38 protein-coding genes, 1 rRNA gene and 1 pseudogene are annotated in these 52,487 nt (G+C 50.0%); 20 read left to right on the top strand and 20 right to left on the bottom strand.

The window, feature by feature from the left end; translation table 11 throughout:
* A 16S ribosomal RNA gene (locus EII14_RS05275) occupies positions 1 to 295 on the bottom strand; the annotation flags it as partial.
* A 1,311-nt stretch (positions 296 to 1,606) separates the two neighbouring features.
* Here EII14_RS05275 and EII14_RS05270 point away from each other — a divergent pair.
* Positions 1,607 to 1,927, top strand: a complete 321-nt coding sequence (locus EII14_RS05270; RefSeq protein WP_124931515.1) for a hypothetical protein — start codon at positions 1,607 to 1,609, stop codon at positions 1,925 to 1,927.
* A 48-nt stretch (positions 1,928 to 1,975) separates the two neighbouring features.
* Complete coding sequence (locus EII14_RS05265; RefSeq protein ID WP_124931514.1) at positions 1,976 to 4,033, top strand: YgiQ family radical SAM protein; 2,058 nt, start codon at positions 1,976 to 1,978, stop codon at positions 4,031 to 4,033.
* Positions 4,034 to 4,114: 81 nt separating this feature from the next.
* Here EII14_RS05265 and EII14_RS05260 read toward each other — a convergent pair whose 3' ends face one another.
* The 9 genes from EII14_RS05260 to EII14_RS05220 all read right to left on the bottom strand — a co-directional run bounded on the left by EII14_RS05260 (position 4,115) and on the right by EII14_RS05220 (position 15,560).
* The gene (locus tag EII14_RS05260) at positions 4,115 to 4,843 is read right to left on the bottom strand and encodes an HAD family hydrolase (protein ID WP_124931513.1); all 729 of its coding nucleotides are present in this window, start codon (positions 4,841 to 4,843) and stop codon (positions 4,115 to 4,117) included.
* 63 nt (positions 4,844 to 4,906) lie between these two features.
* Positions 4,907 to 5,914: a lysylphosphatidylglycerol synthase transmembrane domain-containing protein gene (locus tag EII14_RS05255; RefSeq protein WP_124931512.1), complete on the bottom strand. Its 1,008-nt coding sequence runs from the start codon at positions 5,912 to 5,914 to the stop codon at positions 4,907 to 4,909.
* Between the two features lie 7 nt (positions 5,915 to 5,921).
* Positions 5,922 to 6,884, bottom strand: coding sequence for a CDP-alcohol phosphatidyltransferase family protein (locus EII14_RS05250; protein ID WP_124931511.1), 963 nt, complete (start codon positions 6,882 to 6,884; stop codon positions 5,922 to 5,924).
* A 108-nt stretch (positions 6,885 to 6,992) separates the two neighbouring features.
* On the bottom strand, positions 6,993 to 7,838 hold the full coding sequence (locus EII14_RS05245) for a hypothetical protein (RefSeq protein WP_124931510.1): 846 nt from the start codon (positions 7,836 to 7,838) through the stop codon (positions 6,993 to 6,995).
* A 75-nt stretch (positions 7,839 to 7,913) separates the two neighbouring features.
* A complete protein-coding gene (locus tag EII14_RS05240; protein ID WP_124931517.1) occupies positions 7,914 to 8,627 on the bottom strand; it encodes an NDP-sugar synthase in 714 nt (237 codons plus the stop codon).
* Positions 8,628 to 8,743: 116 nt separating this feature from the next.
* The gene (locus EII14_RS05235) at positions 8,744 to 11,389 is read right to left on the bottom strand and encodes a DUF5686 family protein (RefSeq protein WP_124931509.1); all 2,646 of its coding nucleotides are present in this window, start codon (positions 11,387 to 11,389) and stop codon (positions 8,744 to 8,746) included.
* A gap of 491 nt (positions 11,390 to 11,880) precedes the next feature.
* On the bottom strand, positions 11,881 to 12,951 hold the full coding sequence (pdxA, locus tag EII14_RS05230; RefSeq protein ID WP_124931508.1) for a 4-hydroxythreonine-4-phosphate dehydrogenase PdxA: 1,071 nt from the start codon (positions 12,949 to 12,951) through the stop codon (positions 11,881 to 11,883).
* Between the two features lie 30 nt (positions 12,952 to 12,981).
* A complete protein-coding gene (gene rlmN / locus EII14_RS05225; RefSeq protein WP_124931507.1) occupies positions 12,982 to 14,082 on the bottom strand; it encodes a 23S rRNA (adenine(2503)-C(2))-methyltransferase RlmN in 1,101 nt (366 codons plus the stop codon).
* A gap of 119 nt (positions 14,083 to 14,201) precedes the next feature.
* Positions 14,202 to 15,560: a threonine/serine exporter ThrE family protein gene (locus EII14_RS05220; protein ID WP_124931506.1), complete on the bottom strand. Its 1,359-nt coding sequence runs from the start codon at positions 15,558 to 15,560 to the stop codon at positions 14,202 to 14,204.
* A gap of 263 nt (positions 15,561 to 15,823) precedes the next feature.
* Between EII14_RS05220 and EII14_RS05215 the strand changes: the two genes are divergently transcribed.
* The 6 genes and pseudogenes from EII14_RS05215 to EII14_RS05190 all read left to right on the top strand — a co-directional run bounded on the left by EII14_RS05215 (position 15,824) and on the right by EII14_RS05190 (position 23,493).
* Complete coding sequence (locus EII14_RS05215) at positions 15,824 to 16,564, top strand: 16S rRNA (uracil(1498)-N(3))-methyltransferase (protein ID WP_124931505.1); 741 nt, start codon at positions 15,824 to 15,826, stop codon at positions 16,562 to 16,564.
* Positions 16,565 to 16,566: 2 nt separating this feature from the next.
* A pseudogene (locus EII14_RS05210) lies at positions 16,567 to 18,047 on the top strand (RNase adapter RapZ).
* A gap of 28 nt (positions 18,048 to 18,075) precedes the next feature.
* Entirely contained in the window at positions 18,076 to 20,472 is a 2,397-nt protein-coding gene (locus EII14_RS05205) for a carboxypeptidase regulatory-like domain-containing protein (protein ID WP_124931504.1), read from the top strand.
* A gap of 60 nt (positions 20,473 to 20,532) precedes the next feature.
* Positions 20,533 to 21,360 (top strand): orotidine-5'-phosphate decarboxylase, encoded by an 828-nt coding sequence (gene pyrF, locus EII14_RS05200; RefSeq protein ID WP_124931503.1) that lies wholly within the window; start codon positions 20,533 to 20,535, stop codon positions 21,358 to 21,360.
* A gap of 19 nt (positions 21,361 to 21,379) precedes the next feature.
* Entirely contained in the window at positions 21,380 to 22,357 is a 978-nt protein-coding gene (locus tag EII14_RS05195) for an endonuclease (protein ID WP_124931502.1), read from the top strand.
* A gap of 275 nt (positions 22,358 to 22,632) precedes the next feature.
* Positions 22,633 to 23,493: an OmpA family protein gene (locus tag EII14_RS05190; protein WP_124931501.1), complete on the top strand. Its 861-nt coding sequence runs from the start codon at positions 22,633 to 22,635 to the stop codon at positions 23,491 to 23,493.
* Positions 23,494 to 23,681: 188 nt separating this feature from the next.
* Here EII14_RS05190 and EII14_RS05185 read toward each other — a convergent pair whose 3' ends face one another.
* The 4 genes from EII14_RS05185 to EII14_RS05170 all read right to left on the bottom strand — a co-directional run bounded on the left by EII14_RS05185 (position 23,682) and on the right by EII14_RS05170 (position 30,660).
* On the bottom strand, positions 23,682 to 24,224 hold the full coding sequence (locus EII14_RS05185; RefSeq protein WP_124931500.1) for an NADPH-dependent FMN reductase: 543 nt from the start codon (positions 24,222 to 24,224) through the stop codon (positions 23,682 to 23,684).
* A gap of 28 nt (positions 24,225 to 24,252) precedes the next feature.
* Positions 24,253 to 24,981: a pirin family protein gene (locus EII14_RS05180; protein WP_124931499.1), complete on the bottom strand. Its 729-nt coding sequence runs from the start codon at positions 24,979 to 24,981 to the stop codon at positions 24,253 to 24,255.
* A gap of 560 nt (positions 24,982 to 25,541) precedes the next feature.
* Positions 25,542 to 27,479, bottom strand: coding sequence for a SusD/RagB family nutrient-binding outer membrane lipoprotein (locus EII14_RS05175; RefSeq protein ID WP_124931498.1), 1,938 nt, complete (start codon positions 27,477 to 27,479; stop codon positions 25,542 to 25,544).
* Positions 27,480 to 27,492: 13 nt separating this feature from the next.
* Positions 27,493 to 30,660, bottom strand: coding sequence for a SusC/RagA family TonB-linked outer membrane protein (locus EII14_RS05170; protein WP_233569377.1), 3,168 nt, complete (start codon positions 30,658 to 30,660; stop codon positions 27,493 to 27,495).
* 1,067 nt (positions 30,661 to 31,727) lie between these two features.
* Between EII14_RS05170 and EII14_RS05165 the strand changes: the two genes are divergently transcribed.
* From EII14_RS05165 to EII14_RS05110, 12 genes are all read left to right on the top strand, one after another.
* Positions 31,728 to 32,693, top strand: coding sequence for a YgcG family protein (locus EII14_RS05165; protein ID WP_124931497.1), 966 nt, complete (start codon positions 31,728 to 31,730; stop codon positions 32,691 to 32,693).
* A 92-nt stretch (positions 32,694 to 32,785) separates the two neighbouring features.
* Complete coding sequence (locus EII14_RS05160) at positions 32,786 to 33,382, top strand: LemA family protein (protein ID WP_124931496.1); 597 nt, start codon at positions 32,786 to 32,788, stop codon at positions 33,380 to 33,382.
* Between the two features lie 25 nt (positions 33,383 to 33,407).
* On the top strand, positions 33,408 to 34,577 hold the full coding sequence (locus tag EII14_RS05155; RefSeq protein WP_124931495.1) for an AIR synthase-related protein: 1,170 nt from the start codon (positions 33,408 to 33,410) through the stop codon (positions 34,575 to 34,577).
* A 36-nt stretch (positions 34,578 to 34,613) separates the two neighbouring features.
* The gene (locus EII14_RS05150; protein WP_124931494.1) at positions 34,614 to 35,375 is read left to right on the top strand and encodes a Fic family protein; all 762 of its coding nucleotides are present in this window, start codon (positions 34,614 to 34,616) and stop codon (positions 35,373 to 35,375) included.
* Between the two features lie 52 nt (positions 35,376 to 35,427).
* Positions 35,428 to 36,540 carry a peptide chain release factor 1 gene (gene prfA, locus EII14_RS05145; RefSeq protein ID WP_124931493.1) on the top strand — a complete coding sequence of 371 codons (1,113 nt, stop codon included), beginning with the start codon at positions 35,428 to 35,430 and terminating at the stop codon, positions 36,538 to 36,540.
* A 182-nt stretch (positions 36,541 to 36,722) separates the two neighbouring features.
* Entirely contained in the window at positions 36,723 to 38,531 is a 1,809-nt protein-coding gene (locus EII14_RS05140) for a phosphoethanolamine transferase (protein WP_124931492.1), read from the top strand.
* Positions 38,528 to 39,607, top strand: coding sequence for an acyltransferase (locus tag EII14_RS05135; RefSeq protein WP_124931491.1), 1,080 nt, complete (start codon positions 38,528 to 38,530; stop codon positions 39,605 to 39,607). The genes EII14_RS05140 and EII14_RS05135 overlap by 4 nt, the downstream gene beginning before the upstream one ends.
* A gap of 22 nt (positions 39,608 to 39,629) precedes the next feature.
* On the top strand, positions 39,630 to 40,205 hold the full coding sequence (locus EII14_RS05130) for an L-threonylcarbamoyladenylate synthase (protein ID WP_370241974.1): 576 nt from the start codon (positions 39,630 to 39,632) through the stop codon (positions 40,203 to 40,205).
* A gap of 17 nt (positions 40,206 to 40,222) precedes the next feature.
* Entirely contained in the window at positions 40,223 to 41,980 is a 1,758-nt protein-coding gene (locus tag EII14_RS05125) for a chloride channel protein (RefSeq protein ID WP_124931489.1), read from the top strand.
* Between the two features lie 11 nt (positions 41,981 to 41,991).
* Positions 41,992 to 42,729, top strand: a complete 738-nt coding sequence (gene ubiE / locus EII14_RS05120) for a bifunctional demethylmenaquinone methyltransferase/2-methoxy-6-polyprenyl-1,4-benzoquinol methylase UbiE (RefSeq protein WP_124931488.1) — start codon at positions 41,992 to 41,994, stop codon at positions 42,727 to 42,729.
* 69 nt (positions 42,730 to 42,798) lie between these two features.
* Positions 42,799 to 43,572 (top strand): shikimate dehydrogenase, encoded by a 774-nt coding sequence (locus EII14_RS05115; RefSeq protein ID WP_124931487.1) that lies wholly within the window; start codon positions 42,799 to 42,801, stop codon positions 43,570 to 43,572.
* A 142-nt stretch (positions 43,573 to 43,714) separates the two neighbouring features.
* Positions 43,715 to 45,133, top strand: a complete 1,419-nt coding sequence (locus tag EII14_RS05110; protein ID WP_124931486.1) for a hypothetical protein — start codon at positions 43,715 to 43,717, stop codon at positions 45,131 to 45,133.
* 15 nt (positions 45,134 to 45,148) lie between these two features.
* On the opposite strand, the gene EII14_RS05105 is transcribed toward EII14_RS05110, so the two are convergent.
* The 6 genes from EII14_RS05105 to EII14_RS09470 form a co-directional block, all read right to left on the bottom strand.
* Positions 45,149 to 45,559, bottom strand: coding sequence for a hypothetical protein (locus EII14_RS05105; protein ID WP_124931485.1), 411 nt, complete (start codon positions 45,557 to 45,559; stop codon positions 45,149 to 45,151).
* Positions 45,560 to 45,601: 42 nt separating this feature from the next.
* On the bottom strand, positions 45,602 to 46,267 hold the full coding sequence (locus EII14_RS05100) for a hypothetical protein (protein WP_124931484.1): 666 nt from the start codon (positions 46,265 to 46,267) through the stop codon (positions 45,602 to 45,604).
* 4 nt (positions 46,268 to 46,271) lie between these two features.
* Positions 46,272 to 48,497, bottom strand: a complete 2,226-nt coding sequence (locus EII14_RS05095) for a dynamin family protein (RefSeq protein WP_124931483.1) — start codon at positions 48,495 to 48,497, stop codon at positions 46,272 to 46,274.
* 2 nt (positions 48,498 to 48,499) lie between these two features.
* A complete protein-coding gene (locus tag EII14_RS05090) occupies positions 48,500 to 50,560 on the bottom strand; it encodes a dynamin family protein (protein ID WP_124931482.1) in 2,061 nt (686 codons plus the stop codon).
* Between the two features lie 174 nt (positions 50,561 to 50,734).
* Positions 50,735 to 52,354, bottom strand: coding sequence for a dynamin family protein (locus EII14_RS05085; RefSeq protein WP_158608331.1), 1,620 nt, complete (start codon positions 52,352 to 52,354; stop codon positions 50,735 to 50,737).
* A 30-nt stretch (positions 52,355 to 52,384) separates the two neighbouring features.
* Positions 52,385 to 52,474: a DUF6140 family protein gene (locus EII14_RS09470; RefSeq protein ID WP_255422101.1), complete on the bottom strand. Its 90-nt coding sequence runs from the start codon at positions 52,472 to 52,474 to the stop codon at positions 52,385 to 52,387.
* Positions 52,475 to 52,487: the final 13 nt, after the last annotated feature.

Raw genomic sequence — 52,487 nt, 5'->3', positions numbered from 1 at the left:
CCTACTGATCGATGGCTAGGTGGGCCGTTACCCCGCCTACTACCTAATCAGACGCATCACCATCGCATACCGATAAATCTTTGATCAAATCCTCATGCGAGAACTTAATAACATCGGGTATTAATCTTACTTTCGCAAGGCTGTCCCCGAGTATGCGGCAGGTTTGATACGCGTTACGCACCCGTGCGCCGGTCGCCGGCAGAAAGAGCAAGCTCTTCCCCCGATGCCCCTCGACTTGCATGTGTTAAGCCTGTAGCTAGCGTTCATCCTGAGCCAGGATCAAACTCTTCATTGTAAATATTTATGATTTGTTTTTCTGTTTCAAGATGCCGTATCTATTTGAAGTCTAAAAATTGACGTTTGCAAAACGATTTTCATCAGAAAATCTTTCACCCGAGCATTTACGAATAAATGCTCTCGTTGTTCTTGTACTTCTGTTTTCGTTTATGTAAATAAGTCAAAGTTCATTTGCCTCGAAACGCAGAGAGCGTAGTGCTGAAAGCAAGTTCGCCTTGCGTCTCGATTGCGAATGCAAAGGTAGAACAAAGTTTCTTATGCTGCAAGCCTTACACGAAAAAAAAAATGAGATTTCCTCAAATACCAGATATTTGAAACCCACAATTAACAAAAACAGCAAGTTTGAGGCAAAAAATCCTCCTTTCAAGACCGTGATAAAACAGCACACTCCTCAAATAAAACCGCAGCAAAACCACCCCTACCCTCTCCGCGTTTCACTCGAACGCGCCTTTGGCGACATTGTGGAATATAGTTTTTCAGGGGGAATGCCCCATAATGAGTCATTCCCCCTATGATCATCTCGTGAAATCGCCGAAAAACATACACTACACCTTGTACATATCTGTATATCAGCGAAATGCGAGTGTAGGCAGGCAGTGTAACGATATACACGGAAAGAGGATAAGTATATGATACACAGAATAAAAATGAGTGTAGACAAATTTTCCCAAAACCTACACTGCCTACATGGTTGCTATGTCGGACAGCTGAACGCCTTCCCGATACAGAGTGTAGGTTGTAAGAACGAATGTAGTTTATTTTCTGCGTTGTCTACATTCACAACAGTCTATATTTCTGTGATTTAAGTAGGAAAGTGTAGACAATGTAGAGAAAAAGAAGAAAAAATCTTGGTAAAGGCTGAAAGTTGCTTTTTTCACAGAGAATTGTTCCGGTTTCTCTTCGGTTTGTCCGAATATGCTTTAATGCGCCGGTGCGCGTCTTACCCAAGGAGTAGTGCTAACGGAATAACGAGTAGAAAAATCTAAGCAACGAGTAGAAAAGACTTCTTCCTATCCGGTTGTTTTTTACACAAGGCGGAGTTGTGTTTGCCATTCAGATAGGGAAAACAACTTGAACGGCATCGCCCACGCGCGCGCATATTAATATTGATTTTGCCTCCGCTGCTTCCGCAAAAAGAGCAATCCGGCAGGAAGGTTATCGACCGGGAGAGAGCTTTCGGCTCAAATGCGGAAGAAATTTCGCAGAAGAGCCGAAAACCATGGAACGGAGAAAGAGTATTGCGAAATTCGGCGTTGCGAATTGAAAAGAAATTGTATTTTTGCAGTAAGAAATCCTTATTTTTTAGGCCATGTATGACATCCAACTCAACGAAAGCGGTACACGCCACCTAACCGTGAGCGAAGCAAATTTGAAAACGATAGAAAAACATGCTCTTTTGCGAGATCTTGTCGATTCGACGGGCTATGTGACGGAAGAGGTGTTGGACAAGCTGAAACACAACGTGCGCGCACTGATTGCATCGTCGTCGGAGAATTCCAAAGATTTGCTTGATTTGTGCATTGACGTGATTTATCATGAAAAGATGAAAGCCTTCGGTTTGAAAAACCTGATTCTTCTCTTCTTGGAATGGGAAAACGGACGGGAGCACCGTCAAGAGATTGAGGAGTGAAAAGCCTCGCAACATCAACAGATTTGATCATTTTCCGAGAACACCGCCATGCCACAACTCACTGACTGGCTTCCCACTACCAAACGCGAAATGGAACTTCGCGGCTGGTCACAACCCGATGTCATTCTTTTTTCGGGCGATGCCTATATCGATCACCCTTCTTTTGGGGTGGCCGTCATCGGTCGGCTCATCGAAGCCGAAGGTTTCCGCATCTGCATCGTACCCCAACCCGACTGGCATGGCGACTTCCGCGATTTCAAACGCTTTGGTCGTCCACGATTGTTTTTCGGTATTGCGCCGGGGAACATGGACTCAATGGTCAATCGCTACACGGCGGCACGACGTCTAAGGTCGGAGGATGCTTACAGTCCCGACGGCCGACACGATATGCGTCCGGAAATGCCGACTATCGTGTACACACGCATCCTCAAAGAGCTGTATCCCGATGTGCCGGTCGTGTTGGGAGGCATCGAGGCATCGTTGCGGCGAGTCACCCACTATGATTATTGGAAAGATGCCATGCGCCCCTGCCTGCTCGAAGAAAGCGGTGCCGATTTGCTCATTTATGGCATGGGGGAGAAGCCGATGGCCGAATTGTGTCATCTGACGGAAAACAAACTCTGCCACCATAAAGAAGATTTGTATGCCGACGCCGAGAAGTTCAGAGCACTGCTTCGGAAATATCCGATTCGACAAACCGTAACGTTGGAGCACGAGGCCGACATTCCCGGAGGCATCGGAGAGGAGGACATAGTGTTGCACTCTCACGAAGAGAGTGTGCGCGACCGCAAACTGCATGCGGCCAACTTCCGACATGTCGAAGAAGAGAGCAACAAACTCGAACCTCAACGCATTTTGCAACAAATCGGCCGTTGGAGAAAGCCGGAAGAGAAAGCCAAAGAAAACTTCGACCCTCGATATGCCGTGGTCAATCCGCCCTACCCTCCGATGACGGAAGCCGAGGTGGACAGGTCGTTCGATTTCCCTTACACACGCCTGCCCCACCCCAAATACAAGGGAAAAACCATTCCGGCATACGAGATGATCAAGTTTTCGGTCAATATGCACCGCGGTTGTTTCGGCGGTTGTTCTTTCTGCACCATTTCGGCTCACCAAGGCAAATTCATTCAAAGCCGCTCGAAAGAGAGCATTTTGCGCGAAGTGAAGAAAATCACGCAGATGCCCGATTTCAAAGGTTACTTATCCGATCTCGGCGGCCCTTCGGCCAACATGTATGGCATGAAAGGGAAAAATCTCTCAATCTGCCAAAAATGCAAACGTCCTTCGTGCATTCACCCCGGCATCTGCCCCAATCTCAACGCCGACCATGCCCCGATCGTGGAGATTTTCAAAGAGGTCGATGCCCTTCCGGGTATGAAAAAGAGCTTTGTGGGATCGGGCGTGCGCTACGACCTCCTGCTCCACCCCTACAAAGACGAACGACTGCGAAAGGCGGCCATGGACTACACGCGCGAACTGATCGTCAATCATGTTTCGGGACGCTTGAAAGTTGCTCCCGAACACACAAGCGACCGCGTGCTCCACTTCATGCGCAAACCCTCCTTCCGCTTGTTTCATGAGTTCAAAGCCGTGTTTGAACGCATCAACCGCGAAGCCGGATTGCGGCAACAGCTTATCCCTTACTTCATCTCGTCGCATCCGGGATGTGAAGCCGAAGACATGGCCGAACTCGCCGCCATTACGAAAGATTTGGACTTTCATCTCGAACAGGTGCAAGACTTCACGCCCACTCCGATGACCGTGAGCACCGAGGCATGGATGAGCGGCTATCATCCCTACACGCTCGAACCGATGTTTTCGGCACATACGCCCGACGACAAACGCAAACAACACATGTTCTTCTTTTGGTATAAACCCGAAGAACAACGCCGCATCGTCGAAGAGCTGCGACGCCTCGGACGCACAGACCTGATTGCACGCCTCTATCCGAAGGGATTGGGCGGAAGTCGGGTGCAAAGCTCATGGCACACCGATAAGAAGAAGCATGGAAAAGACGCATCGCGCCACGACACCTCACCCTCTCCTCGCCAGCATCGCCCCGATGCGCCACGCGAGAAAAAAGGCAACAAACGCCACAGACGATAAACCTTTCTCACAAAGACTTCAACAATGCCCTCCTTTGTTCCGAAGAACGAAAGAGGGCATTGTCGTTTTTAGGCAAGGGATTTATTTCAATATGTCGAGCAGTTGCGACAGGCGGGTGATGATGTGCGTAGGGAGCGTTTCGTCATATTGTTTTTCCTCCCATTCCTCGCCTTTGAACCAAATGGTTTGACAGCCGATCTTTTGTGCGGGCACGATGTCTTTACCATAAGAGTCGCCAATGGCGATGCACTCATCGGCTGCTGCTCTGGCTACCTCCACGCCAAGTTGCCAAATGGCAGGGTCGGGCTTTCGCACACCGACAACGGCACTTTCCACGATGTCGGGAAAGAAACGGTCGATGCCGTAAGCACGCAGCACAGCACGAATATTGCCATAGAAATTGGTGACGAGCACGAAGCGATACCCCCTTGTGGCAAGTTGCGCCAAAATGCTCCGACTCTCGGAAACGATGTTGCGCGCAAACCCGTCGCAATAGTCGGCCACATGGGAGGCTGCGCTCTCGGCTTGTTCGGACGAAAGCACGATAGTTTCGGAGGCACGAAGAAAATCGATTTCGATGCGTATTTTCTTCAAGAGCAACTCACGGAAATCATCGGCTGGGGAAATCACCGGCGATTTTGCCAACATCCGCTCTCCGTGAACATAAGCCTTGCGCCACGCTTCACCCTCCACTTTTCGCATTTCGGGGAAACGAGCCGCCACATGCCGATAGCCGTCGAGCAAGACATAGTTCCAGTGGCGGGCTGCGGTGTCGAGTGTTCCGCCATAATCGAAAAGTAAGGTTTTCATGTTGTTGATGAGAAGCAAGAGAATGATGAAAAGGAATGAAATGAAATTGCCGCGGGGAAAGGGCTACTTCATGAGGTGCCGATTGCCGACTTTGACCAACGAAACGCCGACCACGATCCAAAAGATCTCGCGAATGCGGGTGAAAAAAGAAACGTAAAGGCCAATGGATTGGGGCACACCGGAAAAGAGAAGCGTAACGATCACCGCCAAACTCCCCTCGCGCGCTCCAATCTGCATGGGCAAGAAAAACAACAGATTGCCCACGAGAGAAGAGAAGCCGAGCAAAATCAAAGCCTCGACAAAAGTAACGCCGGACATGCCAAAGGCCAAGAGAATGAAATAAAATTCAAAAGCATTGAGCAATCGCCCCACATATTCGAGTGCGAGCGATCCCCAAAGTTGTCGAGGATGTTCGTAGAGGAAACGAATGTTGGCATCGATGGTTTGGAAGCCTTCTAAATTGCGTTCATAAAAGCGGCGTGCAGGACGACGCAAAAAGGGGATATAAAAAAAGAGGCGAAACAAACGCGCGATGATGCCGTGCTTATAGCTGTAACGAAAAAAAAGAATGGCGGCCAAAAACACCGAAAGATAGAGCGCAAAGAGTGTCCACAAGAAAGGCGACATTTTCTCAAAATAGCCAACAACGAAGACCAAGAGCGAAGTTGTCCAAAGAAAGAAATGACTGAACACGTGCATCATAGCATAGAGTGCCACGGAAGAAACGGCGCGCGGCATGCCGATGAAGCGCGAAAGCTCCATGACCCGATAGGGACTTCCTCCCGAGCCAAAAGGCGTGGTGTAAGAAAAAGCGTAGCCCGAAAGCGTCAGTTTGACGGCGTGGCGAAAAGAGAGGTGTTTGTCGTGATCGGAAGTATTGACCAACATCTGAAAAGCCCATGCGTTGAACGCATAAACAAAAGCCCAAATGCCGACCACGCCGGGAAGATACAGTAAAACGGCCGTGCGATTGCGGCGGATGACGTCCCACCCTTCGGGAAACTGCCACACCATTATCCCGATGGCACAAAGTCCGAAGATCAAAAAGAGGTTGCGATAGAGCGGTTTCATGCAGAATCTATGAAGCGAGAAGTTGTGCGTGAAGCCGGCGACACAGACTTTCGTGACGACGGCGCATACGGAGATAAATGAAATGAAACACGGTGAGTTCGCACAGCGGATAGAACACCACGAACCACGGCACCACGACACCGACCGACAAGGAGAAGTAGAGCGTGAACGCACGCCAATTGAACGTAATGGCATTTGCCCATTTCATCAACGGCAAACTGCCTCGGCGAAAATCGGCAACAAGTTCTTCCGGCAGAACACGACCATAGCGCGCTTCCAATTCGCGTTTGAAGGCTTGGAAGGCAGGCGTGTCTTTCTCTTGTCCGGCAGTGTAATCGCAATAGAAACGCAAAAACAACTTCCATGCAAAGCGGTCGCGCCACGCCAAACGGCGATATTCTTCGCGCAATTTTTCAGAACGATCAAGCTCGCTGCCACTCTCACCCTTGATGAAATAGAGATGAATGTTTCGATAATAGTCGGCCAAACGGCTTTGCACGGCGTGAATGTGAAAACCGACGTAGTAAAGAACAGGGAAAATCCACCAACTCCACAACGGACTTTCGTCCCAAAACGGGAAAACAGATTGGCGCATAAGGCGCAGAGCGATAGCGGCGTAGATGCCGACAAACCAAACATCGCCGGCGAAACCATCGAGAATGCGCCCCCAAAGGGTTTTCTTTCCCGTCATGCGCGCCATTTGTCCGTCGGCCGAATCATAGAAATTAGCCCACATCAGCAAAGCGATGCCGATGAGCGTATTTTCCCAACTGCCTTCGCCAAATGCCATAAAAACACCGGCTGCGACTCCGATGAAAATACTGAGAACGGTGACAACGTTTGGGTGAACACCAAACGAATTGAAAGCTCTCGCCCACAGCAATCCTATGGGGCGGGTGAAATAAATGTCGATATTTTCTTCGGTGTCGCGACTTTTGAAAGTGGAGCGGAGTTGAGAATCGGAAGACATAAGCGTATCATAAATGGGTGTTAAAAACGAACGATACTTTTTCGTAGGCAGTTGTTTTTTTCTTTGACCTCATCAATTTGTTTCCAACACCTACTAAAATTAAAAACATCACTCTGCACTGCGGTCTTGAAGCAAAGAGAGCGTTCGTTCGACAATGGCAATGGCAGCCTCTTGGGCGTAGTCGCCAAACGACGGCCAGTCGTTGAAATCAATGACGGAAAACTCACCATTGCTCCCGATCACCGCATCACCGCCATAGAAGAGCATTCCGCTCGATCGGGCAATTTCATCAGCCGTTTGCTTCAAATCGTGCGAAGAGAAAGGAAAGAACGACGGTGTTCCGTTGTGCTTTTCAAGTCCGAACTTGGAAAATCCGCCGTCGGTGGGATAGGTGTATCGGAAAAACTCCGTTCCTTCGACACCGTAAAACTTGATGAGATCCCCTTCGAGGTGCTCTTCGGCAACAACATCGGCATAACCTTTTTCCATGAAATAAGTCATCGCTTCGTCGAGCTCCTCGCGCGTCGTCACAAAGCGGACATCCCCGGCCGTTTGCGCGCAGGCATCTCCGCGTTTCAGCCAAAGCGGAAAAGACAGCCTTTCGGCCACGGTCGCCGTTTCACGCTCATTGGCCACATATCGTGCGCCGACTCCGCTCCGAGCGATCAGCTCCGACAGTCGGGAGCGGCTGTTTTCGAGCAAACCATCGGGTGCATTGAGCACGAGCAGTCCTCCGCGCTCCCAAGCAGACAAACGGCGCAAAGTTTCGACAGACCGCCCCATTGAGAGCACGGCTTCGGCATCGGGAAGTTCATCGGGCAAACCGCTTTCATCAAGCGTCCGAATGGCTCGGCCTCGCAACACGAATTGAAGCACAACGGCCTTGAAAACAGTTTCGTCGCGCGTCGTGCTGTTGGGCGAAAAACGCGCATCGCGCGAAATGAGGTAGATCACGGCAAGAGGGAAAATGATGAAGAAAAAGACATTTGAAAACGGTACGAACAGACATCCGCGCCTGCCCGCAAAAGATTATCCGCGCAGAAAGTGCTCAGCCTTCTCAATGTCGGTCACATGGTCTACATCGAGAATTTTCGAGAAAAGATGCGCTTTCAGTTTCAAGCCGTCTGCCACAAGTCCGCGTTGAAAATTGCGCATCCGGCTCTGTCCCTCCGCCATGCAGCGCGAGAGGGTGCGAAGTGCACGAGGCGTCAAAGCGTATATTCCGCCCGATATGAAGCGACAACACGAATGGGGGCGGTCATAAAAGCCACGGATGTTCATCTCCTCGTCGGTATGGATATAAAGCGGTTTTTCGTCATCGATGAAATCCGTCACGCCCATCATGCCGTCACAGCCCTCGGCGAGGGAGGTTTTGAAAGCGGATATATAATCCCGGAAGTCCTTTTCCCGAAAAACGGTATCGACCGTTGTCAAACAAAACGGCGCGTTTTCCAAATAGGGAGAAAGCTCCGCGAAGCTGTGCATGGACGAAGGGGTGTTTTTGACGATTAAGCGCAGACGGCGATGAGGGTGTTCCGCCATCAGACTGCGCACGTGGGCGGCCGTCTGCGGATGTCGCTCATTGACGATGATCACCACTTCTTCCGCATCGTTGTCAAAAAAGATGCGCAACAGACGATCCAGCATCGGTTCGCCATTGAGCAAAACGAGGGGTTTGGGCAACGCCACGCCCTCTTCGACCAAACGGGCACCTTCGCCCGCAGCAATAACAGCAAACTTCATCATCGTAACAACGTTGAAAGAAAAATTGAAAAACTCTCGGCGACACAAAGGGCACGCCATCTACGACACAGCACCGCATCCGGCGGACACAGTGCTGTTTTCGTCTTTTCGCGAAATCAGAAAATCACACGAAAAGTAAATCGGATACCCCATTTAGAGGTTTGCGGATCATCAAGATAAGAGAAACGACGCACATAATCCACATGGAGAATTTTGAAGATATTGTGTATGCCGACTGCCGCCTCGACGTAGGGTTGCTTGGGATTCATCACTCGACTCGTTGAACGATACGAACCGTCGTACCTGAACTCTCCGGGAAAGAAAAACAAATCGACCTGATCTTTGTTTTGTTCCAAATAGGGATTGTTCTTATCGGTGAGTTTTCCCCACAGACAGTTGACCCCGATATGCTCACGCCATTTCAGTTTTTTGAGGAGCGGAATTCTGTTGAAGATTTTCCCGTGCAAATTCCAGTTAAACAACAACTGCGCGTAGCGGTCGTTGAGAAACTCCATGTTATTGACGAGATAAAACATTCTGTCTTCGTAGATATAAGACAGGTTGGTCTTGGGCATGCAAAGGAGCGGGAAAGGCACCTTGTTCCACTGCGCGCCGGCAGTCATGTCGAAGTCCATGCGCCCCCACGAATGCAGCCAAACACGTTTGCGAACGCCGATTTCAGTCATGTTGTAGGTGTAATCGCTCGCAATGCCTTTTACTCCCACCGTGTGAGAAATGCGATAAATGGGAGCTTCCTTATTGACTCTGATGCGTCGCTGTTTGGTGTTGATGTAGGCCACTCCGGGCTGATATTGCAGCAGCATGGAGAGGTCAGTGGTTGAGAGGAAGCGACGGTTGAGTGCCGCCAAGCTGACCTTATCGGCCGGCCCATAGGGGCGGGGATTGTATTTTCCCTCGTCATCGTAGTGCAAGCCCACCGAAACCGGTTGATAAAAGAGGTGATAAGTCGGTTCGGTGTTGTCGTGGCGCAACTGCGTTTTCCATTGCAATCCATTCTCCCACTCCCGATCGTAGTAGAGTTTGAAACTGCGGCTGTACATCATGTGCTTGATCGGCGCCCACTTCACGGCCACAAACACGTTGTCCTTATCGGTGGAGAGATATTGGTCGGAGGGGGTCATCACGTCGTAAGAGAAGTTGAACGTGAGGTTCGACACGGGAAACTCCATAGGGAGGTAGTTCTTTTTATTGAAAGAATAGGTCAGATCGGCCATACCCTTCCAACGCTGGTCGCGAAATCCGTAGGCAATATATCCGTGCCAAAAGAAATGCGGACTGAAATTGGCCGTCGATTGCAACGATCCGCGCAAACGCACACCGTCGACGGGATTGGTGGTCACAATGGTATTGACGGGCCCGATGTCGAGCTTCGACGGATTTTTCTCATCTATGGAGGTGGGCACGTAGTTTTCGATCAGCGACTTCCCAACCCAGATAAACGGCTTCAACCCTTTCATATTGAGCAGTCGGCTCACGAGCAGCGACATATTTCCTTCGCTTTTGGTAAGTTGCTCTGTGCGATGCTCTCCCCAAAAGACGTCGGGCTGCATGCGTGCATCGGGTTCGATCTTGGTGTTTCCTTTGAAGCGGAACAAACGCGGCGACAAGGGGGTGAAAGAGAAGTTGGAGTATTCGGTGTAGCGTTTCACCTCCAAGGTTTTCAGAAACTTGGCCGCCTCCAACACGACAAACATATCGTTTTTCACCATCACTTGCTCTCCCGACGGCAAACGATCGAACGTTTGGGTTATGTTGATGCGCTTGACGTAGTTCACGGTAGATTTGATCGGTATGCCGATGTCGGCTTTGGCGATGCGATAGGTAGAGTCGGCCTGTATGTAGAGCGAACCGGTGAAACCGAAATCTCTGGAATTGTTGGGGCCGAACGAGACTTGGATGCACTTCGTGCCTTCCACGTAGGTTGTGTCTTCGATGAAATAACGATAGAAAGCGATCGCGCTTTTTCCGGCAATGGGGCTGAGAAACTGCGATTGGACAAAGCGAATATCATCTTCATAGATATTGACCTCGGTAAACACATCCTGCAACATCGACGTGAGTATGTCGCCCGTGTCGATGAGTTCGTTCATGCCGGTGGTGCGCTGGCCTTTGACGATGGTTTTCTTCTCGTTGTTTTCTTTGCGATAGATTTCCTGCGAAACGGTTTCGTCCACCGAAAGCGGCAGAATGAGTTTTCCGGTTTCCTTGGAGATTTCGACATGCTCTTTTAAGAAAGCGAAGTTTTTGAGTGCGCCGTCTTCAAAAATTCTCGGCGTGACATCGCTCAAAGCAAACGAAAGTTTGTCATACTTCTCAACGCTGTAATAGTCATTGCGGTCAAGACGAACAGCCTTTTTGGCTGCAATCACCTTCTCCATGAGGATCACGGCCGGGTTGTTTTTGCGCGAATATTTGGTGCGCTTTCCCCTAACGGTGGCTTCTCCCAAACCGAAATCGACGGCTTTGATTTTGATCAAGAGCGAGTCGGTGTTTTTGGGGCGGAGTGTCGTTGTTTCATAGCCTATGCTCGAAACGATGAGTTTTTCCCCTTTTCTGAACGGTAGTTTGAATCGTCCTTCGAGGTCGGTTTGCATACCAGCCTTTCCGCCTTCGTAAGAAACATTGACAAACGGTGTGGGCTCTCCGCTTTTGGCATCGACCACACGCCCGACAAGGTGTTGTGCACAAACAGACAACACGCCGAACAATAATAAATGAAATAAGAGAAATGTCCTCTTCATAATTTGGATAATCCTGCAAAAATATTCGGACGACGCGGAAATACGCCTCTCCGACGTAGTGACAAACCTTTGTCTGCCCATTGCCGACAAAAGTAACGGCAAAAATACAAGATTTACCCGACGGACATCGGAAACTCCATCAAGAAAGCCCGAAATACAACGATATTTAACCAAACATCGACTGCTAATGTGTGGTTCAGATAGCATAAGCCTAAACACTCATTACCTTTATTCCGACATGGAGCGGTGCTTTTCGGTCGGCATGCCACAAATTTCGGCAAAAGCCTTTCGCGCTGCGGAGTGGAACGAGAAAGCCGACGAAAGCCTTCGCCCCGCATTTCGGAACGGCCGTTGCACAAGCCTCATCGCACGGCGCACAATTGGCATCGAAGGAGGAAAAATCCGCTCAACCGCCGAATGTCTTTTAGCAGTCGTTGAAGTGTTTTTTTTCTTATCGTCAAACAGTTTTTATCCGTCGGGAAAAAACTTTGTCATCCGTTGAACGTCCTGCGATTGTCGCGCCGTTCATGACTGCCGAAAGGCAGCGGATTGGCATGGACTTCATCGTAGCGCGCACGATTGCGATAGATGTCGATCGCCGCATAGACGGCTTGCAACAAGGAGACTTCGGAAGCCTTTCCCTTTCCCGCAATGTCGTAGGCCGTGCCATGGTCGGGCGATGTGCGCACGATGTCAAGCCCGGAGGTGTAGTTCACGCTTTCGCCCATTGAGAGGGCTTTGAAAGGCGCCAAGCCCTGATCGTGATACATGGCGAGCACGGCATCGAAATGTCTGTACATGCCGGCACCGAAAAAGCCGTCGGCACCGTAAGGGCCGAAACAAGGCATTCCCTCTTCGTTCATTTTTTGCACGAGGGGGCGGATGATGTCGTTTTCCTCGTTGCCAAGCAGTCCGCTGTCGCCGCAATGGGGATTCAGACTGAGCACGGCAATGCGCGGCGCACTCAAACAGAAGTCGCGTTTGAGGCTGAGGTGGATTTGTCGAAGTTTTTCCTCGACGCGATCGGCCGTGATGCTGTCGGCCACTTTGCTCAGCGGCAAGTGGGTGGTGACGAGCGCAACACGCAGCGTTTTGTTCATCAGTATCATCAAGCCGTTGCTGCCGAAGGCCGATTGCAGATACTCCGTATGTCCCGGAAATCGGAACTCATCGCTTTGGATGCCGGCTTTGTTGATGGGACACGTGACGAGCACGTCGATCTTTCCGGCCTTGGCATCGGCCACCGCGGCTTCGAGCGCGAGGCGTGCCATGCGTCCGGCTTCGGGCGAAGATTGTCCGGGCTCGATTTTCACCTCGCTCTCTCCCACCACATCGACGAGGTTGAGTTGTCCGTCTTTGGCTTCGGCGGCATCGCCCACCACGCGCCATGTGGCAGTTTGTTCGAGGGTTTTCCGATAATAGGAGGCTACTTTTTCGCTGCCATACACAATGGGCTGGCAAAGGTCGAAGATTTCGTTGTTGGCAAAGGCTTTGAGAATTAGTTCCCAGCCCACTCCGTTGGTGTCGCCGTGGGTGATGCCCACTCTTATTTTGGCTGTCATAAGCATTGAGATTTCGATAAAACAATAGGTTCAAGCGCGCTCTTCTTCCAACTTTTTGGTGGTGAGCATGCCACAGGCGGCATAGATGTCTTGTCCGCGCGAGGCGCGAATGGTGGTGGTGATGCCGCGGCGCGTGAGATAGTCGCGAAAATGCACCATGGCTTCGTCGTCGGTGCCTTCAAAAGGACTGTCGGGAATTTTGTGAAAGCGTATCAGATTGACGCGGCAATCCAGCGGGCGAAGCAGACGCACGAGGGCGTCGGCGTGGCGGTCGCTGTCGTTAAGGTCGCGAAACACGATGTATTCAAACGTGAGCCGCCGCTGTTTCGTTCCCTCTTCGTAGTCTTCGTCGGTTTTGCTGCAAAAGTCGTAGCGTTTCAACACCTCTATCATATCTTCCAAGCCGAAGGCTTTTTCGGCCGGCATCATTTTGAGCCGTTCTTCCGGGAAGGGATGATGGAGCGAAATGGCAAGGCTGCACGCGCTCTCTTCGAGAAAACGCTCCAAGCCCTTGGCCAGCCCCACGGTGGACACGGTGATGCGTTTCGGACTCCAAGCATAGCCCCACGGCGCGGTCATGGCGGCAGTGGCGCGCAGCACGTTGTCGAGATTGTCGAAAGGCTCGCCCTGCCCCATAAAGACGACGTTGGTGAGCGTCGTGCGCTCGGGCAGACTGTATATTTGGTTGAGAATATCGGCCGCCGTAAGCTGGTTCATAAATCCTTGTCGGCCGGTCATGCAAAAGGCGCAATTCATCTTGCAACCCACTTGCGACGAAACGCAAAGCGTGGCGCGCTTGCCGTCGGGTATGTAGACACTCTCGATGTAGTGCCCCTGAATGGTGCGATAGAGGTATTTGATCGTGCCGTCTTTCGACTGCACGCTTTCCACCGGTGTAGAGATGCCGATCACGTAGTTGTCCGACAAGCGTTTGCGAGCGTCTTTCGAGAGGTTCGTCATGCGGTCTATCGAGCGGACGTGCTTGTCGTAGATCCAACCGCAGATTTGTTTTCCCACAAACTTGGGCAGTCCGAGTCCCACGGCGACTTCGGTGAGTTCGTCGAGTGTCAGTCCGAGCAACACTTTTTTTTGTTCGTAGCCGTAGATCGTGCCCTTGTAGATGAGTTTCATGCGATGATGAGTGTGAGGTGTGGGGTGAATGGTTGAGTGCGCGCGGGCGCGGTGTTTTTCTCCATATTCCGGAGAGCCGTGTGTGGCCTTTCGGCGGACACGGGCGTGCGAAAGTCGGATCAGTCGAACTCGGAGAGATTGACAAATTTTCCTCTCTTTCGTCGTTCTTCGATGAGGTCTTGCAACTGCTGTTTTCGGCTCGACGCGATCCATCGACGGGCAAAGATGTTGGGTATGGCCACTCCGATCGAGATGCAGAGCACGATAAGGGCGGCGTCGAGCAGAAAGTTGAACGAACGCAGAAATCCCTCGATTTCGTTGCCATATTGGATGAATCCGAAGAGGCCTCGATACATCATGATGCCGGGCACCATGGGGATGACACTCGGAATGGCCAACACGTGGTTGGGGCTGCGCGTGGGTTGCACGAGCCGAACGGCCAGCAGCGAAATGAGCGATGCGCCGGCGAGCGTGCCGATGATCAGCCCCTGTCCGAGCTCGAAAGCCACGAACATACGCGTGCACATGGCCAAAATGCCCAAGGCGGCCACGGCCGGAAGTGTGCGGCGCGGCACGTTGAAAATCAAACCGAACCCCATGGCCGAGATGCCCGTGGCAATGGCGGCTTCCCAATAGGATATGATAGGCGTCATGTCGAGCATCGTGAGGAAATTCGTCACGCCGCAAATGCTCACAGCCAGCACGATGCCGAAGGTCATCGAGGCGATTTGCACGACGGCGTTGGCAAGACGCGCCAAGCCCATCGACAGGTAGTTGTCGATCATGTCGTCCAAGAAGTTGATGAGTGCCACACCCGGCACCAGAAACAGGGCACACGACAGGAAGGGATGATAAGGCCTTTCGGTGAAGCCTTCGGGCATGACATAGAGCATGAGCCACGCCGTGAGCGTGGCCACAAAGGCGGAAAGGGCGGTGACCATGTAGAAGTTGAAGCGGTCTTTGAGCAGAAAAAAGCGCAGGGAAAATCCGGCCAATCCGGCCAACATCGCCGGCACGAACGACGGCCAGTCGCCGCCGAAAAGCACCGAAAAACCGCCGCAGCCCATCGACGCACCGAGTGTGACCATCCAAGCCGGATAGTCGGGCTTCATGCGGCGAATGCGCTCCACCACGCGCTCGAAACGTTGCACCGAATAGTCTTCCTGAATGGCACGCCACGACAGCTGGCTCACGGCTGCAATGGCTTTCATGTTGATGGTGTAGCGATCGGAATGTACAAAGCGGCTGAACGAATGAGCCTCGTCGCTGTAATTGACTTTGAGCGTGCCATAGAGCACATCGATGTGCAGATGTTGCTCGTCAAGTCCGAGAAAAGCAGCAATGCGTTTCATGTTGCGCACAATTCGGTTCGTGTCGGCGGCACTCTCCATGAGGAGCATGCCGACGGTGAGCAGAATGGTGAGTTTGCGATGCACGTGCCTTGTTTTTGCGATGAGTTGTTCGGTTTCCGATGACATATCGTTAAGACATTGGTTCGGCGCAAAGATAGTAATTTCTACCCATACCACACGTGTCTTTGCCTACCTCAGAGGTAGAAAATTCTACCTCAGAGGCCGTTTTTTTTAGCTCTGAGTTAGTTTTTTCTGCTTGCCCATGCCCGTTCGCCTCTGTCGAAAGGCAGCTTTTCAAAGCGGTCGCGCGCGAGAAAATGCAGGTTCGGAGGCAAAGAATGGAGCGGATTTCTTCAAAAAGTCGTAACTTCGCCCTCAAAACAAAACTCATGAAAGAAACGCACCTCTTTTTCGCCCCCGAAATCGAACGCACCGCCATGCTCCCCGAAGAGGAGGCCACCCACGCCCTCCGGGTGCTGCGCATGCAGGAGGGCGACCCGATTTGGGTGACCGACGGCGGCGGACATTTCTTCGACTGCACCATTTCCCTGATCGAAAGCGGAAAACGACCGCGATGCCTGCTGAACATAGACCGCAAGAGGGAATGGCAACGCCCTTGGAAAAGCGACATACGGCTGGCCGTCGCTCCGACCAAAAACATGGATCGCATCGAATGGTTTGTGGAGAAAGCCACCGAAATCGGACTCGACGGATTTCATTTCGTGGAATGCGCCAACTCCGAGCGGAGAGTGCTCAAAACGGAGCGTGTGGAGAAAATTGCCGTCAGTGCCACCAAGCAGAGCCAAAAAGCCGTGAAGCCGGCCGTGGAGGAGCTGACAAAACTGAAAACCTTTCTTTCACAACCCTTCGAGGGCGATAAGTTCATCGCACACTGCTACGAGCAAACCGACATTTCGACCGACGGGCAAAAACCCTTTTTGCTCGACGTCGTCAGTGCCGACCGGCCGACACTTGTGCTCATCGGCCCCGAAGGCGACTTCTCGGTGGAAGAGGTAAGACTGGCCGAAGCGGCCGGTTTTCGGAGCGTGACGCTCGGCCAAAGCCGCCTGCGCACCGAAACGGCGGCGTTGGTGGGCGTTCACTTGATGAACCTCAAAAAAAGCCACTGACTATGGACGCTCTCTCCCTACTCCATGCCGAAGTGTTCGGACGTGCGCCACACGCCGTCACGCCCCTGACACAGGCCGGCTCCAACCGTACCTACTATCGCCTATCGGCAAACGACGGAACGAGCAGCATCGGCGTCGTGGGCAGCAACCGTGCCGAAAACAGAGCCTTTCTTTATCTGGCACGACACTTTGAAGACAAGGGCTTGCCCGTGCCTCACATCATTGCCGCCACTCCCGACGATTCGTGCTACTTGCAGCAGGATTTGGGCAACCTTTCGCTCTACGATGCCTTGGCCGAAGGCCGACGGAGAGGCGGACAATTTGACGCGCGCCAAACGCAATGGCTCACGGCGACCATGCGACTGTTGCCACACGTTCAGATCAAAGGAGCGGAGGGTTTGGACACGAACCGCTTGCTCCCCCCGACGGCTTTTGATCGGCGCACGGTGCTCTTCGATCTCCACTATTTCAAATACTGTTTCTTCAAAGTGGTCGATGCTCCCATGCCCGACGAATCGGCTCTGGAAGACGATTTCGAGCATTTGGCCGACAACCTCGTGGCTTGCTGCGGAGAAAAACCCTGTTTCCTCTATCGCGACTTTCAAGCGCGCAACGTGATGCTGGTGGAGGACGAGCCGTATCTGATCGACTTCCAAAGCGGCCGTCACGGTTCGCTGCACTACGACGTGGCTTCTTTCCTTTGGCAGGCTTCGGCCGGCTACACGCCGCAACTCAGAGCCTTGCTCCTCGACGAATATCTCGACGAAGCGGCCACACTTGCGCCGATAGACAGCGGGAGATTTCGCAGCGAACTCCGTTTGTTTGTGTTCTTTCGCACTTTGCAGGTGTTGGGGGCATACGGCCTGCGCGGATACTTCGAGCGGAAGCCTCACTTTCTTCAATCCATTCCTCCGGCCATCAACAATCTGCAACGACAACTGGACGAGGGCGTGGCTGCGCCCTACCCCGTGTTGCAGGAAGCCTTGCGATCGCTGGTTGCCCTTCCCCGATTTTCAAACTCACACTCATGAACGCTTCTTCTCCCTCCACCGCCGACACCCGAAACGACCGCCTCGTGGTGCGCGTGTTCAGCTTTGCTTACAAGAACGGCATGCCGGCCGACGAAAACGGACACGGCGGAGGCTACGTCTTCGACTGCCGCAGCACCCATAACCCCGGACGCTACGAACCCTACAAAATGCTCACCGGACTGGACGAGCCGGTCATCCGCTTTCTCGAAGACGACGGCGAAATCACCGACTTCCTCGAATGCGTCTATCGCTTGGCCGACAACCATGTGGCGCGCTACATAGACCGGGGCTTCACCTCGCTCATGTTTGCCTTCGGCTGCACGGGCGGCCGACACCGCAGCGTCTACTCGGCACAACATCTGGCCGAACATCTCAACGACAAGTTCGGCGTGGAGGTGCGGCTCGTTCATCGCGAACAAAACATCGCCCAAGTTCTCCCGTCGCGACAATAAACACCCCGACGACACGTTATCATATATCATGACACAACGGCTCTCCCTCCTCTTCTGCATCGTCTGCTGCCTCGCCGCGAGCGTGGCGGCACAAACGCGTTGCAGGGTGTTTGGCACGGTGAAAGATCAAGACGGCGCGCCTATCGAACTGGCTGCCGTGCGCATTGAGGGCAAACCCCTACTGACCACCACCAACCTGAGTGGACGCTATTCGCTCTCGTTTGTACCGACCGACACGGTGGTGGTGGTTTTTTCGATGATCGGCTACGAAACACGCAAACGCACCCTCGTCGCCCCGCTCGACTCGATACGCATCGACGTCGTGCTGCCCACTTACGGCATGGTGCTGGGAGAGGCCGTGGCCAAGGCACACGGTGTGCAGAGCGGAACGACCCAAAAGATCAAACCGACCGACACGCGCCTCTCGCCCTCGACCACCGGCAACGGCGTGGAAGAAATCATCGCCACACAGGCCGGCGTTTCGACCAACAACGAACTCTCGTCGCAATACAACGTGCGCGGCGGATCGTTTGACGAAAACGTGGTCTACCTGAACGGCATCGAGGTCTACCGCCCCTTATTGGTGCGATCGGGGCAGCAGGAAGGACTTTCGATCATCAACAGCGATATGGTCGAAAGCATCGGTTTTTCGTCGGGAGGCTTCGAGGCGCGCTACGGCGACAAGATGTCGTCGGTGCTCGACATCACCTACAAACGTCCCACTCGTTTTGAAACGTCGATCATGGCTTCCATGCTCGGCACCAACTCCTATGTGGGTTGGGGCAACGAAAAGCTGTCGTTCATGACCTCGCTGCGACACAAAACAACAAGACACCTGCTCGGATCGCTCGACACCGACGGAGAATACAGCCCCAACTTCATCGACTATCAGCTCTATCTGTCGTGGCGCCCCTCGCGCAGGTGGACGCTCGACGTGTTGGGCAACATTTCCGACAATCACTACCGCTTCAAACCCTCCGACCGGGAAACACGATTTGGAACAATGTACGACGCCAAATCGTTCAAGGTTTATTTCGACGGTCAGGAGAAAGACCACTTCCACACACTCTTTGGTTCGGCAACGCTTACCCGACACTTCACTCCCGACACTTATCTGGCAGTGCAACTCTCCTCGTTTGGCACGAAAGAGCAGGAAACCTACGACATTCAAGGACAATATTGGCTCAACGAAGCCACCTCGCAACAACAACTCGGCGTGGGAACCTACATGGAGCATGCGCGCAATCGGCTTCGCGCGCGCGTATATAATATAGGCCTGCGATTTCGCAGCAAAATCAAAGGTCACACCCTGCAAGCCGGTGTGGATCACCGCAGCGAAACCATACGCGAAAATGCACGCGAATGGGAGATGCGCGACTCCATGGGCTACTCCCTCCCCCATTCTCCCCACGAACTGAAACTCATCTACGCCCTCCGCTCAAAAAACGAAATCGACACCCGACGGCTCGAAGCATTCGTCCAAGACACTTGGAGGAAAAACACCTCGGCGGGCTTGTTTAACCTCACCTACGGCCTGCGGCTGTCGCATTGGGATTGGAACAACGAAACCATCATCTCGCCACGCGCCTCTCTCGGTTTTCTGCCCGAAGCCAACGACCGCTGGACGCTACGCTTGGCCACGGGGCTTTACTATCAGACGCCTTTCTACAAAGAACTGCGCGACACCACACTGAGCGAGGGGATCGCCACCGTACGCCTCAACCGCGAACTCAAAAGTCAGCGTTCGGTGCATTTTGTTCTCGGTGGCGACTACACGTTTCGCATGATGAACCGTCCCTTCAAGTTCACGACGGAAGTTTACTATAAAGCCCTGTCGAATCTCATCCCCTACACCGTCGACAACGTCCGAGTGGTGTATGCCGGCCGCAACCTCTCATCGGGCTATGCCACCGGCATTGATTTCAAACTCTTCGGGGAGTTTGTGCCCGAAACAGACTCGTGGCTCACCTTCTCAATCATGAAAACGGCAGAAAAACTCGACGGACGCTGGCTGCCACGCCCCACAGACCAAAGGTTTAACCTCTCGCTCTACTTCACCGACTATTTCCCCGGCTCGTCTCGTTGGACACTCACCCTCCGTGCCACATTGGCCGCCGGCCTGCCCTTTGGCCCTCCCCACAGCCAACGCAACACTCACACATTTCGCGCACCGGCCTACAAGCGGGTGGATGTCGGTTTGAACTACCTCTTGTTCAAATCGGAACTCCGCGACGGACGACGGCCGCTCAGAGGAACGGGACGCTACCTGCGCAACGCATGGCTCGGACTGGACTGCCTAAATCTGCTCGGCATCAGAAACGTCAATTCCTACTATTGGGTGACCGACATCACCAACACGCGCTACGCCGTGCCCAACTATCTCACCGGCCGACAGATCAACCTCCGCCTCGCGCTCGACTTCTGAACCGCACGACGACATCGGCTGCCAACGCATCTCACGAAAACCTAAAAATATCACCTTTCCATGACCAAGCAAGAACTCATCGACAACATTCGCCGCAAACAGAGTTTTCTCTGCGTAGGGCTCGACACCGATCTCCAAAAGCTGCCGCCTCATCTCTTGGAAGAAGAAGATCCCATCTTTGCTTTCAACAAAGCCATCATCGACGCCACCGCCCCCTACACCGTGGCCTACAAACCTAATCTTGCCTTCTACGAATGCTTCGGCCTGAAAGGATGGATGGCGTTTGAAAAGACCATCGACTACCTCAAAACCAATTATCCCGACCAGTTCATCATCGCCGACGCCAAACGCGGCGACATCGGCAACACCTCGGCTATGTATGCCCGCTGCTTTTTTGAAGAAATGGGAGTACACTCCGTGACCGTCGCTCCCTACATGGGGGAAGACTCGGTCACGCCCTTTTTGCAGTATGACGGCAAATGGGTCGTTCTCCTCGCACTGACTTCCAACAAGGGAAGCCACGATTTTCAGCTCACCACCGACGGCGAGGGCGAACGTCTTTTCGAGAAAGTATTGCGCACAAGCAACCAGTGGGCAGGCGACGACCGCATGATGTATGTCGTCGGAGCGACACAAGGTCGCTTGTTTGAAGACATCCGCCGCATCGTCCCCAATCATTTTCTCCTTGTCCCCGGCGTTGGCGCACAAGGCGGAAGTTTGGAAGAAGTTTGCCGCTACGGCATGACCTCCGAATGCGGCCTGCTCGTCAATTCAAGCCGTGGCATCATCTACGCCGACTCTTCAAAAAACTTCGCTCAGACCGCTGCCGAAAAAGCATGCGAACTACAACAGGAAATGGCCGACCTGCTCACCATGCGCGGTTTGTAATCTTTTAACCATCCATATTATGAAAAAGTTATACCTCCTCTTTACCGCCTCAATGGCGGTTCTCACCCTTTTCGCCCAACCTCGCCCCGGCTATTATGCCGCAACCAAAGGCGCAAAAGGATATGCTCTGAAAACAGCTTTCCACAAAATTGTCGGCTCTCACAAAGACCGCGGATACAATGCGCTATGGACGGCCTACAAAACCACCGACCGACGCCCCGACGGAAAAGTGTGGGACATTTATTCCAACGCCACCAACTACGACCACGACCATGACAGGGGAGGAAACTACAAAAGGGAAGGCGATTGCTTCAACCGCGAACACACCGTTCCGCAAAGCTGGTTCAACAAAGAAAATCCCATGCGCAACGACGTTTTCCACGTATATCCTTCCGACGCCTACGTCAACAACCGCCGTGGCAACCTCCCTTTCGGAGAAGTCGGCAATATCACCTATCAGAGCAAAAACGGCTTTTCAAAAGTAGGCGATTCCAATACGCCGGGATATTCGGGAAAGGTTTTCGAGCCCAACGATGAGCTCAAAGGCGATCTCGCCCGCACCTATTTCTATATGGCCACAGCCTACGAAAACCGCATCGCCTCGTGGAACAGCCCGATGATGTCCAACAATCGCAATTCGGGCTATAAGGAATGGGCGATCCGCCTGCTGCTCAAATGGGCAAAGGAAGACCCCGTGAGCCAAAAGGAAATCGACCGCAACAACGCAGCCGAGAAATTTCAAGGCAACCGAAACCCCTACATCGACTTCCCCGGATTGGAACAGTACATTTGGGGCGAACACAAAGACATGGCATTCGATCCCGACAACTACCAAAATCCCACCGGCATCTTCTTGCCCGAAGACAAGCCCAAAACGCATGTCGATGTCTACAACCTGTCGGGGCAAGCCGTGCGCCGTCGTTACCCCGCCGAGCATCTCAACCGTCTTCCCTCCGGCCTCTACATCGTGAACGGCAAAAAGGTATTGGTGAAATAAATCCCGACGGGCACAAAGCCTCTGTTTTTCCCCTCTCCATGCAGAAAGCCGTGCCCCCCCATGGTAACAAGACGTTGCCGAAACCTCACGGTCAAAAGCCTTTTGGTCATCGTCAATGGATGATAAAAGGGAGGAAGGAGTTAATAAAAATACTTGATTTGCCGCATAGAGTGATAAAATTATGCACTCATCTTTGGCCGATCGCACCACGTGTCCTATCTTTGTCTCGGCCTCCAAGGCCTATGCAAAGTATATTCACTTCAAACGATGAAAATATGAAACAGAAACTATTTCTTGCCGCTCTCGTCGGCATTGCCTTTACGTTCACCGCTTGCGTTCCGAAAAAAGACTTCACCAAACTGCAAGCCGAACACACTCGCCTGCAATCCCTCTACCACCAATCGCAAGTGGATTTGGCCACTGCCAAAACACAAGGAAAAAGCCTTGAAGAGCGTTTGGCAGACGCACGCAGAGAAAACGAAGAGCTCAAACGACGCTATGCCGCTCTTCAAGCCTCGCTCGACCAAAGCCTCGCACAAAGCAATCAGGGAAGTATCAATATCTCGAAGTTGGTAGACGAAATCAATGCTTCCAACAAATACATCAAGCAACTGGTGGAAGCCAAAACCAAGAGCGATTCACTCAATCTCGTGCTTTCCAACAATCTCACGCGCTCGCTCACACGCGACGAATTGCAAGAGGTAGATGTCAAAGTGTTGAAAGGAGTTGTCTATGTGTCTTTGGCCGACAACATGCTCTACCGCTCCGGATCTTACGAAATCAACGATCGTGCGAAAACCACACTCTCCAAGATTTCCAAAATTCTGAGCGATTACAAGGAGTTTGAAGTACTCGTCGAGGGCAACACGGACAACGTGCCCATCTCTCGCCCCAACATCCGCAACAATTGGGATCTCTCCGCTCTCCGTGCTTCGAGTGTAGTACAGATGCTGCAAACAGAATTTGGCATCGCCCCCCAACGTCTTTCTGCCGCAGGCCGTGGCGAATACAACCCCATCGCCACCAACGACACCGAAATCGGTCGTCAGCGCAACCGCCGCACACAGATCATTATCACGCCCAAACTCGACCAATTCCTCGACTTGATCGATCAAGCACCTGCCACCAACGAATAATTCCCTCTCCGCCATCAAAGCAAAAACATAATCTTTTCGGGCTCGGTTCAGCAATGAAACCGAGCCCGTTTTCAATCATACCATATAAAATTAAAAGGCCATCCCATTATGGGATGGCCTCAAAAGAAATCAGAAAACTAAAATTATAACATTAAAGCATATTTAGTTCTCTTTATCTTCACGTTACTTTAACGTTGGTTTGATTTTTCAAACCAAATATCCACTTGTTGTTCAAGAAGTTTTTTCTCTTCTAAATTAGAAAGAACACAACTTTCCATATCAAAATTCTGATTGAAATTTGGTAGAGAATATTTTGCAACAATATTTGCTCCAAACCAGGGGAATGTGTTTGCAGCAAGCTCTATCACAGATGCTCCACCTCTTTCTCCCAATGATGTACTCATCAAAAGCATGGGCTTTTGCTCGAAAACATTCATATCTATGCGAGAAACCCAATCATAGATATTCTTAAAGGCCGTACTAAAAGCACCATTATGTTCGGCTAAAGAACATACTATTGCATCTACTTCTGTGATTTTTTCTTTAAATTTAGTAGCCAAAGGAGGAATTCCACCTTCTTTTTCTCTATCAACAGAATAGATGGGCATCTCGTAGTCATTAAGATCAGCCCAAATGACTTCTACATCTGACACTAAACTTAATGCATATTTCACAAGTGCTTTGTTGATTGAATTACGTGAAGAACTTCCGGCAAATGCTAATACTTTCATTGTTTTTGTTTTTAAGTTTATTATTATATTAAAATAGATATTGAGGCAACTCCATTGGAACTTCCATTGCCAAAATGATACTATCACTCGATGTCTTAATCAAGATTTCATCAGTATCCCAAATACCCAGACCGTCACTATCTGTAAGTATTTCTCCTTCAATGTCTACCTCTCCACTTATTATAAAAAAATACACTCCATTCCCTTTTTTTTGAAGTTTATAAGTTTGAACCATATTGGAGGAAAATTCTCCCCAATAAAACCATGCATCTTGATGAATCCAAACCCCGTCATCGTCAGGATTAGGTGAGAGTATCTGCTGAAACTGCCCCTTACGAGCATTCTCCGCTATATTTATTTGTTGGTATCTGGGAAGAACAGATTTAGTCTTGGGAAAAATCCAAATCTGCAAGAAGTGAACAAGATTATCTTGATCCGCATTAAACTCACTATGAGTTATTCCTGTACCGGCAGACATTACTTGAATTTCTCCACGACGAATAACACTTCCATTCCCCATGCTGTCTTTATGTTCGAGTGCTCCAGATAGAGGTATAGAAATAATTTCCATATCTTCGTGAGGATGCTTACCAAAACCCTTTCCGCCAACAACTCTATCTTCATTGATAACTCTAAGAGCACCAAAGTTTATACGCTTAGCATCGTAATAACTGGCAAAACTAAACGTATGAAAACTTTTCAACCATCCATGATTGGCGTATCCTCTTGAATTTGCTTTATGAAAGACTTTATTCATACTTCTTTGATTTACATAAAATAGATATTGGATATTTAGAATGTTTTTCTATTGGAATATATCAATAAAACGTTGCGCAAAGATACAAAAAGACATATAGAAAAACTCCTATTTATGATTTTATTTAACAAGGTAATCGCAGAAAAAAGTTTATTTTCAGTTCGGCGTACAATCTCTTAATGTAGGTAACTTCAATGATATTATTTTTCTTTTACAAAAACTCTAAAAACGACAGAAAATTAGTCATAAATTCAGAGCTGATAATCAGGCTTATAGCTCTGAAATCACAGATATAGAAAAATGATAGCAAGTTATTATTTGCAGAGTTTTTGTGTTCATGATCAAAGCATTAAAAATATACTTTTCTGTTCCAAACGATAAACTAGCTCTGCTCTCCCTCCTATAAACGCCCCCTTTAACGACAAAGAAAGACCGCCATCAATGAATCAAAAGGTTCAATGATAGCGGTCGTTAATATATAGAGAGAGGAAAACAATCTATGTGACAGTTGTTATTTGTCCATTTAAGTGTTGCTACTTCCCTCTATTTAATAAAATGCTTTACTGTTGTTTTGCCCACCAAATGGGAGTGAATACTCCGTCTTCTCCTCCCAATAGTTGAACTGCTTTGGCATAAGCATCAGGACTGCTGTTGCTCAAAGTAGAAGGGAATTTCATGCGTTGGGGGAAGAACTTGACAGTTTGCTTCATGTAGCTATCGGCAGTGAGAGAGGGCATCGTCGGAATGGCTTTTTCTACGGCCGGCGTTTCAAAGAACGGCAATCCCAAACGACGTTGATCGTTCCATGATTCAAGCGGCAACCACGGCATGTTGGCAATGTATTTCTGCGTGATGATTTTGGTGAGGTGGTCGTTGAGTGCCTTTCCATAGAGCGTATTGGCAGCCACGGGATAAGCGTAGGTGTCACTGATTGCCTCACCCGTATATCCGTTGACGGCGGTTATCGTTTTGGGAGCGGGTTCTGCGGTGTGTTCCCACTTCACGGAAGTACCGACATTGTTATAATTCTCGGAAGCAAGGTAACTGCCGATATATTCGTCGACCTTGTGATATTTGAAGCTTTCCATGATACCTTTCTCATAAGCATCTTTGGCAGAAAGAGGAACGTTCCAACCGCGCACGGCGGCTTCGGCCAATAGGAAATAGCTCTCCCACGATGCAAAGAAGATGCGGGAATTGGTACCGTCGCGATACTTAATTTCCAAGCGAGGCAGAGCCCACGGCCAATAGTACATCTTGTTCAACGAACCTCTGTCTCCCCATTCACCGCAAGCCGAAGCATTCCAAGTGAAAGTAGCGTCGAGTTCTACCAAACCATCGGCATCTTCCTTATTTTTAAGAAGTTTTCGTTTCAATTCCTTATATCTGCTATTCCACGAAGGATATTTACAATAACGAGGATTATCAAGATCTCCCGGAATAGTGTAGAGTGCATAGGCTCTTGGATCGATTACGTTGTGCAAGCCGTCAAACCAAAAACCTTTGGCAGGATCGTTGGTATTGAGAGCCATGTGATCTAAATACTGCACGCCCATATAACCTTCGGGTTTGATGTGAGGCAGTAGGTCGGTACGTTCCTTCAACTGATCGGCCGAAGTGATGCCGCCCAAACCGACAAAGAGATTGTTGAGCGTGGCAGAGATGGGGAAATTGTTCCACTCTCTGGTCATCACACCCGTAAGTGCATCCCAACCAAGATTTTCTTTCACGGCGAAATTGTCGGCAAGATTATCGATGTATTGTGCAGTAGCTGCGGCCTCAAATTCGGTTTTCGCCTTTTGAGGATCGACTTCCGAAAGACGCATGGCCAGACGCATACGCATGGAGTTGGCATAGCGCACCCATTTATTGAAGTCGAAACCGTAAGCCCGATCGCAGCCTTTCTCGGCATTGTTAGGCTTCACATCGGTTTTAATTTTGGAGACAGCGTCTTTCAACTCTTCCAACATGAAGTAATAAACGTCTTTACAAGAATTGAACTCCGGATTCTTTCCGGTAAAAGACTCGATGGGCATCACTCCGAAACTATCGGTGAACTCACTCATCAGATAGACACGCCAGATACGAGCCACCTGTTTCAGATTCGGTATCATTTCCGCTTCGTGGGCATTGAGCTCTCCTTTCATCTTTTCTTCGGCAAGATTGATGGCCAACACGATGGGAGACATCCAACCGGAGAAGTGAGAGTAATAATTTTCGATCCAACCGTCATCGTATAATCCCACGCTCAATCCGCCATTGGTATTAGGATCAATCTGTCGAGCAGCCGATTGCCAATTGAGCACAAAGCATCGCTCTGCCACTTCGGGATTTTGTTGCGTTTCGGTGATGGACTTGTTGATGGCATATTCCACACGAGCCTGTTCGAGGTTGGATGCGGAAGGGTCTGTATTCACTTCCTCGAAATCTGAGCAGGCAGACATTGCCAACGTGCCAATGGGAAGTGCATATAAATAAAAATATTGTAAACGTTTCATGACGAGAATGTTTTTAGAATCCGACTGTAAGATTGAAAAGATAAGTGCGCGACGTCGGGGCACTACCCAGTTCGAAACCCGTGGCGTTGGTGCTGGTGGCATAGATCGATTCCGGATCAATGCCTTTCATGTGGCTTTTCAGCATCCATACGTTGTTGCACGAAACGCCGAGTTTTAACTGGCGGAATGGAAGTTTTCTAAGTTGCTCTTTACTGAAATCGTAAGAAAGAGAGATGTTGCGCAAACGGATGTTCGTTGCATCATAAATGTTAAGTTCTCCCACGCCGAGATTTCCGGCACCGGCCACTGCTTTCCAATAGCTTTCTGTCGTGATTTCGGTGGTGTTGGGTTCGTAGTTGCCCGACGAGTTGAGGAAGACACCATCAACGACCATCTTCGGACGTTCGCCATTGACAACAGTCATGTCGGAAGTTCCGGTCAACTGCATCATTTGGTGTGTTCCCGAGAAGATTTCTCCACCAAATCGAGCATCAATCATGAATCCGAATGTCCATCCTTTGTAGGAGAAAGTATTGGTGATACCCAAGAGTCCTTTGGCCTGCTGATCTCCGATTTTCGATTTCTCGGTGGTAGCGGTAGGCAATCCGTTCTCGGTAATCAATTTGCCGTAATAAGGAGATTTTTCGTCGGTTACGCGTTTGAAAGTCGTTCCCCAAATTTCACCGTAGTTTCCACCGGCTTTGGCATATACTTGAACATTGTCGTAGCCTCCCAAAGGATAGAGAGTAATTTCTTCTTCAGCGGTTTTATATAGTTCGACGATGCGGTTGCGGTTGCTGGAGAAGTTCATCATGACATCCCACTTAAAGCCGGAAGCCGTTTGAATAGGACGAGCATTAAGCATGATTTCCCAACCTTGGTTTTCGATATTTCCGGCATTGATTTTTCGTGCGTTATATCCGGAAAGATCGTCCATGGGCAGGTTAATGAGCTGTCGAGTAGCATTGGTTTTATACCAAGCCACATCCAATCCCAATCTATTGTTGAAAAAACGCAATTCGGCTCCCACTTCCCACGATTTAATCAATTCCGAGCGTACATCTTTGTTGTACTTCACTTTATTTTGGGATATCGTGGGCGTTTCGTCGGGCGCCTGTCCGATGGAATAGGTATTATAGAGTTGGAAAGGTTCAAGGGAGTTACCCACCTCTGCAAAAGATGCTCTCAATTTGCTGTAAGAGAACCATTCGGGCAGCGAGGCATCCATTTTTTGGAGCATGTCGGAGATCACCCAAGACGTAGAAATCGAGGGATAGAAATAAGAACGATTTTCTTTGCTAAGCGTAGACGACCAGTCATTGCGGAAAGTACCGTCAAGGAAGAAGAATCCGTCGTAGTTCACTTGTGCCGTTCCATAGAAAGAATTGATCTTCATACGACTGAATTTCTCTTCGATATTCGGTGCTTTCTCTCCATTGTTCACAGTAAAAAGATCGGGTACTTTCAACTTGCCGACACTGGCACTGAGCGAGCGAGAATTGCGCGACATCAAGTTGCCTCCGAAGGTGGCATTAGCTCCCCACTTTCCATAAATATTGTCTTTATGCGCACTCAGCAAGAAGCTTAAATTATTTTCATAAAAACGATCCTGCTTGGTGAAGTAAGCGTTGTTCAATGGGCCTCCGGCATAGGTTTTACTATCATATTCGGTGAAATACATATCGCTTCCGGCTTTCAATTCGGCATTGAGCCATGACGTGAAATGATATTTCAAAGAAGCACTCAGCAAGAAACGATCGCGAACATCGTTGTTGAGTTTGTGATCTTTCGCCCAATAGGGGTTAATGCCTTGACCGCTTCCATACCAAAGCATTGTGTTATCACCACGAACACCTGCCGAGAAGTCACGAATATCAAGCGAGCGTGGCATCAGATACATACTCATAAAGCTATTACCACTATTTCGTCCACTGATGGGGCGATTGTTCGCTTCGGAGTTGATATATTGTACTTTCGTATCGAGCATCCAGCGATCATCGTCTCCCAAAGGCGAAGTCACACGCGCCGTAAAACTCGTTCTATTCAAATCAGAACCGGGAATTTTACTTTTGTCATCCATCCTTGTGAAAGAGGAGTAGACGGCCGTTTTGTTGAATTGCTGTGCGAACGAAACGGTTTCGGTGAAATTAAGTCCCGTTTGGAAGAAGTTTTCCACATTGTCATAAGATCGCATGAATGCTTTCTCTCCGTTCCACTTTTCATATTCCTGTCCTTCGATTCTCGGTCCCCAGCTGCTTCCGGATTCTTTGTCATAAACACCCTCTCCCCCTTGTCCGAAAACATTTTGCATTTTTGGGGTCATGAAGATCGTTTCAGCCGATACACTCTGCGAATAAGTCACGCCCAGTCCTTCGGTCTTTCTTCCTTGCTTAGTGGTGATCAGAATAACACCATTACCGGCACGCGAACCATAGAGAGCAGCTGCAGAAGCTCCTTTGAGTACCGACATTGAAGCGATATCTTCGGGGTTGATGTCGGCTATACCGTTACCCATGTCGGCCGTAGGGTTCCAAAGGTCGTTGTTGGTTGCTCCCGTGAAGTTTTCCAAAGGAATACCATCCACCACGATGAGCGGTTGGTTGAGGCCGGTCAGAGAGTTGCTACCACGAAGTTGGATTTTGGAAGATGCACCGGGACCGTTACCCGAACGAATCACCTGCAATCCGGAAATTTTACCTGACAAGGCATTGGCTAAGTTTGTTTCGCGACTCGAAACGAGCTCCGTTCCTTTGATCTCCTGCATCGAATATCCCAAGGCTTTCTTTTCTCGTTTAATACCGAGTGCCGTCACCACAACTTCATTAAGATTTTGGGTGTCTTCTTCCAAAAGAATATCCAATCGGGCTTCACCATTATAGACAAAGGTCTTATGTATATAACCAATAAGAGAAACCTCGATGACAGCTCCTTTTTTAAGGCCTTTCAGTTGATACTCTCCTTTAAGGTCGGAAAGTGCGGCGTTGTTCGTACCTTTCACGCGAATGACCGCTCCCGACAATGGCCCGTCGGCATCATAAACAGAGCCTTTAAGAACATCCTTTTGATCATTAACTACCAATAGGTTCGGATTTGCATGGCCGTTAGCCGGACAAATCATGGTTGCTCCGATAGACCAAAACAATGGCATGCAGAGCAGTTTGGATAAGGCTTTTGGATCCATAAAATAAAAGATTTAAGAAAACAATAAGATTTAAGGTTTGCACGACAAATATATTTATAACAAACGATACAAACAAACTTTTTTTACAAAAAAGAGAGAAAATATTTTTTATCACCCCTTTTCATGCCTTAAAATGGGGTATTTCGCCTACTAACCTATGAAAAACGTCCGATAAAAGAGACTCGCTCAACACCCCAAAATGCAAGGTCGAGTTATCGTTTTAGAAACCTCACAACCATCCAACGCCCTTCATACGTTAAAAATAGAAGAAAAAGGAAGAAGATCAGAGGTCGTTCGACGACAAATACACATGTTAATAACCCCAAAGTATTGGCGCATGGATAACGATGTCTCCCAAACAGCTTTCCTCCGCTTTCGGTTCATACAAAAATCCCTCTCTCTTTTTCTTCCGGCGAAAACTCTCCGAAACGACCAAAATCCCTCTGTTTCTCTCTGTTTCATACCGGGAATTTATGTTTTTCTCGTTTTGCCTCCGCTAAATCGCATATATAGCTGTGTATCTGCAAGTTTCGTGCGAAGGCAAAGTGAAGGCAAAACCTCCGAGAAAAAATCAACCATTTGAAAACCAAACCAATGCAGTGAAAGCAAAACCCTCGTTTTGCTTTCACCTGCCTTCACCTCATGCCGTGAAAAACACCCATTTTCGAGGAGATGAAAGGAGAAAATCGACACAACGCACTGACTACCATCACCTTAGAAAACAAAATTTCTTTTTGCCTTCACTTGCCTTCACCGGAACAACTTGATTTTCAAAAATTTACTCCAAAAAGCGGAGGCAGTGAAGGCAAAATACGAATATAAGGGAAATGCGCGCGCACATACGCGCGAAAGAAACAAACACGATAAACCAAGAGCGGTTTAATACTACAAGCCATGTAAGCGCGCCTACCTCAGAGGGCGACATTTCTACGTCTTACCTAAATGCAACCAACTCCTTGGTATACTTCACAGCGTGAAAGTACTGTACTCAAAACGAAGTGCAAAAACTTTGGTTAATTTTGTTTGTTCGGAGAAGTGTGCGTATCTTTGCTTTCAAAACTCAATAGATGTATCGGCAAGTCACCCTCTTTTTTGCCAAACACCGGCTATTGGTCTTCTTGGCCGTGGTGCTACTCGGCACACAAAGCTATGCCCGAATATGGAAGCCCGAAGAAGTGCCCGTGCCCTATTTGCAGGACGCACGCCGCTATGTGAGCAATCCCGAAAACATTCTGTCGACGGCAGCCGCAGACTCCATCGACCGCATCCTCTTTGCACTCGAACGCGACAAAGGGGTGCAGACACTCGTCATAGTTTTGGACAAGTTGGAGGGCGACACCCCCTATGACTTTGCCATGACCATGGCGAGAAAGTATGGTGTCGGCAGCAAGGAGAAACGCACGGGGCTGGTTGTCGTGCTGGCCACGGGAGATCGTTCTTATCAGTTTCTCACCGGAAACGGCCTCGAAGCCACCCTGCCCGACGCCATCATACAACGCATAGAAGACCGCGTGTTTGTGCCACATCTCAAACGCGAGGATTGGGACAAGGCCATGGTCGAAGCCATTGCGACCATAGACAGAGTATGCCGCGGCGACGACACACTGACCAAAGCTTCAAAGAAGCCCAACGACGGGAGCGGAATTTGGATTTTCGTAGCGGCAATGGTGGTTTTCCTGCTGCTCCTGCTGAGCATCGCCCGTCATTCCCGACGCCTCAAAAAGCAGCCTCGCCTTTGTCCGAAATGCGGGCAAAAAGAGTTGCGGTGGCACAGCCATCGCAACTATCACGCCCAAAGAGGCAAAGGTCGCATACGAGTCTATGAAACGATCTACCGGTGTTCGGCCTGCGGACACGTCCAAACCGATCGCCACGAAGACAACGATGACTTCAACGGCGGAGCGGCTTTGCTCACCGGTGCCCTTCTCGCCGGCATGATGCGCGGCGGTCGCCACTCCGGAGGAGGGGCTTTCGGAGGAGGTTCATTCGGGGGAGGAAGTTTCGGCGGAGGCGGATCGGGCGGACGATTTTAGCCTTCGATTCCCCCAGACCCGACGTCTTCGATTTCCTTTTCGGCATTCATTCGCATTTCCACTCATTCGCACACACTTAAACACCCATCAACATGAAACTTTCCAAATCGCTCATCATGCTGCTCGTAGTAGTTGTCGGCATTCTTTCTCTCGGAGGCTGTGCCGTGTCCAAGTACAACGTCCTTGTCAGTCAGGAAGAAACGGTAAACAACACTTGGTCTGACCTCCAAAGCAGTTATCAACGTCGTGCCGATCTCATTCCCAATCTCGTCAGCACGGTGAAGGGCTATGCCAAGCACGAAAGCGAAACCCTGCAAGGGGTGGTGGCAGCCCGCGCCAAGGCCACACAAATCACCGTTGATCCGACAAAAGCCACGCCTCAACAACTCGCAGCCTACCAAAGCGCGCAAGGCGAACTCTCGCAAGCTCTCGGCAAACTGCTCGCCATCACCGAAAACTACCCCGATCTCAAAGCCAATCAAAACTTCTCCGAACTCCAAGCACAGCTCGAAGGCACGGAAAACCGCATCAACGAAAGCCGCAAGCTCTACAATGCCGCCGTTCAGACGTATAACGTAACGGTGCGTTCGTTTCCGATGAACATTCTCTCGGCCATGTTCGGCTTTGAGAAGAAAACCGGCTTCGAGGCTTCGCAAGAAGCGCAAAACGCACCCTCCGTTCAATTCTAAATACCGCACCCTATTCCCCTCCCCCATGGACAAAAATCAACGATACATGATGCGCGGCGTAAGCGCCATGAAAGAAGATGTGCATGCCGCCATCAAAAACATTGACAAAGGCATCTTTCCGCAGGCTTTCTGCAAAATCATTCCCGACATTCTCGGCGGCGATCCCGAATATTGCAACATCATGCACGCCGACGGAGCAGGCACGAAGTCGAGCCTTGCCTATATGTATTGGAAAGAAACTGGCGACCTGTCTGTGTGGAAAGGCATTGCGCAAGACGCGCTCATCATGAACACCGACGACCTGCTCTGCGTCGGGGCGGTAGACAACATTTTGGTCAGCTCGACCATCGGCCGAAACAAGATGCTCATTCCCGGCGAAGTCATCAGTGCCATCATCAACGGCACGGACGAACTCCTCGCCCAAATGCGCGACATGGGCATCGGCATCTACGGCACGGGGGGCGAAACGGCCGACGTGGGCGACTTGGTGCGCACGATCATCGTGGATAGCACCGTGACTTGTCGCATGAAGCGCAGCGACGTTATCGACAACGCCAACATCCGCCCCGGCGACGTGATCGTGGGGCTCTCGTCGAGCGGACAAGCCTCTTACGAAAAAAGCTACAACGGCGGCATGGGCAGCAACGGTCTGACCTCGGCACGCCACGATGTTTTCGCCAAATATCTTGCCGAAAAATATCCCGAAAGCTACGACCACGCCGTGCCCGAAGAATTGGTGTACGGAGGTGCCTACAAGCTGACCGACGCCGTGGAGGGCTCGCCCATCGATGCGGGACGGCTCGTGTTGTCGCCCACACGCACTTATGCCCCCGTCGTGAAACGCCTGCTCGACGAACTTCGTCCCGACATTCACGGCATGGTACACTGCACGGGAGGCGCACAAACAAAGGTGTTGCACTTCGTGTCGGACAACTGCCGCGTGGTCAAAGACAACATGTTTCCCGTCCCTCCTCTCTTCCGCGCCATTGCCGAACAGAGCGGAACGGATTGGGCAGAGATGTACAAAGTGTTCAACATGGGACACCGCCTCGAAATCTACCTCGCTCCCGAACACGCCGAACGCGTCATCGAAATTTCTCGTTCGTTCAATATCGACGCCCAAATCGTGGGGCGCGTCGAAGAGGGCAAGCGCAGCCTGACGATCAAGAGCGAATTTGGAGAGTTTGAGTATTAAAAGAAAGAAGGATACTTTTTGTTATCTCTTTTTAGAATGAATGTCTATCTACAACAGCTGTTGGAAAAGGCTGATGCACTCCGCACACAGTTGAGCGGGCATCGCCCCTTTTCTCCTGCTGCACTCGCAAAGGTGCAACAAGCACTCGACATTGCCTACACTTTCGAGAGCAATCGGATAGAAGGCAATACGCTTACGTTGCAGGAAACGGCTTTGGTCGTAGAAGAAGGTCTGACCATTGGCGGGAAATCGATGCGCGAGCATCTTGAAGCCATCAACCACTTCGAGGCGATAGCCTTCATCAAAGAGATTGCACGACAAGAACTCCCCGTAACTCAACAACTCATTCTGCAAATCCATGCCCTCATCCTGCGTGGCATTGACCGTGCAAACGCCGGACGTTGGCGAACGGTGCCGGTGCTCATATCAGGGAGTCGGCACACCCCTCCTCCCCCTTTTATGATCGCCGAAGAAATGGAGCATTTCATCAACGAGTTCGAACGTCGAGAAAATGAGGGGGAGCATCCGGTGCTATTGGCGGCTTTCCTCCACGAAAGGCTGGTGAATATTCATCCCTTTGTCGATGGCAACGGACGTACTTCGCGCTTGCTGATGAACCTCTACCTGCTGCGTCGGGGCTACGTGATTGTCAATATAAAAGGCGACCTTGACCACCGCTTGCGCTATTACACCGCGCTCGAAGAAAGCCACACAAAAGCCCATTCTCAATCCTTCCGGCAATTAGTCGCAGAAAAAGAGATAGAAGCATTGCAAGCATACTTGAAACTGTTGTCCTGATCCATACTCTTCCCTTATCTTCCATTCACCCCCGGATAATTATTATTTACTTATGTCAGAAACAACTTCGCTCCTTGAAAAACTCGACGGCCTCGTCGCACGTTTTGAAGAAGTATCGACCCTCATCACCGACCCCAACGTCATTGCCGACCAACAACGCTACGTTCGCCTGACCAAAGAATACAAAGAACTCGAAGAACTCATGGCGGCACGCCAAGAATATGCCAATCTGCTCGGCAATCTGTCAGAGAGCAAAAGCATACTCATGACCGAAGACGATGCCGAAATGAAAGAAATGGCGCGCGAGGAAGTCGCAGTGTGCGAGCGGCGCATTCCCGAACTGGAAGAAGAAATCAAACTGATGCTCGTCCCCAAAGACCCCGAAGACAGCAAAAATGCCATTCTCGAAATTCGCGGCGGAACGGGTGGCGACGAAGCAGCTCTTTTTGCCGGCGACCTTTTCCGCATGTATGCCAAATACTGCGAGACAAAAGGCTGGCGACTCGAAGTTTCGAGTGCATCGGAGGGAGCGTCCGGCGGATTTAAGGAAATAGTTTGTTCGGTGACGGGCGACGACGTTTACGGCACGCTGAAATATGAGAGCGGCGTACACCGCGTGCAACGCGTTCCGGCCACCGAAACACAAGGGCGCGTACACACCTCCGCGGCCACGGTGGCCGTGCTCCCCGAAGCGGAAGCCTTCGACGTGATCATCAACGAGGGCGAAATAAAATGGGACACCTTTCGCTCATCGGGTGCCGGCGGTCAGAACGTCAACAAAGTGGAGTCGGGAGTACGTCTGCGCTACAACTGGAAAAATCCCAACACGGGAGCGGTGGAGGAAATACTGATCGAATGTACCGAAACACGCGACCAACCCAAGAACAAAGAACGCGCCTTGGCTCGCCTCCGCACGTTTATCTACGACAAAGAACACCAAAAATATGTGGACGACATTGCTTCGCGCCGCAAAACGCTTGTTTCCTCGGGCGACCGATCGGCCAAGATCCGCACCTACAACTATCCGCAAGGACGCATCACCGATCATCGCATCAACTACACGATCTACAACCTTTCCGCTTTCATGGACGGCGACATTCAAGACTGCATCGACCACCTCATTGTGGCAGAAAACGCCGAACGGCTCAAAGAGGCGGAATTGTAGGCGGCAACCGATGAGCCTCCGACCGAGTGTGACGAAATACGAAAATAGTCCGAAGCCGCCCTGCTTCGGACTGCTCTTTATGACACGGTCGCGAAAAAAAGGCATATCTTTTTGTGACCTGCGCCGAAAGCCGTAATTTTGCCCCAAACATTCATACCGCCGCCGGCAGTCCAAACAAACTTATGTTGCTCTTCTTTCGTAAAATTTGGCAATATCTCCTATGGCTCGGTGTCCCATTGTCGCGACACGGGCTGTTCTTCTGTGTGCTGACGGGATTGGCCGTCAGCACCTGCCTCATCATCGGACGACCGGGAAGCGAACACACTTTTTACGCATTCCAACTGAGCATTGACCTCTATGTGCTTTGCCTCATTTTCTGCTTATTACCCAAGAAAATAGGCGTTCCGTTCAAATACGGCGTTTACACCGTCGCCTATCTGCTTGCCGTCGTGGAATGCTTTCTGTTTATGCGCTTTCGGCTGACCTTTTCCCCGAGTATGCTCAATCTGCTCTTGGAAACGAACGGCAACGAAGCCGGAGAGTTTCTCGGCATTTGTCGGACGAGCAAAGAGTTTTGGAAATCACTGGGTATTTTCTCGTCGATTTTCGTACTCAATGTTTTGCTCGGAATTCGAGGCGGAAAAGCGTTTCGTCGTGGTGCAAAGGTATTCTTTCGAGATCTGCACAAGGCACATTGGGCGGCAAACGGCATTAAGCGGGCCGGACTCTCGGTTTTGGTGCTCGCATTGATAACCGCCAACGGCCGTGCATGGTGGGGAGAGAAGCAGAAGATGATCGAGTTTTTCGGAAATACGCATACGCGACAGGCCGAGGATTTTCCGGAATACATTTTCTTCACTTCGTTCTATCGTTTGATACACGCCACACATTTCTTGAACATCGCCCGACAAGAAACGGAAAATCTGATGTCACGAATGGGCACACTGCAAGTCGACGCCTGCACGGCAACCTGCCCGAACATCGTTGTGATCATTGGAGAAAGCTACAACAAGCATCATGCGCAGATATATGGTTATCCGCTCGAAACGACCCCCAATCTCGCCCGTTTGAAATCAAAAGGAACGCTCCATGTCTTTACCGATGTAGTCACGCCGTGGAACCTGACGAGCAACTGTTTCAAGTCGTTCCTTTCCACCCACAGCGGCGATCAGCCCGGCACGTGGGCGGACGGTGTGTTGTTTCCGACGCTCTTTCGTCGTGCGGGCTATAAAGTAGCTTTTGTCACCAATCAGTTTTATCGGTCGGCCGCACAAGGTTCGATAGATTTCAATGGTTCATTCTTCCTCAACGACGAGCGCATGGACAGCTTGTGTTTCGATTTTCGCAACCGTTTCCGAAGCCGCTCCGAAGCCGAAATCACTAAATTGCTTCAACGCTTTCAACCCGGAGAGCGCAACCTTTATCTTCTCCACCTCTATGGGCAACACATGGAATACCACCGGAGGTACCCCGGAGAGAAAACCCGCTTTACGACGGCCGACATCCAACGTTCCGACCTGACCGAAGAACAACGGCAAATCGTGGCACACTACGACAACGCCACCCGTTACAACGACGAAGTGATAGCGAGCATCTTCACTCATTTCAAAAACGAAGATGCCATCGTGCTCTATTTCTCGGATCACGGCGAAGAGGTGTATGACGGAGAAAGCGGCATCTACGGTCGCAATCATACTCCGACTCCCCAAGCCGAGGTGTTGCGATACGAATATGAAATTCCCTTCATGATCTGGACAACACCTTCTTTCAGAAAGAAACATCCGGCCGTAGTGCAGAGCATCCGCCGCGCTCTCGATCGTCCGTTCAGCCACGACGATCTTCCTCATCTGCTAATGGGGCTTGCCGGTATTCGCTCACCGCACTATGACGAACAGCGCGACCTGCTTTCCGAAAAATTCCGCCCCCACACGCGTTGGATCAAACAAACCGTAGACTATGACAAAGCCATGCGCACAAATCTTCAACAATGACCCTATCTCGCAACGACACCGCGTTTTTGAAAGGCATCGCCATTCTGATGATTGTGATACACAATTTCTGTCATTGGTTGCCAATGGCCGTACCCGAAAACGAATATACGTTCGACGCCACCCGCATTTGGCAATATTGGGAATATCTCCAAAACGGACGGCCTCACCTTGTTCTCAATTTCTTTTCGCATTTCGGACACTATGGTGTGGCGTTGTTTCTCTTTCTCAGCGGCTACGGCCTCGTCAAGAAATATGAACGCAACGAAGCTCCGAAAGTATCCGTTTTGCGTTTCATGACCGCCCACGCCTTAAAATTGTGGAAACTGATGGTGCCCGCCATTCTGCTTTTCATACTGACGGAAACAATTTTTCGAGACGGTTTTTCTCGCGATTGGAAATGGGTTGTTCATCTCTTGACTTATACTTCCAACCTCGTTCCCGTCGCACACTTCATCATGGGGCCTTGGTGGTTTTTCTCGCTCATTTTGCAGTGCTATCTCCTCTATCGCCTTGTGTTCTTCCCCTTTCGCAAGGGCGGCGTGCTTTGGGGAGTTACGCTCGCAACGCTCGCACTCCAAGTCTTCTTCTATGCAGCCGACATTCGTTTTTCTTGGAACGGAGAAAGCGTCGAAGCCCTCACCTATCTGCGCTATAACGCGCCGGGGCACCTTTTTCCTTTCGCCCTCGGCATCGGTTACGCACGACAAGAATTTTCCGTAAAAGCCCTTCCCGTTCTATTGACAGGCGTGGTGCTCACTATCGTTTCGGCTTTCAATGTATGGTTGTGGCTGCTTTCTCCTCTTTTTGCTTTGATGGCCACACTGCCACTTGCACAAATCGTCGGTGAAGGCAAGTTTCGCCGCCTGCTGCAACGGATCGGCCCCATTTCGGCCGCAATCTTTGCTCTGCACCCCATTGTGCGCCACTACACCATATTGCCGGCTTGTCGTGCGCTCCGCATGGAAGAGCCGACACTCGTCTATGGAGCGGTGTTGTTCTACCTCCTCGTCACCCTGTTGCTGGCTTGGAGCTACACCCGACTGAACGAACAACTATCCACCTCCCGACATCTTTAATATTCCCAACAACACAGATATGCTGACGAAAGACCAACTCGACGATATTCGCCAAGCCCTCTCCGTAATGAAACAGGGAGGTGTGATTCTCTACCCCACCGATACGATTTGGGGCATCGGCTGCGACGCCACCAACCCCGAAGCCGTTGCCAAAGTCTACGCCATCAAGCAGCGTGTGGATGCCAAGGCACTCATCAGCCTTGTAGACAGCGAAGCCAAAATCGATTTCTACGTGCCCGACGTGCCCGACGTGGCATGGAATCTCATAGAGCTGGCCGAACGTCCGCTCACCATCATTTACGACAACGTGCGAAATCTCGCTCCCAATCTCAAAGCCGAAGACGGTAGTGCGGCCCTCCGCATGACGAAAGAGGAGTTTTCCAAAGAGCTGTGTTTCCGCATGAAGCGCGCCATAGTCAGCACATCGGCCAACATCAGCGGCCAACCCGCACCGCGCTGCTTTGCAGAAATTTCAGAAGAAATCAAAAATGCCGCAGACTACGTTTGCACCTCTCGACGCGATGAACAGGACAATGAGCGCGCATCCTCTATCATCAAACTCACGTCTTCGTCCGAAATCACCATTATTCGCGAATAACCTCAACTCCGACACTCATGCTTGGCATTCAACAAAAACTCACGCAACGGCAGTTTGTTTTGCTGCTCAGCTTATGCGTCGGATTGGCTTCCGGACTGGCTGCCAACCTCTTGAAATGGTTCATCCACAGCGTCGAAGAGTTTCTCACCCGAAATTTCACCGTCGACAGCTCCAATCCGCTCTATCTCCTCTATCCGGCCGTCGGCATCCTGCTGTCTGCCCTGTTCATCAAATACATCGTCCGCGACAACATCGGGCACGGCGTCACCAAAATTCTCTATGCCCTTTCGCGTAACCAAGGTTTTCTGCGCTCCCACAACACTTGGTCTTCAATGGTCGCCTCCGGTCTTACCATCGGTTTCGGCGGTTCGGTCGGAGCGGAGTCGCCTATCGTTCTGACGGGCTCCGCCTTGGGCAGCCGCATCGGGCGTTGGTTCGATCTCGACCACCGCACACTGATGATCCTCGTCGGATGCGGTGCTTCGGGGGCAGTGGCAGGCATCTTCAAAGCCCCCATAGCCGGTTTGGTCTTCACGATCGAAGTATTGATGATCGACCTCACGATGTCCTCCCTCGTTCCACTGCTCATTTCCTGCGCGTCGGCAGCTTGCGTGAGCTACTTTCTTTCGGGTAGCGGCACCATGTTTCACATCGCGCTCAACGATCCTTTCATCGTTGAACGCGTGCCGAGCACTATCCTTTTGGGCGTATTGTGTGGGCTTATCGGACTCTATTTCACTCGTGTCATGAATGCCTTCGAGCGCGTCTTCGCCCGCTTCGGCAATCTATATGTGCGCTGGATCATGGGCGGAATGGTTTTGGCACTTTTGATCTATCTGTTTCCTCCGCTATACGGCGAAGGCTACGGCACTATCTCCACCCTACTCAACAGTACGACTACCGGCGATGCCGTCGATGTGATGAACAACTCCTTGTTCTACGGTCACGAGCGGTGGATTTTGCTCTACCTCGGACTGATCATTTTGCTGAAAGTCTTTGCCGCCACAGCCACCAACGGCGGCGGCGGTTGTGGCGGAACGTTCGCCCCTTCCCTCTTTTTGGGTTGCCTCACCGGCTACACTTTCTCGCAAGTATGGAATCAGTTCGCCCCCTTCGGCATCACCCTTCCGCCGACCAACTCTTGCCTTTACGGCATGGCAGGAGTGATGAGTGCCGTTTTTCATGCTCCGCTGACCGGCATTTTTCTCATTGCCGAACTCACCGGCGGCTACCGCCTGCTTGTACCCTTAATGATCGTATCGGCCATCAGCTATCTCGTCATCCACACCTTCGAGCCTCACAGCATTTATTCGATGCGTTTGGCACGGCGGGGAGAACTGCTCACTCACCACAAAGACCAAAGCGTACTCACACTGATGAATCTCGAAGATGTCACCGACAAGAGCCGCCCCATTCTCTCGCCCGACATGACGCTCGGCAAGATGCTCCAACTCGTTTCGAGCAGCAAACGTTTGCACTTTGCCGTTTGCTCTCCCGACAAAAAGTTGCTCGCCGTAGTAAACATCAACAACATTCGTCATCTCATCTTCCGCTCGGAGCTCTACAATTCCTTCACCGTCAACGGGCTGATGTCACAACCCCACGCCATCGTCCGCACCGACGACAGCATGCAGGACATCATGGACAAGTTCCAAAAAAACGATGCCGGAACGCTTCCCGTCACCGATGCCGACGGCTACTACGTAGGTTTCGTTTCACAAGCCCGCCTTTACAGTGCTTATCGCGAAATTCTCAAAGACTTCTCCGAAGAATAAATACCCTCCGCATGAACTATCAGCAAGAACAGATCAAACCCTACTCCCCCGAGGGTGCGAAAGGCCGGCAGGTCGAACAAATGTTCGACAGCATTGCCCATTCCTACGATTTTCTCAATCACGTCCTCTCGCTCGGCATCGACCGTTCGTGGCGTCGCACCGCCATCGACAGCCTGCGCCCTTTCGCTCCGAAACGTCTGCTCGATGTCGCCACCGGAACAGGCGACTTTGCCCTTCTCGCCATGCGTCGCCTCAACCTCGACAGCATTCTCGGCGTCGATCTTTCGGAGGGAATGCTGCGTGTCGGACGCGAAAAGGTGGAACAACAAGGCCTCTCCGACCGCATCACCCTGCGCAAAGCCGACTGCATGCAACTCGACATCCCCGACAACAGTTTCGATGCCGTAACCGTGGCCTACGGCGTGCGCAATTTTGAAGATCTCGATCGCGGATTGCAAGAGATGCGCCGTGTGCTCCGTCCCGGCGGCCGATTGGTCATCATCGAACTGACCACTCCCGTCCGTTTTCCCATGAAACAACTTTTCCGCTTTTACTCGCGCATACTCATGCCGATCGTCGGAAAAACCGTATCGCACGACGCACGCGCCTACACCTATCTTCCGGCCACCATGGAGGCTTTTCCGCAGGGCGAAGTCATGCAGGAAATTCTACGAAAAGCAGGATATACCGATGTGCGCTTCCGTCGCTTCACCTTCGGTCTCTCCACCCTATACACCGCTGCCAAATAAGAGGTATCGGAAACCCATTTCTTTTCAAGCCCTCAGGGGCTTTTCTTCTTTCTCTCCACACCACTCTCCATGCTTCAATACGGACTCATCGGCCATCCCCTCGGTCATAGTTTTTCGGCAGGTTTCTTTTCCGAAAAGTTCAAACGAGAGGGCATCTCCGCCCGCTACGACAACTTCGATCTCCCCACCGTCGATGATCTTCGCTCCTTTGTCGAAGATCATCCCGACCTCGTCGGCTTCAACGTGACCATTCCCCACAAACAAGCCGTGATAGCCCATCTCGACACACTTTCTTCCGAAGCTCAAACCATCGGAGCTGTCAATGTGGTGCGCGTCGAGCGAAAGACCGATGGAAAAATCCTGCTTCACGGTTTCAATTCCGACTTCATCGGCTTCACCGACAGCCTCCGCCCCCTGCTCCGTCCACACCACCGCCGTGCCTTTGTTCTCGGCACGGGAGGCGCATCGCGTGCCGTGGTCTATGGCCTTCATCGTTTGGGTATTTCGCCCACCTTCGTCACACGCACACGTCATGCCGAAACAATGAACGTAGGGGGTGTTTCCGTTCCCGTTGTCGAATATGCCGAACTCCTTCCCGCTCACTTCGCGTCCGTACACCTCATTGTCAATTGCTCTCCGCTCGGCATGCACCCTCGCGAAGCCGAAGCTCCCGCCCTCCCCTACGAAGCACTGACCGATCGGCATCTTCTGTACGATTTAATCTACAATCCTCTCGAAACTCGCTTTCTCGCCCTCGGTCGCATGCAAGGCGCCACTATCAAAAACGGCCTCGAAATGCTTCATTTGCAAGCTCTCGCCGCTTGGAAGATCTGGCAAGAATGATGTTTCGCGACCCGTCAAGCCGCTGTTTTAGAGGTTGCGCTGCCGTTTCTCCCACTTCCTCTTCGTATATGGATACAAAATCACGACTTTTTCCTTGCACCGACTGCAATCGCTCTGCCTTTTCCTCCGCAGACATCCTTTTATGAAATATCTTCGCACCATTATGATGAAAGAAGCCCCCCGATACGAAGAATGGCTGACCACCATAGCCAACACAAGACTCATTTACAACACCATGGAAGAGCTTGAAACCATGCTCGACAATCGTTCTATCCATGGCAATGGCATCAAGCGCAGTTTCTCCACCCCTCAGAAACTTCGTGCCGCTTTTCGAGATTTGAAAGTCGAAGTCGAACTATATACCGACGGCCAACTCCGGCTCGACAGCGTGATGTCGCACTATCGAAAAGCATGGAAATTCTATCACGAAAAACTTCAAAGACGTACAACATACGAAGAGATCGCACAAGAACTGATCCTCTATTGCTATCCCCCCAATCGGTCCGACAACATTCCTCCCAAGCGAGAAACGCTATATCGTCACATCATTGAACACAACCTCCATATCCCTTTCATTCTGCTGATGCTTCTCAAAGCCATACCCGGCTATGAATCGAAAGACGGCGACGTCATCGACATGCCCCGTCTGTTTGAGCGCGTCATGAGTTTCTTTGAAAAGTTGGCCGTCACCCACTTCTTTCATCACCTGTTCCCAAGCATTACGCAGGCAAGAGAAGAGCCACACAAAACCCGAATCATGCTTTTGTTTCATGTTTCGCAAATACTCCACATACACGAAAGCTATGCGGCAAACGAGAATATGTACGACATGACAGACTACTTGAAACAAAACCGCGTGGGGCTGAACATCGAAGGCTATTGGAACGAATGTGAGGGCAAACTCCTCTACACCCATTTTTGGCAAATCGAACCCACCGCAGACGACGGCACCTATTTCATGACCCATTGGCACAAAGATGCCGACAACCGCCTGACCGGCATCCGCTACACCCTTTTCCTTGTCAAACACATCAACGGCAGTCTGATCGCCTACATCCTACACCCCGAAGCCATCGCCCACCGCATGCAGGGACAGTCCTATGGCGATAGCGACCAAGTGTGGTACCAAACGGAAATGCCCGATCATTCCGACACCGTCGTTCTTCCTTTGCAGCGGATGTTGAGTTCCCATGTTTGGCCGCAATCCCTCTCCCTCACCAAATGCACCGACAAGGCCGTAACCGACATTTACGACAGATGGCTTTCCAAAGATTGCGAAATCATCAAGCCATACGAACATTTGGAATACGAATTTCGAACAGCCCTTTACGCCATCACCCCCACTCATCTCTACATCCTCTCTGAAAACGAAGATGAATTTTTCAAAGTTCCCAAATCCTCCTTTGAAGGCTTCGATCAAATCCGCATTAGCGACGATGTCGGCATCATGCTCATGAACGGCCACACCTATTTGGCCTTCGACGAATTTATGCTCTACATCAGCACCCGACAAAGCGAATTGGAAAAATACAATATAGAAAGAGTCCGTTGCATTGAATAGCAACGGACTCTTTTTCTATAATCTGAAACGAATGTCAGGTCTGACAATCCTTATTTCGGAGTGATCTTTCACCCTTCCGTCCGGCAAGACGGTGGTGATGTGGTGCAGCTTATGAACCGCATTATTGATATAATCGCACAGTTCATTGACATTTCCCTTGTTCGCTCCGAAATTAAGCAGATTGAAAATCGAACGAGACGACGACTTGACCACCACCCGGCATGTCCGCTCACTCACGGCCACCACTTTCATCTTGATCTTCTCCGAGAACGGAGACAACCAAGCTCCGCGCCGTGCCTCGACCACAAACAAATCATCGTCAAACTTCATCCCCGAAAATTCGGTGCGATGTGTTTCAAACAAATGCTTAATGGCCGTATAGGTGGTGCGGGCGTTGTGGGAAAATTCCAATGTCGTTTGTTCCATGACAATTCGGCTGGTGTAGTAGTTGTTGTCTTGCTTCAAACATTATCGCAACAATGCCCCATATCGGGCAATCTGCTTATCGGCCGCCACTTCTATGGCTTTCAACAGCTTTGCTTTGTAGTCATTGATACTCTGCTTTATTTCGGCCGCATTCTGTGCGCCATTGATCATGTCGGAGAATTCAATCAGGCGAATATCAATCACTTCATAGGTGAATGTAGCCGAGCTCATGGCTTCTTTTCGAGAGCTTTCCAACTCGGAAAAATCAATGGCGCCATGCACTTCTTTTTGTTTGAGTTCCATGAACTCCTCCCATTCGGCGATTGTTCTTTTTACCGCATCGTTCACTCTGGTCACGATTTCATTCTTGACGGTTGTCATGTTGTTTTCGGGCGTTTTGCTTCCGATGTTTTCTTCGGGCGAGTTGTTTTTCGACAATCGATATGCGCCGTATGCACCGGCCGCCGCCAAGCCCAAGCCCAACACCTTCGAGCCGGAACTCTCCGAGGCCACGGCTCCCAATCCGGCAACCGCCGCCAATCCATACAAAGCATAAACAATCGGGCGATTAGCCCCTTTCTCCGATGACACTCTTCCCTCTGTCGACGTAGGAATGATAATGGCCGAGAAGTAGTGTCCGGCTTTCTCTTTCAGACGTTCTTTCTTTTCTTCGATGGAAAGATTTATTTTTTCAATTTTCGTTTTCATGTTGTTATCGATAAAGAGTGGATAATTCTGATACGCAATTGACGATGTCGTCCATTTTTTTCGACACGGCGACTTTGTCCGCCATGTCTTTTTCGAGTGCGTCGAGATAGGCATCGCCTTCCTTTTTGAGTTTTTCGGCAAAGTTTTTCTTCATGTCCTCTATCACTCTCACCGCTTCGTCACATTTCTTATTGACTTCTTGCTTTATGTCTTCCTTGATTCCATCGGCCAGATTTCTAAACGCATTGATCAGTCCGGCATTGTGGTCTCTTAATTGTTGCGCCAAATATGATCTCACTCGTTCTTCTTTCAAATCCTCTGTACCCGACGGGGTGAATTGTCTGTTGGCAATATCGTCTCCCCTTCTTTGATAGGCATCTATGATGTCGCCGATAGCCAGTTCCCTACTATTACGCAACACATCCAAAGCCCTATCGATCAGATTTCGATAATAAGAATCTTTGAAAGCGGTGCTCATGATTTTCTTTTCAAATTCACTGATCTCACGGTTCAACTTCTCGGCCATCTCCTTTCGAGTCTCATCAAACAGCTTTCTCCATTCGGTGTTCCAAGCTTCTGCATACTCTGCCACCGATTTTCTGATTTGATGCCCCAATTCAAAGGTATTCACCTGCTCAATATCCAAATCCACCGAACCGGAAAGCCATTTTTTATACCATGGTCTTTTACATGTAATTGAAACATCAATGCTCTCGGTCGGTATCGTTCTGATGTCGTTGAAGCGCACTCTATTGGCAATGCTCGTCACATTGCCGTTCAAGTTTCTTGCAAATTGATTGAAGACATTTTTGAATGTATCTTTCAGTTCATCAAACAATTTGCGTTGCATCTCCTTTTGCCGTTTGATTTCGGCAATCGACGTTTTGTTCAACTCTTCCTGTCGGTTTTTGTATCCCGTCAGGATGCGTTCGATGCTCGAAGAGATGTTTTCTTTGTTCTTCGCAAAAAACTCCTTGACCTTTTCCTCGATGATGCTTTCTTTATTTTCCATGAACAGCCTTTCGAGATAGCTTTCTCGAATCTCTGCGATATTGGCCAATCCCTCAAACGACTCTTTCGCATTGGCCTCCGTGGAGAAATAATCGGGATAGTAGCGTTTCATTTGTTGCACCACCTGTTTTTCCACGTTGTCCCACTTCGACGATGGTTTGCGGGCTATGGAGTAGCCTATTCCGGCCGTAGTATCGAGTTTGAGCCTGCCGCGCAGCTTCTCGTCGATCGTGTCCGACAGCTCTCGAAGCCTTTTCTTAAACTTTTTGGTTTGCATTTCCACCGTGTCCACCAAATCTCCGCGAGGCTCTTGCTTCATTTCTCTTTCCGCCCCGATGTCTTGCAGCACGGAGTCGAATTTACTGGCCAGCAAAACCACCGCCCCGATGCCCGAGCCTCCGATGCGGTTGTTGAGAAATCCCACATCTCCGCTCCCCAAGAAGTCGGTGGAGGCACTCAGCAGAAACACTCCGTGACAACTGTGAAGAAACGTTCTCGTGCGATTTTCGCGCGACACCACCGGGTCGTTCACTCCCGGCGTATCCACGATTTTCATGCCTTTCAGTCGCTCGTCGTTCATCTTGATATACAAACTCTTCACGACCGACGTGTATTCTCCGTTTGCACCGACATACTGCTCCAACACATTCTGCAAATCATCGATGTCGTAAAACTCCTTGCTATCGTTTCGACTGCCAATCTTCTGTTGGGCTTTGCTGCTGCAAGCCGACACCATTTCGTGGGCGGAGCGCACTTTTTCGGAAGTTCTGCTCTCCAATTCTTTTTTTATCACGCTTTCGGGCGCGCCTTGATTTTCGGTACGCACTTCCTGTTCGCGTTTCTTGTATTCTTCGTCTTGATTGACAAAAATCTCCCAATCTTTTTCGTTGAAGTATTCCACTTCAAAAACGTTCTTTTCCGAATATTCAAGAATGGTCAGTCCCGCCGTCATCGGGGTCGAAGCCTTCGGCAACACGTCTTCTCCGTTGAAAAAGAGGGAATTCAAGAAAGAAGACTTGCCGGCCTTCACCTGCCCCACAATGCCGATCTGCAATACGTTGTTTTCGGAGAGCAGCTCTTCGCCGCTCTCCTTAAACTCTTTGAAAACACTTTCCAACTCCGTAACGGCTCCTTTGAGACCGTCATAGTCTATCCTTTTAAGCTGTGCAAGTTGGGTTTCGGATTTCTGAATAAGGTTTAACAGTTGATTTCTATCCATGTTTAGAACGCATTTTTTATTTCTTGTTCAATCCATTTGCTGAACGTTTGTTTTCGCGCCAGCTCTTCGATGGTTTCTCCTTTTTCCGTTTTGGTGGCTATCAAGTCGGGATCCGCATCCAAGAGCATTTTGCAAATGTCGCGATATTGGTTTTCGACAGCGGTGTGAAACGCGTTATAGCCTCTTCTGTCTTTTATCGAGGGGTCGGCATCATGGTCGAGCATAAACTTCACCATCTCGTTGTTGCCCATTTGCACGGCAAGCGTCAAAGGCGAATATCCGTTCGGATTGCATACCGCCAAATCCACTCCGTTTTCAAAGCTACGCAAGAAAGCCTTATAGTCTTCTTTTTGAATGCTCTCAAACACATTGGGCACCACGTATGCGTCATCATACACCTTTTTGGCTTTATTCTGCCGTTGATATGTGCGAATGGCTTCATCAAGGGCCTTCATGAATAAGTTTTTATACGCCGACATCCGTTGGTGCATTTCTTTTTCTGCTTGTTGACGTTCGAGATTATCTTCACAATCCTGACACGCTTTATTATAAGAATTTTCAAAGAACTCTATTCTCTGCTGCTCCATACTTTCAAACCAATCTACAAGTTCTTTTCGATAGTCTGCTTCATAATATTCATAATTGATAGCATTGTATCTATTCCATCCGAATTTATTCTGCCGAGCTCCTTCATTGATTTTTGGAGTCAGCGTATTCTCCCAACATGTATGTTCTGTATTATCCCATGCATACATCTCTCCAATAAATTCAGAAAACTGATTAAGAGCAAAATAGTTGGAATCTTCATATTTTTTCATCGTATTAAAAACTTCGGTATAACTTTCTTGACAAACTTCTCTCAATTCTTTAATCTGAATATCACTAATTTCTTTGGAGTTTTGATAATCAGTATGACACTCTTCTTTCTCAGGCAGCAATTCTTCTTTATATTCTTTTTTAAGACTTTGAATTGTGACTTCACAAGCACCAATTTCTTGATCAAAAATATCTTCGATGGCATTTCGCCATAACATGTTTCCATTATCCCCATTACCGCTTTGCTTTGCCTCTTGAATGATCTGTCCCATCGTTTTCTTATTATAGGAATAATAAATCATATTATCCAAGGTGGATAAGGCCAAAATATCGATAATATCTTCCGGAAATTCCTGCAACAAAGTGCGAGCGGCATTGTTGACAATCTGAACCGCCTCCTGCTTTCCTTTCTTATCGGCTTTATTGAAAATAATCACTTTCTTGCCCTCAAATTGCTTGATCATTTCTATATCGTCCGCCACCGTGGTGCCTCGTTCACAATCGACCAGCCAAAAGAGCACATTGCCTTCGCTTAAAGCCTCCATGGCCGTTTCTCTGTCGGTTTTTCCGTTGGACTGATTGGCTCTGTCCGAATTGTTGTAGCCCGGTGTGTCGATGAAAACCAAACCATCCAAATCTTTGGAAGGAATTTCCACAAACAACTTTTCCAAAACGGAGGCCAAAAACACATGCGATTGTTTGGCATGCTGAATCGCCTGCAACACACCGGGTTCCAAATCGACCAACACATTTTTCAAATTAACTCCTCTGACGGAAACGGAGCGATTATTGCCCGAGCAATACAAGTAGGTTTTCACCACCGACACCGGTTCCACGCCCGTGGGTAACAAGTTAGCGCTATTGGTCAGGCGATTCAGAAAAGAAGATTTTCCGGAAGAGAATCCTCCTGCCACCACAATCTGTGTATGCTTCGTATTTTCGTGTGCTCCCAGAGTAATAGAAAGGTTCTTACATAACGTCCTTAAATCAGCTAAAAAATCCCCATTTAGTAATAGGGAACGATATTGTGGAAGATAATCAGACAAACTCATCCCTTCAATTTCTTGACAAAAAGCTGTATCGAGACGTTCCCCAAACTGATCCATATCGGCAGAAGCCGTTGCAGAACTGATCTTTGCCATCAGTTCCATCACATTTTCCGGATTTTCATACGGATTCACTTTGATCACTTGCCGTTTAACGGCATTTCTTCCTGCTTGCGGATTTGTTTTTCTTGCTAAGGCCATAATGAGAAATAGATAAAATAGGGTAAAAGCCGTGTGCGGTTTGGCGAAACAAACGTATTGCGTACGAAAATCTCAATTTGATTCGTTGTCTTTTCGGATTTTCGTCTCACTCAATGCACAAAGCCCAATGAAGCTGTGTCAAAACATGCGTCTTGACACAGCTTTTTTGAGGGGTTAAACACTTTCGACAACGGCATTGAGATGCGAAATGGCAGCATTCAGCTGTGTGAGCTCGGCCTCCACTTCTTCTTTGTTTTTGTGGGCATCGGCCATTTTCTCGCGAAGTCCGGCTTTCACCTTCTCCATTTTGGAGATCACTTCTTCCTGAATCTGCTTTTGTATTCTTTGTTGATTTTCTTTTGTGATTTTGAGCACCATGGGCTGAATGCTTGTCAGCACTTGTTGCACACATAGTTCAATCACCTTGCCACGCACTTCCTCAACGGCTTCCTGTTCGTTCTTGCCAAACAAGCGACTTAGAATATTCGGCAAGTAAGGCAACAAAGCAGACAACAACATCTTCCAAGGAGCAGCCACGGGTAACAGCTCAAGAATGGGGCCTTTGAACAGCTCTATGATGGGAGAAAAATCGCTCATGAAGTCGGGAGAGAGCTTAATGGCTTCCATGTCTTTCATCGACTCTTGCACGGCAAGTCCCAGTGCCGAGGAGTATTGATCGCTTTCGTCCTTGAACGAAGAAATCATTTCTGCCCTGACGATGCTCAGAATGGTCGCCTTGATGGTCTCCTCGTCTTCCCGATTGACAATCATCTGCGCGATGTCGCCGGCTTTGGCTTCGAGAGCGAAACGAACATTGTCGAGAATATCCTGTGTGGACTTCTCCGGGGTGTCGGCATTGCAGTTTTCGGTGGGCAACTCGGTCTTCACATTGGAGATTTCCTCATCGATTTGCTTGATTTTCTCATCGACGTCGGCAATGTCTTTGCTGCGCAGAGCGATGCGCATTTTCAGTTGTTCGATCACTCCGCCGACCAGATACTTGAACTTCTTGCCAAGTTTTTCGGCCACGAGTGCCTCCGGATTTAATCCGGAAAGATAACGGTTGAGCCCCTCCAAATCGTTGTTTACAGAGCATACGGTTCCGACGAAAGGCTGTTCGTTGCCGAGCTTTGACATCTGAAAGCGGATGTAGTCCACAATTTCCTTGACATCTCCTTCCGGTTTTTTGTCGATTTTGGAAACCAACACGGCCGGATACATTTTGTATTGAGAAAGCTCCTGCATGAAGCTCAATGTGCTTCCGCGAAGCGATCCTTGCTCGGCGTCCACGAGCAAAACAAAAGCCGTGCCGCTGTTGATGTAGTGGGAAATGGCGTCATCATGACGCTTGATGCCCGAACCTATTCCCGGCATGTCTACCAAAATGATGTCTTTCTCTTGAAGGCGTTTGATGGGTTCGCTCGTGCAATACACTTTTGCGATGTCGCCGGATTCCGTGTTGAGGTTTTTAATCTCGGCGAGAGGCTTGATATCCACTTTTGTTCCGTCGCGATAGAGTTCCACCGTTTCGGTCGTTCCATAATACAACTCATAGGCCACGGCCGTTTCGGGCATGGTGTCGACGGGCAACATGCCCGACTTTCCGGTGAAGATATTCAGCAACGAACTTTTTCCGGCACTGAACACACCCACCAGCGGCACTTTGATGTATTGTGAAGCTCGAACTTCGTCCATGAACTCTTCCGATTTCACCTTAAAACTATTTTGTGCCTCTCCGATGAGCAGATTTGACACTTCGGACACTTTACCCAGTGCCTCTTGATATTTCATCATATTGTTCATACGTATATAATTAAAAAAGTTTTATCCTATTCTGTCCACTTCCAAATCGACCATGTTCAGGCATCCGGCCTTTTTGATGTCGATGCCATAGATGCGGAAAAAAGCATCGATGACGGGTTGCCCG

This window comes from Alloprevotella sp. OH1205_COT-284, assembly GCF_003859795.1.
In the GTDB taxonomy this organism is placed as follows: Bacteria; Bacteroidota; Bacteroidia; order Bacteroidales; family Bacteroidaceae; genus Alloprevotella.
Note: the sequence above shows the minus strand (reverse complement) of the source record. Positions and strands in the feature narration are given on the sequence as shown.

Bases quoted from the DNA above. Each gene is read 5' to 3' on its own strand.
- EII14_RS05270 (WP_124931515.1), top strand. From the start codon at position 1,607: ATGTATGACATCCAACTCAACGAAAGCGGTACACGCCACCTAACCGTG.
- EII14_RS05265 (WP_124931514.1), top strand. From the start codon at position 1,976: ATGCCACAACTCACTGACTGGCTTCCCACTACCAAACGCGAAATGGAA.
- EII14_RS05260 (WP_124931513.1), bottom strand. From the start codon at position 4,843: ATGAAAACCTTACTTTTCGATTATGGCGGAACACTCGACACCGCAGCC.
- EII14_RS05255 (WP_124931512.1), bottom strand. From the start codon at position 5,914: ATGAAACCGCTCTATCGCAACCTCTTTTTGATCTTCGGACTTTGTGCC.
- EII14_RS05250 (WP_124931511.1), bottom strand. From the start codon at position 6,884: ATGTCTTCCGATTCTCAACTCCGCTCCACTTTCAAAAGTCGCGACACC.
- EII14_RS05240 (WP_124931517.1), bottom strand. From the start codon at position 8,627: ATGAAGTTTGCTGTTATTGCTGCGGGCGAAGGTGCCCGTTTGGTCGAA.
- EII14_RS05235 (WP_124931509.1), bottom strand. From the start codon at position 11,389: ATGAAGAGGACATTTCTCTTATTTCATTTATTATTGTTCGGCGTGTTG.
- pdxA (WP_124931508.1), bottom strand. From the start codon at position 12,951: ATGACAGCCAAAATAAGAGTGGGCATCACCCACGGCGACACCAACGGA.
- rlmN (WP_124931507.1), bottom strand. From the start codon at position 14,082: ATGAAACTCATCTACAAGGGCACGATCTACGGCTACGAACAAAAAAAA.
- EII14_RS05220 (WP_124931506.1), bottom strand. From the start codon at position 15,560: ATGTCATCGGAAACCGAACAACTCATCGCAAAAACAAGGCACGTGCAT.
- EII14_RS05215 (WP_124931505.1), top strand. From the start codon at position 15,824: ATGAAAGAAACGCACCTCTTTTTCGCCCCCGAAATCGAACGCACCGCC.
- EII14_RS05205 (WP_124931504.1), top strand. From the start codon at position 18,076: ATGACACAACGGCTCTCCCTCCTCTTCTGCATCGTCTGCTGCCTCGCC.
- pyrF (WP_124931503.1), top strand. From the start codon at position 20,533: ATGACCAAGCAAGAACTCATCGACAACATTCGCCGCAAACAGAGTTTT.
- EII14_RS05195 (WP_124931502.1), top strand. From the start codon at position 21,380: ATGAAAAAGTTATACCTCCTCTTTACCGCCTCAATGGCGGTTCTCACC.
- EII14_RS05190 (WP_124931501.1), top strand. From the start codon at position 22,633: ATGAAACAGAAACTATTTCTTGCCGCTCTCGTCGGCATTGCCTTTACG.
- EII14_RS05185 (WP_124931500.1), bottom strand. From the start codon at position 24,224: ATGAAAGTATTAGCATTTGCCGGAAGTTCTTCACGTAATTCAATCAAC.
- EII14_RS05180 (WP_124931499.1), bottom strand. From the start codon at position 24,981: ATGAATAAAGTCTTTCATAAAGCAAATTCAAGAGGATACGCCAATCAT.
- EII14_RS05175 (WP_124931498.1), bottom strand. From the start codon at position 27,479: ATGAAACGTTTACAATATTTTTATTTATATGCACTTCCCATTGGCACG.
- EII14_RS05170 (WP_233569377.1), bottom strand. From the start codon at position 30,660: ATGGATCCAAAAGCCTTATCCAAACTGCTCTGCATGCCATTGTTTTGG.
- EII14_RS05165 (WP_124931497.1), top strand. From the start codon at position 31,728: ATGTATCGGCAAGTCACCCTCTTTTTTGCCAAACACCGGCTATTGGTC.
- EII14_RS05160 (WP_124931496.1), top strand. From the start codon at position 32,786: ATGAAACTTTCCAAATCGCTCATCATGCTGCTCGTAGTAGTTGTCGGC.
- EII14_RS05155 (WP_124931495.1), top strand. From the start codon at position 33,408: ATGGACAAAAATCAACGATACATGATGCGCGGCGTAAGCGCCATGAAA.
- EII14_RS05150 (WP_124931494.1), top strand. From the start codon at position 34,614: ATGAATGTCTATCTACAACAGCTGTTGGAAAAGGCTGATGCACTCCGC.
- prfA (WP_124931493.1), top strand. From the start codon at position 35,428: ATGTCAGAAACAACTTCGCTCCTTGAAAAACTCGACGGCCTCGTCGCA.
- EII14_RS05140 (WP_124931492.1), top strand. From the start codon at position 36,723: ATGTTGCTCTTCTTTCGTAAAATTTGGCAATATCTCCTATGGCTCGGT.
- EII14_RS05135 (WP_124931491.1), top strand. From the start codon at position 38,528: ATGACCCTATCTCGCAACGACACCGCGTTTTTGAAAGGCATCGCCATT.
- EII14_RS05125 (WP_124931489.1), top strand. From the start codon at position 40,223: ATGCTTGGCATTCAACAAAAACTCACGCAACGGCAGTTTGTTTTGCTG.
- ubiE (WP_124931488.1), top strand. From the start codon at position 41,992: ATGAACTATCAGCAAGAACAGATCAAACCCTACTCCCCCGAGGGTGCG.
- EII14_RS05115 (WP_124931487.1), top strand. From the start codon at position 42,799: ATGCTTCAATACGGACTCATCGGCCATCCCCTCGGTCATAGTTTTTCG.
- EII14_RS05110 (WP_124931486.1), top strand. From the start codon at position 43,715: ATGAAATATCTTCGCACCATTATGATGAAAGAAGCCCCCCGATACGAA.
- EII14_RS05105 (WP_124931485.1), bottom strand. From the start codon at position 45,559: ATGGAACAAACGACATTGGAATTTTCCCACAACGCCCGCACCACCTAT.
- EII14_RS05100 (WP_124931484.1), bottom strand. From the start codon at position 46,267: ATGAAAACGAAAATTGAAAAAATAAATCTTTCCATCGAAGAAAAGAAA.
- EII14_RS05095 (WP_124931483.1), bottom strand. From the start codon at position 48,497: ATGGATAGAAATCAACTGTTAAACCTTATTCAGAAATCCGAAACCCAA.
- EII14_RS05090 (WP_124931482.1), bottom strand. From the start codon at position 50,560: ATGGCCTTAGCAAGAAAAACAAATCCGCAAGCAGGAAGAAATGCCGTT.
- EII14_RS05085 (WP_158608331.1), bottom strand. From the start codon at position 52,354: ATGATGAAATATCAAGAGGCACTGGGTAAAGTGTCCGAAGTGTCAAAT.